46 protein-coding genes and 1 pseudogene are annotated in these 46,434 nt (G+C 74.1%); 26 read left to right on the forward strand and 21 right to left on the reverse strand.

The window, feature by feature from the left end; translation table 11 throughout:
- The 3 genes and pseudogenes from HLB09_RS18010 to HLB09_RS00235 all read left to right on the forward strand — a co-directional run.
- A pseudogene (locus tag HLB09_RS18010) lies at positions 1 to 323 on the forward strand (NADH-quinone oxidoreductase subunit L); the annotation flags it as partial.
- Between the two features lie 2 nt (positions 324 to 325).
- Entirely contained in the window at positions 326 to 1,810 is a 1,485-nt protein-coding gene (locus tag HLB09_RS00230; protein ID WP_171201439.1) for an NADH-quinone oxidoreductase subunit M, read from the forward strand.
- Positions 1,811 to 1,834: 24 nt separating this feature from the next.
- Positions 1,835 to 3,238, forward strand: a complete 1,404-nt coding sequence (locus HLB09_RS00235; protein WP_212755624.1) for an NADH-quinone oxidoreductase subunit N — start codon at positions 1,835 to 1,837, stop codon at positions 3,236 to 3,238.
- A 1,390-nt stretch (positions 3,239 to 4,628) separates the two neighbouring features.
- Here HLB09_RS00235 and HLB09_RS00240 read toward each other — a convergent pair.
- The 7 genes from HLB09_RS00240 to HLB09_RS00265 all read right to left on the reverse strand — a co-directional run bounded on the left by HLB09_RS00240 (position 4,629) and on the right by HLB09_RS00265 (position 10,263).
- Positions 4,629 to 5,495 carry a hypothetical protein gene (locus HLB09_RS00240; RefSeq protein ID WP_171201405.1) on the reverse strand — a complete coding sequence of 289 codons (867 nt, stop codon included), beginning with the start codon at positions 5,493 to 5,495 and terminating at the stop codon, positions 4,629 to 4,631.
- Positions 5,453 to 6,613: a DEAD/DEAH box helicase gene (locus HLB09_RS00245; RefSeq protein WP_171201406.1), complete on the reverse strand. Its 1,161-nt coding sequence runs from the start codon at positions 6,611 to 6,613 to the stop codon at positions 5,453 to 5,455. The genes HLB09_RS00240 and HLB09_RS00245 overlap by 43 nt, the downstream gene beginning before the upstream one ends.
- Before the next feature lie 153 nt (positions 6,614 to 6,766).
- A complete protein-coding gene (locus tag HLB09_RS00250; protein ID WP_171201407.1) occupies positions 6,767 to 7,615 on the reverse strand; it encodes a HamA C-terminal domain-containing protein in 849 nt (282 codons plus the stop codon).
- A gap of 590 nt (positions 7,616 to 8,205) precedes the next feature.
- Positions 8,206 to 9,243, reverse strand: coding sequence for a trans-sulfuration enzyme family protein (locus HLB09_RS00255; RefSeq protein WP_322789964.1), 1,038 nt, complete (start codon positions 9,241 to 9,243; stop codon positions 8,206 to 8,208).
- Positions 9,212 to 9,391, reverse strand: a complete 180-nt coding sequence (locus HLB09_RS17615; RefSeq protein WP_212755626.1) for a hypothetical protein — start codon at positions 9,389 to 9,391, stop codon at positions 9,212 to 9,214. Before HLB09_RS17615 ends, HLB09_RS00255 begins: the two co-directional genes overlap by 32 nt.
- Positions 9,392 to 9,613: 222 nt before the next feature.
- Positions 9,614 to 9,991, reverse strand: a complete 378-nt coding sequence (locus tag HLB09_RS00260; RefSeq protein WP_171201408.1) for a PIN domain-containing protein — start codon at positions 9,989 to 9,991, stop codon at positions 9,614 to 9,616.
- Complete coding sequence (locus HLB09_RS00265) at positions 9,988 to 10,263, reverse strand: type II toxin-antitoxin system Phd/YefM family antitoxin (protein WP_171201409.1); 276 nt, start codon at positions 10,261 to 10,263, stop codon at positions 9,988 to 9,990. Before HLB09_RS00265 ends, HLB09_RS00260 begins: the two co-directional genes overlap by 4 nt.
- Positions 10,264 to 10,504: 241 nt before the next feature.
- Between HLB09_RS00265 and HLB09_RS00270 the strand changes: the two genes are divergently transcribed.
- From HLB09_RS00270 to HLB09_RS00300, 7 genes are all read left to right on the forward strand, one after another.
- Complete coding sequence (locus HLB09_RS00270) at positions 10,505 to 11,539, forward strand: LacI family DNA-binding transcriptional regulator (protein WP_212755628.1); 1,035 nt, start codon at positions 10,505 to 10,507, stop codon at positions 11,537 to 11,539.
- 74 nt (positions 11,540 to 11,613) lie between these two features.
- Entirely contained in the window at positions 11,614 to 13,233 is a 1,620-nt protein-coding gene (locus HLB09_RS00275; protein WP_171201410.1) for an FAD-dependent oxidoreductase, read from the forward strand.
- A 79-nt stretch (positions 13,234 to 13,312) separates the two neighbouring features.
- On the forward strand, positions 13,313 to 15,481 hold the full coding sequence (locus HLB09_RS00280; RefSeq protein WP_212755630.1) for a hydantoinase/oxoprolinase family protein: 2,169 nt from the start codon (positions 13,313 to 13,315) through the stop codon (positions 15,479 to 15,481).
- On the forward strand, positions 15,478 to 16,146 hold the full coding sequence (locus HLB09_RS00285; RefSeq protein ID WP_212755632.1) for a hypothetical protein: 669 nt from the start codon (positions 15,478 to 15,480) through the stop codon (positions 16,144 to 16,146). Before HLB09_RS00280 ends, HLB09_RS00285 begins: the two co-directional genes overlap by 4 nt.
- 2 nt (positions 16,147 to 16,148) lie before the next feature.
- The gene (locus tag HLB09_RS00290) at positions 16,149 to 17,438 is read left to right on the forward strand and encodes a transporter (protein WP_171201411.1); all 1,290 of its coding nucleotides are present in this window, start codon (positions 16,149 to 16,151) and stop codon (positions 17,436 to 17,438) included.
- A 191-nt stretch (positions 17,439 to 17,629) separates the two neighbouring features.
- Entirely contained in the window at positions 17,630 to 18,298 is a 669-nt protein-coding gene (locus tag HLB09_RS00295) for a hypothetical protein (RefSeq protein WP_171201412.1), read from the forward strand.
- A complete protein-coding gene (locus HLB09_RS00300; RefSeq protein WP_171201413.1) occupies positions 18,295 to 18,948 on the forward strand; it encodes an RES family NAD+ phosphorylase in 654 nt (217 codons plus the stop codon). The genes HLB09_RS00295 and HLB09_RS00300 overlap by 4 nt, the downstream gene beginning before the upstream one ends.
- A gap of 27 nt (positions 18,949 to 18,975) precedes the next feature.
- Here HLB09_RS00300 and HLB09_RS00305 read toward each other — a convergent pair whose 3' ends face one another.
- The 3 genes from HLB09_RS00305 to HLB09_RS00315 all read right to left on the reverse strand — a co-directional run bounded on the left by HLB09_RS00305 (position 18,976) and on the right by HLB09_RS00315 (position 20,108).
- A complete protein-coding gene (locus HLB09_RS00305; protein WP_171201414.1) occupies positions 18,976 to 19,386 on the reverse strand; it encodes a type II toxin-antitoxin system VapC family toxin in 411 nt (136 codons plus the stop codon).
- A 19-nt stretch (positions 19,387 to 19,405) separates the two neighbouring features.
- The gene (locus tag HLB09_RS00310; RefSeq protein ID WP_171201415.1) at positions 19,406 to 19,636 is read right to left on the reverse strand and encodes a FitA-like ribbon-helix-helix domain-containing protein; all 231 of its coding nucleotides are present in this window, start codon (positions 19,634 to 19,636) and stop codon (positions 19,406 to 19,408) included.
- Positions 19,637 to 19,790: 154 nt separating this feature from the next.
- Complete coding sequence (locus HLB09_RS00315; protein ID WP_171201416.1) at positions 19,791 to 20,108, reverse strand: GIY-YIG nuclease family protein; 318 nt, start codon at positions 20,106 to 20,108, stop codon at positions 19,791 to 19,793.
- A gap of 160 nt (positions 20,109 to 20,268) precedes the next feature.
- On the opposite strand from HLB09_RS00315, the gene HLB09_RS00320 reads away from it, so the two are divergent.
- The 11 genes from HLB09_RS00320 (at position 20,269) to HLB09_RS00370 (ending at position 30,785) form a co-directional block, all read left to right on the forward strand.
- The gene (locus tag HLB09_RS00320; protein WP_171201417.1) at positions 20,269 to 20,592 is read left to right on the forward strand and encodes a helix-turn-helix domain-containing protein; all 324 of its coding nucleotides are present in this window, start codon (positions 20,269 to 20,271) and stop codon (positions 20,590 to 20,592) included.
- 51 nt (positions 20,593 to 20,643) lie between these two features.
- Positions 20,644 to 21,597, forward strand: coding sequence for a nuclease-related domain-containing protein (locus tag HLB09_RS00325; protein WP_212755634.1), 954 nt, complete (start codon positions 20,644 to 20,646; stop codon positions 21,595 to 21,597).
- 273 nt (positions 21,598 to 21,870) lie between these two features.
- The gene (locus HLB09_RS00330) at positions 21,871 to 22,827 is read left to right on the forward strand and encodes a nucleoside hydrolase (RefSeq protein WP_171201418.1); all 957 of its coding nucleotides are present in this window, start codon (positions 21,871 to 21,873) and stop codon (positions 22,825 to 22,827) included.
- Positions 22,824 to 24,149 carry an ABC transporter substrate-binding protein gene (locus HLB09_RS00335; protein ID WP_171201419.1) on the forward strand — a complete coding sequence of 442 codons (1,326 nt, stop codon included), beginning with the start codon at positions 22,824 to 22,826 and terminating at the stop codon, positions 24,147 to 24,149. The genes HLB09_RS00330 and HLB09_RS00335 overlap by 4 nt, the downstream gene beginning before the upstream one ends.
- Positions 24,150 to 24,174: 25 nt before the next feature.
- Positions 24,175 to 25,143, forward strand: a complete 969-nt coding sequence (locus tag HLB09_RS19615; protein ID WP_171201420.1) for a carbohydrate ABC transporter permease — start codon at positions 24,175 to 24,177, stop codon at positions 25,141 to 25,143.
- A 1-nt stretch (position 25,144) separates the two neighbouring features.
- Positions 25,145 to 26,038, forward strand: coding sequence for a carbohydrate ABC transporter permease (locus HLB09_RS00345; protein ID WP_212755636.1), 894 nt, complete (start codon positions 25,145 to 25,147; stop codon positions 26,036 to 26,038).
- Positions 26,035 to 26,961: a PfkB family carbohydrate kinase gene (locus HLB09_RS00350; RefSeq protein ID WP_171201421.1), complete on the forward strand. Its 927-nt coding sequence runs from the start codon at positions 26,035 to 26,037 to the stop codon at positions 26,959 to 26,961. The genes HLB09_RS00345 and HLB09_RS00350 overlap by 4 nt, the downstream gene beginning before the upstream one ends.
- The gene (locus HLB09_RS00355) at positions 26,961 to 27,977 is read left to right on the forward strand and encodes a LacI family DNA-binding transcriptional regulator (protein ID WP_171201422.1); all 1,017 of its coding nucleotides are present in this window, start codon (positions 26,961 to 26,963) and stop codon (positions 27,975 to 27,977) included. The genes HLB09_RS00350 and HLB09_RS00355 overlap by 1 nt, the downstream gene beginning before the upstream one ends.
- 187 nt (positions 27,978 to 28,164) lie before the next feature.
- Positions 28,165 to 28,971: a hypothetical protein gene (locus HLB09_RS00360; protein ID WP_171201423.1), complete on the forward strand. Its 807-nt coding sequence runs from the start codon at positions 28,165 to 28,167 to the stop codon at positions 28,969 to 28,971.
- Between the two features lie 168 nt (positions 28,972 to 29,139).
- On the forward strand, positions 29,140 to 29,898 hold the full coding sequence (locus HLB09_RS00365; RefSeq protein ID WP_171201424.1) for a hypothetical protein: 759 nt from the start codon (positions 29,140 to 29,142) through the stop codon (positions 29,896 to 29,898).
- 248 nt (positions 29,899 to 30,146) lie between these two features.
- Positions 30,147 to 30,785 (forward strand): hypothetical protein, encoded by a 639-nt coding sequence (locus HLB09_RS00370; RefSeq protein WP_171201425.1) that lies wholly within the window; start codon positions 30,147 to 30,149, stop codon positions 30,783 to 30,785.
- 62 nt (positions 30,786 to 30,847) lie between these two features.
- On the opposite strand, the gene HLB09_RS00375 is transcribed toward HLB09_RS00370, so the two are convergent.
- From HLB09_RS00375 to HLB09_RS00410, 8 genes are all read right to left on the reverse strand, one after another.
- Positions 30,848 to 32,092 (reverse strand): MFS transporter, encoded by a 1,245-nt coding sequence (locus tag HLB09_RS00375; RefSeq protein ID WP_171201426.1) that lies wholly within the window; start codon positions 32,090 to 32,092, stop codon positions 30,848 to 30,850.
- Positions 32,089 to 34,239: a solute carrier family 23 protein gene (locus HLB09_RS17620; RefSeq protein ID WP_212755638.1), complete on the reverse strand. Its 2,151-nt coding sequence runs from the start codon at positions 34,237 to 34,239 to the stop codon at positions 32,089 to 32,091. Before HLB09_RS17620 ends, HLB09_RS00375 begins: the two co-directional genes overlap by 4 nt.
- A 147-nt stretch (positions 34,240 to 34,386) precedes the next feature.
- Positions 34,387 to 34,995 carry a helix-turn-helix domain-containing protein gene (locus tag HLB09_RS00385; RefSeq protein ID WP_171201427.1) on the reverse strand — a complete coding sequence of 203 codons (609 nt, stop codon included), beginning with the start codon at positions 34,993 to 34,995 and terminating at the stop codon, positions 34,387 to 34,389.
- 49 nt (positions 34,996 to 35,044) lie between these two features.
- On the reverse strand, positions 35,045 to 35,716 hold the full coding sequence (locus HLB09_RS00390; RefSeq protein WP_171201446.1) for a response regulator: 672 nt from the start codon (positions 35,714 to 35,716) through the stop codon (positions 35,045 to 35,047).
- A gap of 32 nt (positions 35,717 to 35,748) precedes the next feature.
- The gene (locus HLB09_RS19620) at positions 35,749 to 36,999 is read right to left on the reverse strand and encodes a sensor histidine kinase (protein ID WP_171201428.1); all 1,251 of its coding nucleotides are present in this window, start codon (positions 36,997 to 36,999) and stop codon (positions 35,749 to 35,751) included.
- Between the two features lie 68 nt (positions 37,000 to 37,067).
- A complete protein-coding gene (locus tag HLB09_RS00400; RefSeq protein ID WP_171201429.1) occupies positions 37,068 to 38,288 on the reverse strand; it encodes a serine hydrolase domain-containing protein in 1,221 nt (406 codons plus the stop codon).
- 44 nt (positions 38,289 to 38,332) lie between these two features.
- Entirely contained in the window at positions 38,333 to 39,154 is an 822-nt protein-coding gene (locus HLB09_RS00405; protein WP_171201430.1) for a hypothetical protein, read from the reverse strand.
- Complete coding sequence (locus HLB09_RS00410) at positions 39,151 to 39,921, reverse strand: ATP-binding cassette domain-containing protein (RefSeq protein ID WP_171201431.1); 771 nt, start codon at positions 39,919 to 39,921, stop codon at positions 39,151 to 39,153. Before HLB09_RS00410 ends, HLB09_RS00405 begins: the two co-directional genes overlap by 4 nt.
- Before the next feature lie 435 nt (positions 39,922 to 40,356).
- On the opposite strand from HLB09_RS00410, the gene HLB09_RS00415 reads away from it, so the two are divergent.
- Complete coding sequence (locus HLB09_RS00415; RefSeq protein ID WP_409372965.1) at positions 40,357 to 41,610, forward strand: AGE family epimerase/isomerase; 1,254 nt, start codon at positions 40,357 to 40,359, stop codon at positions 41,608 to 41,610.
- Between the two features lie 99 nt (positions 41,611 to 41,709).
- On the opposite strand, the gene HLB09_RS00420 is transcribed toward HLB09_RS00415, so the two are convergent.
- On the reverse strand, positions 41,710 to 42,345 hold the full coding sequence (locus HLB09_RS00420; protein WP_171201433.1) for a hypothetical protein: 636 nt from the start codon (positions 42,343 to 42,345) through the stop codon (positions 41,710 to 41,712).
- A 49-nt stretch (positions 42,346 to 42,394) separates the two neighbouring features.
- Complete coding sequence (locus HLB09_RS00425) at positions 42,395 to 42,904, reverse strand: DUF2000 domain-containing protein (protein WP_171201434.1); 510 nt, start codon at positions 42,902 to 42,904, stop codon at positions 42,395 to 42,397.
- Positions 42,905 to 42,983: 79 nt separating this feature from the next.
- Here HLB09_RS00425 and HLB09_RS00430 point away from each other — a divergent pair, with 79 nt between their 5' ends.
- On the forward strand, positions 42,984 to 43,472 hold the full coding sequence (locus tag HLB09_RS00430) for an Lrp/AsnC ligand binding domain-containing protein (protein ID WP_171201447.1): 489 nt from the start codon (positions 42,984 to 42,986) through the stop codon (positions 43,470 to 43,472).
- 34 nt (positions 43,473 to 43,506) lie between these two features.
- On the opposite strand, the gene HLB09_RS00435 is transcribed toward HLB09_RS00430, so the two are convergent.
- Positions 43,507 to 44,367, reverse strand: coding sequence for a helix-turn-helix domain-containing protein (locus HLB09_RS00435; RefSeq protein ID WP_171201435.1), 861 nt, complete (start codon positions 44,365 to 44,367; stop codon positions 43,507 to 43,509).
- 350 nt (positions 44,368 to 44,717) lie between these two features.
- Between HLB09_RS00435 and HLB09_RS00440 the strand changes: the two genes are divergently transcribed.
- From HLB09_RS00440 to HLB09_RS00450, 3 genes are all read left to right on the forward strand, one after another.
- Entirely contained in the window at positions 44,718 to 45,662 is a 945-nt protein-coding gene (locus tag HLB09_RS00440) for an NADP-dependent oxidoreductase (RefSeq protein WP_171201436.1), read from the forward strand.
- A 78-nt stretch (positions 45,663 to 45,740) separates the two neighbouring features.
- The gene (locus HLB09_RS00445; RefSeq protein ID WP_171201437.1) at positions 45,741 to 46,055 is read left to right on the forward strand and encodes a hypothetical protein; all 315 of its coding nucleotides are present in this window, start codon (positions 45,741 to 45,743) and stop codon (positions 46,053 to 46,055) included.
- A 34-nt stretch (positions 46,056 to 46,089) separates the two neighbouring features.
- The coding region (locus tag HLB09_RS00450) for a WXG100 family type VII secretion target (protein ID WP_171201438.1) at positions 46,090 to 46,434 on the forward strand (345 nt) is incomplete at its 3' end.

The raw sequence follows: 46,434 nt of genomic DNA on the forward strand, positions 1-46,434 counted from the left end.
GCGCGGACGACGCCCTCGGCCGCGTCCCCACCGCCCTGAGCCGCGGCGTCGTCGGCACCGCCGGTGCCGCGGGCTCCGCCGACGACCGCCTCGACGCCGGCGTCCGCGCCCTCGCCCGTCGCACCGACGGGGCCGCCGGCCTCACCGCCCGTGCCGACGACGGCGTCGACCGCGCCGTCCACGGCGTCGCCGCCGGCACCAAGCGCCTCGGGGGGCTAGTGCGCAGCGCGCAGACGGGGCAGCTGCACGACTACTACGCCCAGCTCGTCGTGGTGCTCGGCGCCGCGGCGGTCGGTCTCGTCCTCTACGTCTCCCTGAGGTGAGCGTGCTCTCTCTCGTCGTCTTCCTGCCCCTCGTGGCCGCGGTGGTGCTCGCCGTGGCGCGGGGCCTGCCCGACGCCGCGGCCCGTTGGGCGTGGGTCGGTGTCGCGCTCGTCGAGGTGCTGCTCGTCGGCGCCCTGTGGGCGCGGTACGAGACCCCCGAGCCCGGCTCGCTGGCCTTCGACGAGCAGGTGCAGTGGATCCCCGGCCTCGGGGCGAGCTACCACGTGGGCCTCGACGGGCTGTCGCTGCCGCTCATGGCGCTGACGGCCGTGGTGTTCGCGGCGTGCGCCGTCTACGCGCTGCGGGAGAGCACCCGCCCGCGCACCCAGGCGGCGCTCTTCTGCTTCCTGCAGACGACATGCCTGGGCCTGTTCGCGGCGGCCGACCTCATCGTCTTCTTCCTCTTCTTCGACCTGTCGATCGTCGGCATGTACTTCGCCATCGCCGGCTGGGGGCACGGCAAGGCGCAGAAGTCCGCGCTGCACTTCTTCCTCTACACGTTCCTCGGGTCGCTGGCGCTGCTGCTGGGCTTCATCGGCCTGTACGTCGCGTCGGGCTCCTTCGACATGGTCGAGCTCGCGGCCGACCCGCCGCTCGTGGGCACCGGCGTCACCGGCGGGCTCGTGCTCGCGGCGGTGCTCGTGGGCCTGGCGGTGAAGACGCCGACCGTCCCGTTCCACACCTGGCTGCCGCCCGCGCACACCGACGCGCCCGCCGTCGGGTCGGCGGTGCTCGCCGGGGTGCTGCTGAAGATGGGCACGTACGGGTTCGTGCGGGTCGCGATGCCGATGCTCCCCGACGCGTGGCGGTCCTTCGCGTGGGTGGTGATCGCCGTCGGCGTCGTGTCGGTGGTGTGGGGCGCGCTCGTCGCGCTGGCGCAGACCGACCTCAAGCGGATGGTCGCCTACACGTCGGTGAACCACATGGGCTACGTCGTCGTGGCGGTCGGCGCCGCGGGCGTCGTCGGGGGCAGCGCCGAGGAGGCGCGGGCGCTCGCGGTGACGGGCGCCGTGACGCAGATGGTCAGCCACGGCCTCATCACCGGCGCGTTGTTCCTCCTCGCCGGGGTGCTGCAGCGCCGCGCCGGCACCTACGAGATGAGTCGCTTCGGCGGGCTCGCCGGCCGGGCGCCGCGGTACTCGGCGATGTTCGCCGTCGCGGCGTTCGCCTCGCTGGGGCTGCCGGGCTTCTCGGGGTTCGTCGCGGAGGTGCAGGTCTTCGCGGGGTCCATCGCGACGGTGCCGTGGACGGCGGTCGCGCTCGTCGGGATTCTGCTGACGGCGGCCCTCTTCCTGCGGGCGCTGCAGCGGCTGCTGACCGGCGAGCCCGGCGAGCTGACGGCGTCGGTCGGCGACGTGCGCGCGTCCGAGCTCGTCGCCGTCGCGCCGCTGCTCGTGCTCGCGACGCTGATCGGGGTGCTGCCGCGGCCGCTGCTGGAGGTCATCGAGCCGGCGGCGCAGACGGTCGTCGCGCTGGTGGGGCGCTGACCGGCCGTGGACATGAGCGGCTCGATGAGCATGGGCGCGGACGTCGTCGCCGTCCTGCCCGAGGTGCTGCTGCTCGTGGGGGCGCTGGTGGCGCTGGTCGGCGGGTCGTTCACCCCGCGCGAGCAGCAGTGGCGGGTGCGGCTGGTGGCCGTGGCGGCGCTGGTGGCCTCGGCGGTCGCGGCGGGTGTCGGCCTGGTGTCGCCGGCGGGGCCGGTGTTCTCGGGGACGTACGACGTCGACACGGCGACGGGCGTGGTGCGCCTGGTCGTGGCGGCCTCGACGCTGCTGGTGATCGGGCTGGGCGTCGAGGAGGTGGCGGGGCACCGGCAGGAGAGCGAGACGTACGCGCTGCTGCTGCTGTCGGCGACGGGCGCCGTGGTGCTCGGCGGGGCGGCGGACCTGCTGGTGCTGGTGGTGGCGTTCCTGCTGGGGAGCATCCCGCTGTACGCGCTGGTGGGGCAGGCGCGGACGGGCCCGGCCGCCGAGGGCGCGATGAAGACGTACCTGCTGGGGGCGCTGCTCGGCATCGTGCTCATGGCGGGGGTGACGGTGCTGCTCGGCGTCGGCGGGGGCGAGGCCGGGTACACGGGCCTGACCGTCGCGCTGGCAGGGGCGCCGGCCGGGGCGGTCGCGGCGGGCGCGGTGGCGGTACTGGTCGGGCTGATGTTCAAGGCCGGGGGCGTGCCCGGGCACTTCTGGGTGCCGGACGCCGCGCAGGGCGCGTCGGTGACGGCGGCGGCGCTCCTGACGACGGTGCCGAAGGTCGGCGCGCTGGTGGCGGTCTTCCGGCTGGTGGAGGCGATGCCGGCGGCAGTGGACGTGCAGCTCGTCGTGGCGGTTCTGGCGGTGGCGAGCATGACGCTGGGGAACCTGGCGGCGCTGGGGCAGACGGCGGTGCGGCGGCTGCTGGGGTGGTCGACGGTCAGCCAGGTCGGGTACTTGCTGCTGCCGGTGGCCGTGGTGGGGCGCACGGACCTGGCTGAGCCGGCGCTGTTGTTCTACCTGGCGGCGTACGCGGTGACGAACCTGACGGCGTTCGCGGTGGTGGCGGCGTTGCCGGGGCGGGAGTCGCTGGAGGACTACCGCGGGCTGGCGCGGGCGCACCCGTGGTTGGCGGGGGCCCTGCTGGTGAGTCTGCTCGGGCTGCTGGGGACGCCGCCGACGTCGGTGTTCGTGGGCAAGCTGCTCGTCGCGACCGCGGCGTGGGACGGCGGGGCCGGGTGGTTGGCGGTGGTACTAGTGGTCAACACCGTGGCGAGTCTCTTCTACTACGTCGGGTGGCTCGCGACGGTGCTGCGGGGTGGGCAGGCGGACGGCGAGTACCCCGAGCCGCGGGCCTGGGCGGCGGGAGCTGCGGTGTGGGGGGCAGTGCCGATCGTGGTGCTCGCAGCCGTCGCCGAACCAGCGGTGAGGCTCGTCGTCCGTTGAGGCCCGTGACGGCCGCACAAGCCCCAATCCTCACTGAACCCAGTGCGAGACGCTGCGCCGACTGTGACACCCACCGGACGGTGCAGGCGGAGTCTGACCGTGACGAAGCGACTCCTCCGGTCTAGACGCCGCCGACGACGCCTGCGAGCTTCTGCCTAGGGGATGACGCGCCCGGCCACGCCCCCGCGGGCAGCAAGTGCAGCGATGACGCTTACGCTCGAAGCTCAGGCGGCGACGCGAGAAACATGCTCTCCGGTGGCGTCGACCCCGGCGCCGGTGGAACGGCCGGAGACGTCTCGGGCCTGCTCTGATGCCGTGTCCGCCGCCGCAGTCGCCGACGCCATCATGCTGCCCTGCCGGAACGCCGCCTGATGCCCGTACCCAGGCGAGGCGCCCCACCTCCACGGCTTCCCACCGGGCAGGTGGGGGCCTGTCGCGGAGGGGTGCGGACCGCTTGGCGGCCACTTCGTTGGCGCATAACCGTCGCCCCGACCTCCAAGCTGCAGTCGCACCGTCACCCGCCTGTCGGTGGTCTCTGGCATGGTTCGCTCCCGAAGTGTCCGACTTTAGAGGAGACGTTGATGGACCCGCTTCTGCAGGTGAGGCACCTTATGGCAGTGGGCCTGCCACCGATGCCAGAGCCCCCGGGCATTTTGCCGAGCGGAGGAAGCCTCGTTGCTCTCTGCTTTCTGGGCATCTTTATGGTCAGCCTCGTCACTCCTTGGGTGGCCGTGATGGCGCGGCGCCTAACCCGTCAACGATTGGCGGCGCGCAGGTACGTCGACGAGCGTGAGAAGTGGGTGGGCTTGCTGCCCGTGCTCGCCCCGTGCGGAGTGTTGGCGATCGGCGTCGTCTCGATCTTGGGCTTAGGGGCGGTCATAGTGCCGCCCGAGCCGCCCTTGCTTGTCGTCGCCGCGCAGGTTGGTGTCGCCGTCGGAACGCTGCTGGGCTTGGTCCCTTCCTTGCTCTTGTACCGGTACTCGCACCGAAGGTTCTAAGGGCGCGAGTATGCCGATGGGGCGGCATAGGGCCATCAGTTCTAGCGTCCCGGCCGCCCATGTCGAGCTAAGTACCCTGGACCGGAGGCTGGCCGAGAGGGCCGCCGACGCTTCGGTTTACCTTGACCGACCCGGCACGTTCGAGGGTCGATCGAGGCCTGCAAGGGCGCCTGGAACATCTGCGCGGCGTTGTCTTGGGCGCCCGAACGTGACCTAGCGAATCGCCCGATCGTCGCTTAGGGCCGGAGGCAACTAGCCCCCGGCCACAGCGTGATTGTTCGTGAACCCCGGAGGGGGCGCCACGGCCAAAACGGTTTCTGCATGTCCATGCCGACGTGCCACCCGCCTGCGCATCCGTGAGCGATACGAGTTGCGCCGGGTCAGCTTAAGTATTAGTTCGGCCTGGACACAACACCGAGGCCTGCTAGCACATCATCGACAATCCAAAGCTCCACCTCCGACAGGGCCGAACGGGTCCGCGGCTGCTGGGCCAGTGCTATGAAACTCTCGAGCACTTGCGATATGTCCCCTTCTTCGACCATGCCTAGTTGGGAAAAGCGTAGGGCCAGGGGCAACGGCAGACCGTACTCGTCGAGTTCTAGGAGGTTTGGGGCGAGGAATAGATTCTCCACTCGCGACAAGTAGAACTCGTAGTTGCCCCGTGCTTCGCCCAGCGAGGTAGCCACCTCGTTGTAGATGCGTTGAGATGCGCGCAGCAGTGACGGAATTGTGAAACCCATCCAATTGCGCTGGAACGCAAGAACGGAAGCGACCACGTCACTGAGGTCCTCGCTCGGAAACCGATACATGTTCTGACGGGCGACCAATTCTCTGAAGTCACCTTGCGCGTCACGGACTGCACCGAGGGTGCCCAATAGACGATTGACATTCATGCCGCGGCGCTGTCGCGGGCTCATCAACTGCACGAAGGCGAACTCGAGTACCGCCCGACCCTCGTTAGCGGTGGGGTAACCAGACCAGGCGAAGTTTCTCCTCAGTGCTCGCTGTGACTTCAATTGCCGGGCAGCCTCAATTTGCAACTCTGGGTCGAATCCTCGATTCGCCCTTATGGTCTCTATGGATAAGTCAGGTTGCCCCATCACGGCTTGAAGGCGTTCCCTGGAGACACTATTGAGGTCACGCTCAGCAAGCTGGACGATTGACGAAAGGGGGGCCGCCTCCGATTGCGAGTCGATGGGTATGTCGACCTCAGTCTCTACGGCCGCGGGCGGCGCCATGTACGTGATGACGTTGCCCACAAAGTGGCTCGCCATCCGACCGGCTCGCCCCCTGACGTTACTGAAGGTGAAATAGTCGATCGGTTGACGATCAATAGCCTATCATATATGACGACATTTTTGGCTGAGGTGTTGACACCTTCGATCAACGTGGTGGTACACACCAAGTCTTGAATTTGCCCAGTTCCAAAGAGTCGAATCATGATTCGTTGCAGGCTTCGAGGCATAGGCCCGGTATGGGTGCCTACGCCTCTCTGGAGGGCCGCCACAACCCGCCAAGAGGGGTGGTAGTTGAGGGCCAACCAAGCTGCAACGTCGGTGGTGAAGGCACCCGGGGGTGGGACAGCGTCGAAGCGGGAAACATCGACAGCCACCCGCTCGGCTCGAGAAGGCGCAGAGACGAAGACCAGCGTGGAACCCGTCAGACCAGACCAGTAGTCGGCCATATCTTCGAGGCGGTCATTGTCCGACACGTATGAACGGTCTTCCACGTCCACCGCCACGGTCTGGTAGTTCGACACCATCAGACTGCCACGCAGGTCGGAATCTAAGGAGGCCGCTAGGCTGCTCACGTTCGGCCCAGTTAGATAATACTGTGCCCCGGTAGCCCGCAGGCGACTCCACGCGATGTTGAGAAGACTCATTCGTTGGTCGTTGGAGTCACGAGCGTTGAGTTTGTAGAACTCGTCAATCATGAAGAGGTCGACTTCAGGCATGGTCGGTAATTCTAGAAAGCGTTCCTGAGTGAGAACGTAGATATTCCGATCCTCCGCCGCCTGACTGGGATGCGTTATGACGTTATAGCGTTCCGAGAACCTGACAAGACGACGCCGCACCTCATCAATGAGTGCGATGGTCGGCACGATGACAACAATGTTTCGCCACTTCTCGGAAGCCACGAGGGCGTCCAAGATGACAGACTTGCCGAAGGATGTCGGCGCAGACAGGATGACGCTTCTGCCGTCCATGAGTCGATAGAAGACAGATGATTGCTCCGAGTGGAAAAGGAAATCTCTGTCCTGGAGATTGACGTCCGGGCGGTGAAACTCCACGGCCAGGGCCTCGGCCGCTGACAGCCCCGGTCGCTGCAGACTCAAATACGGATAAAGCCCGAAGTGAATGCAGAGCGAGTCGACCACTGAATCGATCGCCGACATGCCTGCGTACAAATCTAGGAAGCGGATGAGCCGCTGTCGTCCTTCCTCGTGACGACTCGGCTCTCGCGTATAACGAGCGAGCGTCCTTATCTCTCGGAGACCTGAAGCATCCACCGGCTGAGTCATGTTTCTCCGCTACAGTGTCTGGTAGGTCATCAGCGTGTTGTGGGCGAGGTCCCGCACCGCCTTCGTCTCCTTCAGCGGAAGCACAATGAAGGCGATGACCACGGGGAAGTCAGCAGGCAAGCCATCCTTGAAGATCTCCCAAGCTTCCTGCGCCTCCTGTAGCAGATCTTCGATGTAGGCGTCAGAGACCTTGTTATGTCGTGCAATTACATCAGACTGGAAGGTAAGCAGGACCGGCATAACTATTCGGTCCAGGATCACATCGAGTGACGTGTTCTCGTCCAGCAGTTCAGTCAGTGCAGCACTGTGCGGCCATCCATCGTCGAACTTATTGGAGACCGCGATGAATTCTCGGCGCAGGAACTCGTTGCTGATGTGGTCTTGGATGCTGCGCACTACCGCGTTGATCGCCGACTTCATGTCGGTATAGAGCTTCGCTTCCCCCAGCCAAACGTCGAGTTCGCCTGTGTCATCGACTACGACATGGACGGCGTCGAACCCTTTCGCTGTCTCGTTAGGGGAGTCGAGGAAGAAGATTTTGCTTACGGCAGGTTCGGCCCCGTAGAAGTCTCGAAGTATGCCGTGGAGGATAAGTTCCCCAAATTCGCCTCGTCGCTCGTACTTGTCAGTGTCATAGACCATCTTGGCCGATCGAGCGAGCGCTGCAGCGGCACTGTCGCCGTCAACCTTTTGCCACTCTGAGTAGCTTAGCGCGAAGGAGGTGAGATGGCGACGGAAGGCGTCTCTTACTAATTCTTGCGCACGCCATCGGCCTTGCTCATAGCCGACACAGAATACCTTGAGTTTCGGCTTGATCTCGTCGTCGCTCTTGCGGCACACGAGCAGCGGTTTGCTCATGAAGCCCCCCGTCATCTTGGTCGCATCACCGTCGTGGTGCGCGTGGAGTGTCGACATAGGCGTCCACGCCCCAGCGGTGAACTAGCAGTGCCCGTTGCGACTAGCGCCCAATGCTCCTTGATGGCAGACAGTAGACACACGTCGGCACTGGGTCACGACGACGCGCTGTCGTCGCAGCGGCTGACGGTCATATCGCGGCCTGCGGTCGTACTGCGTCTACTTCACGGTCAGTGCCCCATGCGACGGGTTCGCGTAGTGGTCGTCAGGCAGGCGAGCCCGCGGGCGGCCTGGGGGGCGAGCGCGGGGGTCTAGTTGCTCAGAGCCTTCGTGCGGGGCTCGCGCTCCCCCAGTTGCGGCGGTGAGTCGTCGCTTGCCGCCGCCGCCGCCGGCGGTGGCTTGCGCGCGAAGACGCCTCCGCAACGCCCGGGGGAGTGCTCTCCAGGGCCAGACGTCCCTCCAGCATGCGAGCCGCTGTAGCGGCCGGGACGAGGTGTACTTGCGCCTCCTCGGGCCGGGCGGCTCGTCGCCGCGGTCGTGGGTGGTGTCGAGGGTCATGCGCCATGAGGGCTCCTACTGAGGGGGAGTGGGGGTCAGCGGGCGAGGCAGTCGAGGGCCTGGGCGAGGTCGGCGATCTGGGCGTCGGCGCCCTCGAGCCCGACCGACAGGCGGACCATGCCGGGGGAGAAGACCTGGGCGGCCATCGCGGCCTTGCCGCCGGGCTTGCTCGGGGAGGTGACGAGGCTCTCGTAGCCGCCCCAACTGGGGCCGATGCGGAACAGGCGCAGGGCGTCGACGAACCGCGCGACGGCCTGCGGGGTGGCCTCGGCGAGGTCGAGGCCGATCAGGCCGGTGACGCCGGTGAGCTGCTCGCGGCGCAGGCGGTGGTCGGCGGGCAGGTCGGCGTGGGGGTGGTGGACGGCCGCGACCTCGGGGCAGGTCTGGAGGTACTCGACGACGCGGATCGCGTTGCGCTGGTGCTCGGCCATCCGCACCGGCAGGGTCCGCAGGCCGCGGAGGACGAGGGAGGCCTCCAGGGCCGACATCACCGAGCCCTGCAGCTGGAAGCCGGCGTAGAAGAGGTCGCGGACGAACGCCGCCGAGCCGATGACGGCGCCGCCGAGGACGTCGCTGTGGCCGCCGACGTACTTGGTGAGGGAGTGCACGACGACGTCGATGCCGTGCTCGAGCGGCTTCTGGAACAGCGGCGTCGCCCACGTGCCGTCGATGACCGTGGTGATGCCGCGGGCGCGGGCGACGTCGGCGATCGCCCGCAGGTCGAGGACCTTCATCCGATAGGTGCCCGGGCTCTCGAGGTGGATGAGCCGCGTGCTCGGGCGCAGGTGCTGCTCCCAGTCCTCGCCCGGCGAGCGGACGACGGTGTGCTCGACGCTGAGGCGCTCGAGGTGCCGGGCCAGCTGCAGCGTGGGGCCGTAGACGTCGTTGAGCAGGAGCACGTGGTCGCCGGCGCGCAGCAGCGTCGACCACACCGCGCTGATGGCGCCCATGCCGGAGCCGAAGCACTGGGCGGCCTCGCCGCGCTCGAGCTCGGCCAGGGCGCCGGCGAGGACGGCGACGGTGGGGTTGGCGCCGCGGCTGTCAACGAAGGTGCTCGTGCTCGGAGGCCTGATGCTCGGCGAAGACCGCCATCGACGGCTGCGCGAACAGGCTCGTCTGGTAGATCGGCGGGGCGACGGCGCCGTGGTGGGTGCTCGGGTCCATGCCGGCGGTCGTGCAGATCTCGGCGTCGGACCTCGTGACGGCGTCGGCGCCCGTCATGGCAGTGCTCCTCCTGGGTCGTGACCTCGTCGTCGTCCCCGGGGGAAGGGGGTGAGGGCGTCGAGTACGCGGCGGGCCTGTCAACGTTGGCAGACGGCTGGCGCGGGGGCGCGAGCGCGGACTTCGTGGGGCGACGCGCCGCCGTATGGCCCCCGAAGTCCGCCGTCATCGCCGTCGCTGCGCCGCGACTTCCGAGCGCCTCGGGCGAGCGCCGCGGACCTCTCAGGGAGTGACGACCTCGACCAGGTGCTCCAGCCCGAGGAAGTCGGCGGGGTTGCGGGTCAGCAGGCGGAGGTCGTGGGCCAGGGCGGTGGCGGCGATGAGGAGGTCCGTGCGGCGCGGCCGCGGGTCGCGGCCGACGGAGCGGACGGCCTGGTCGACCTGGAGGTACGCCAAGAGGACGGGGCGGTCGACGGGGATCGGCGCGAACATCGACTCGATCGCCGTCCAGCGCGCGCGGCGCACCCGCGTCTCGGCAGGGCTGAGGCCGGGGCGGTTGATGCCCGAGGCCAGCTCGACGAGGCTGATGACCGAGACGGCGGAAGCGTTGCGGACGGGGTCGTCGCCGATGAGGACGCTGGTGTCGAGCAGGTCCGTCACGCCGGCGTCCAGGGGTCGCAGCCCTCGTCGTCCGTCCGGGAGTCCTCGAGCCAGGCCCGCTGCTGGTCCGGCGTCAACGTCGGGACGTCGCCCATGACGGCGGCGTACTGCTCCGGGCTGACGACGCGCCGGCGCTCCGTGGGGGGTGGGTCCATGCGCAGGACGCCGATCGGCTCGCCGTTGCTCGTGACCATGAGCTCCTCGCCCGCCGCCAGGTCGCGCAGCACCTGACCGCTGGAGTTGCGCAGCTCACGCTGGCTGATGGAGCGCATGCCACGACTGTAGCGCGCGCGTGCTACGGCGGTGCTGACGTGGTCGCTGGCTCCGATGGTCCTGGGGGCCGGTGAGTCTGATGCGTATCAGCAACGCTGAGTGATGGTCCGGTTAGGAGCGCCACTGATACGCATCAGACCGTTGACCCGGCGCCATGCCGCTGGACATGGTCACCACCTCGATGCGCATCAGCCGCCCCGGCCGGTGCCGACGCCGCGGCCGACGGAGGAGGTGGTGACCGTGACGGACGTCATCCGTCGTCGTCCCCGCCAGGCCGACGTCGCGGCGCTCGCGGGCGTCTCGCAGGCCACGGTCTCGACGGCGCTCGGCACGAGCCCGGCGCGGGCCTCGCTCTCGGCCTCGACGCTCGAGCGGGTGGCGCTGGCCGCCCGGACCCTGGGCTACGTGCCCGACCCGGTGGCCCGGCGGCTCGCGGCGCAGAGCACCGACCTGCTCGGCGTCTACACGTTCACGGACGCTTTCCCCGTCGAGGTCCGTGACTCCTACTACCCCTTCCTCGTCGGCATCGAGCGGTCGGCGGCGCGGCTGGGCTACGACCTGCTCCTCTTCACCGGGACGTCGTCCTCCCGCGGCGGCGAGGCCGTGCAGAAGGTGCGGCTCGCCGACGGCTGCCTGTTCCTCGGCCGCCACGTGCCCGAGGAGCAGCTGCAGCAGCTGCTCGACGCGGGGTACCCCGTCGTCTACGTCGGCCGGCGGACCGAGCTCGGCGGGCGCCTGTCCTACGTCGGCGCCGACTACGTGGCCGGCGCCGCGCAGGTCGTCGACCACCTCGCCGGGCTGGGCCACACGGCGCTGCTCTACGTGCGCGGCACCGACGACGCCGTCGCCTCGGCGGACCGCGAGGAGGGCTTCTGGCGGGCCGTCGCCGCGGCCGGCCTCCGCGGGCAGGTGCAGCGCGCCTACGCCTCGAGCATCGACGCCCGCGCCCTGCAGTCCTGGCGCGCGTCGGGCGTCACCGCCGTGGTCACCGAGGAGAACGACGCCAACGACCTGCTGGCCGCGCTCCTCGCCGCCGCTGACGATGCCGACGTCGCCGTCCCGCAGGAGATGTCTCTCGCCGTGCTCGGCGAGTCCGGCGGCGTCGAGACGGCGCCGCGCGTGACGGGCTTCGCGCTGCCCCGGCAGCAGATGGGCGAGGACGCCGCGGCGCTCCTCGTCGACCTCGTCACCGGGCGGCGCACCGGCCCCGTCCAGGAGCTGCTCGTCCCGAGCCTGCTCGTCGGCGAGACCACCGGTCCGCCGCCCCCCGCCTGACCACCGACCCACCCGCAGCACGACCCGGCGCGGCCCCACCCGGCCCCGCCTCCCCACCCACGTCGAGGAGACCCATGCCGTCCCCGCACCAGACCCTCACCACCGACGTCGCCGTCATCGGCGGCGGCCTCGGAGGGGTGGCCGCCGCCCTGGCCGTCTGCCGCTCCGGGCGCTCCGTGGTGCTCACCGAGGAGACCGACTGGCTCGGGGGGCAGCTCACGTCCCAGGCGGTGCCCCCGGACGAGCATCCCTGGATCGAGCACTTCGGCGCGACGGCGAGCTACCGCGCGCTGCGCGAGGGCATCCGCGACCACTACCGGCGCACCTACCCGCTGCGCCCCGAGGCGGCGGCGCTCGCGGACCTCAACCCGGGCGCCGGGCGGGTCAGCAAGCTGTGCCACGAGCCGCGCGTCGCCGTCGCGGTCATCGAGGAGATGCTCGCGCCGTTCCGCAGCGCCGGGCGCCTGGTGGTGCTCACCGAGCACCGCCCCACGGCCGTGGCCGTGGACGGCGACGCGGTGCGCTCGGTCACGGTGCGCGGGCGCGAGGGCCGCGAGGTCGAGGTCACCGCTCCCTACGTGCTGGACGCGACCGAGACCGGCGAGCTCCTCGCCCTCGGCGGCGTCGAGCACGTCACCGGCGCCGAGGCGCGCTCCGAGCACGACGAGCCGCACGCCCCGGAGGAGGCGCAGCCGCGCAACCAGCAGGGCATCACCTTCTGCTTCGCCGTCTCCCACCACGAGGGCGAGGACCACACCGTCCCCCGCCCGGAGATGTACGACTTCTGGCGCTCCTACCGCCCCGACTTCTGGCCCGGTCCGCTGCTCGGCTTCTCGGCGCCCGACCCGCGCACGCTCGAGGCCCACGGCCGCACGCTGGAGCCGAACCCCGACACGGACCCCCTCGCGGTGACGGCCGACCAGAGCGCCGACGCCGGCGACAAGGAGCTGTGGGGCTTCCGCCGCATCCTCGCCCGGCGCCTCTTCGTCGACGGCGCGTTCGACTCCGACATCTGCCTCGTGAACTGGCCGCTCAACGACTACTGGCTCAAGCCCCTCGTCAGCGACGACCCGCTGGAGGCCGAGCAGGCGCTCCACGAGGCGCGGCAGCTGTCCCTGTCGCTGCTGCACTGGCTGCAGACGGAGGCGCCGCGCCCCGACGGCGGCACCGGCTTCCCGGGCCTGCGCCTGCGCGGCGACGTCACGGGCTCCGACGACGGCCTGGCCAAGGCGGCGTACGTCCGCGAGTCCCGGCGCATCCGCGCGCTCACCACGGTGACCGAGCACGACGTCTCCGCCGAGCTCGCCGGCAGCAGCCCGACCCGGCGGGAGGACTCGGTCGGCGTGGGCAGCTACCGCCTCGACCTCCACCCCTCCACCGGCGGCGACAACTACGTCGACATCCCGAGCGTCCCCTTCGAGATCCCCGTCGGGGCGCTGCTGCCGGTGCGCGTCACCAACCTGCTGCCGGCGGGCAAGACGCTCGGCACGACGCACATCAGCAACGGCTGCTTCCGGCTCCACCCCGTGGAGTGGAACGTCGGCGAGGTCGCCGGCGCGATGGCCGTGCACGCCCTCGCCACCGGGCGGGCGCCGCGCGACCTGCACGCCGACCCGGAGCACTTCGCGGACCTGGCGCGCGAGCTCGACCGCCAGGGCGTGCAGCGCCACTGGCCGGTCGTCGCCTCCTACTGACGACGCCCTCCGACGGCCGCCCGACGGCGGCCCTGCTGACGACAGTCCCGTGCACACCCAGGAGAGAGGTCACGACGACGTGGCACCACAGGAGCAGGACCACCCCGCCCGGTCACCGATCAGGGTCGGCATCGACGTCGGCGGCACCTTCACCGACGCCGTCGCCGTCGACGCCACGACCTTGCAGCTGGTCGGTGAGACGAAGACCCCGACGAGCCACGACCACCCCGACGGCGTCGCCCACGGCATCGTCACCGGGCTCCACGAGCTGCTGCGGCACACCGGTCACCGGCCCGAGGACGTCGTCTTCCTCGCCCACGGCACGACGCAGGCCACCAACGCGCTGCTCGAGGGGGACGTCGCCCCGGTCGGGCTCATCGGGATCGGCTCCGGGCCGTCGTCCTTCTTCGTCAAGCGCCTGGCGAGCCTCGCCAAGCTCGAGCTGACCGAGGGGTCGCGGCTGCCGCTGGAGTTCCGGCACCTGCGCCGCGCGGACGACACGGCCGCCGTCGACGCGGTGCTCGACGACCTCGAGAGCCGCGGCATCGCCTCGCTCGTCGTCACCGAGCCCTTCAGCGTCGACGACAGCGCGGGGGAGAGCGCCGTCGCCGGACGGGCCCGCAGCCGCGGCTTCCTCGTGACGGCGACGCACGACATCTCCTCGCTGTACGGCCTGAGCAAGCGCACCCGCACGGCCGTCCTCAACGCGGTGATCCTCCCGCGGATGTTCGCGACGGCCGAGCTCGTGCAGGCCAGCATCGACGCGGCCGGCATCACCGCCCCGCTCATGGTCATGCGCTGCGACGGCGGGGTCATGTCGCTGGACGAGATGCGCCGCCGGCCCCTGCTGACCGTCCTGTCCGGCCCGGCTGCGGGTGTCGCGGGGGCGCTCATGCAGGAGCGGCTCAGCGACGGCGTCTTCCTCGAGACCGGGGGCACGTCGACCGACGTCTCGGTGGTCCGGCGGGGCAAGGTCGCCGTCCAGTACACGCGCTTCGGCGGCTCGTCCACCTTCCTCACGGCCCTCGACGTGCGCACCGTCGGTGTCGGCGGCGGGTCGATGGTGCGGGCGCGCCTCGGGCAGGGCGGTGACGTCGTCGCCGTCGGCCCGCGCAGCGCCCACATCGCCGGCCTGCCCTACGCGTGCTTCGCGGCCCCCGAGGCCCTCGAGGGCGCCCGCGTCGCCGCGGTCGCGCCCAAGCCCGGTGACCCGGCGGACCACGTGGTGCTCGAGGCGGTCGACGGCGCGCGCTACGCCGTGACCCTCACGTGCGCGGCCAACGCGCTGGGGCTCGTCCCCGAGGACGCCTACGCCGCCTCGGACCCGCGGGCGGCGAGGCTCGCCCTCGAGCCGCTCGCCGCCGCGCTCGGCCTCCAGGTCGGGGAGGCCGCCACCCGGGTGCTCCGGGCCGCGGCCGCCCCCGTCCGCGAGGTCGTCGACGCGCTCGTGCGCGACTACGGCCTCGAGGACGAGCACGTCCGCCTGGTCGGCGGGGGCGGCGGCGCCGCCGCCGTCACGCCGTTCGTCGGCCGCGAGAGCGGTCGTGAGTGGGGCATCGCCGCGCACAGCGAGGTCATCAGCCCCATCGGGGTCGCCCTCGCGCTCATCCGCGAGCAGGTCGAGCGCGTCATCCCCGGCGCCACCGACCAGCAGGTGCTCGGCGTCCGCCACGAGGCCGAGCAGGCCGTCATCGCCCAGGGGGCCGCCCCCGAGGGCGTCGAGGTCGACGTCACCGTCGACCCGCAGTCGAGCACCGTGCGGGCCGTCGCGACGGGCGCCACGGAGCTGCGGACGCAGGACCGCTCCGCCCGCCTCGACCGCTCCGAGCTCGACGGGCTGGCGGCGCGAAGCCTCGACGTCGCGGCGGGGGAGGTCAGCGTCCTCGCGGAGACGCCGCACCACGTGGTCTACGGCGGCCCGTCCACCCGTCGCCTGCTCGGGCGGCCGCGCCGGCCGGTGCGCGTGCTCGACCGCGACGGCGTCGTCCGCCTCGCCTCGCGCGACGCCCACGTCGAGCAGTCCACCGTCGGCGCCGCCGGCGAGCTGCTGCCGCGCGTCATCAGCGCCCGGACGAGCTACGGCGACGGCGGCTCCCGGGCCCCGGCGGTGCAGCTGCTCGTCGGGGCCCGCATCTCCGACCTCTCCGGCGTCCTCGACGAGAGCTCGCTCGTCTCCCTGGCCCGCACCGAGCTCGAGGGCCGAGCGGGCGACGAGGACCTCGTCGCCGTCCTCGAGGTGCGCTCGTGAGCGCGCCGGCCGCCGTCCTCGACCGGGCCCGCCGCCCGGGTGCGGGAGCGCTCGCCCGCGCGCGAGCGCTCGGCGGGCGCAGCGACGTCGCCCTCGGCGCGGACCTCCTGCGCGGTGTCCCGACGAACGACGGCCGCAGCGAGGACCTCCTGCGGCAGGTCAGCGAGCGCGCCCAGGCCTTCGGGCGGCGGATGGCCGCCGCCCCGCAGGGCGCGGGCGCACCCGGCCGCGTCGTCGAGCGCGACGACGGCCTGGACCGTCCGGACCCGGTGGTGGCCCGCTACCTCCACCGCGAGGGCGTCGTCGAGGTCTTCACCGACGCGGTCGCCCTGTGCGAGGACCTCGTCGAGCTGCTCGGGTGGCGCGCCTGGTTCCCCACCGGGTCGGTGCGCGCGGCCGCCGTCGCGCACGAGCGGGCGCACCACCTCGTGGCCGAGCGCCACGCGGCCGAGCTGCGGGGCGCCGTCGGCGTCCCCGCGCTGCGCCTGGGCCGGTGGGTCCGCTGGGCCCACGTCGCCGGCGCCGAGGAGCTCGCCGCCCACGCCTTCGCCCAGCAGGCGCTCGGCCTCGGTCGCTCGCCGCTCCTCGTGACCGCGGCGGCCACGACCTGCCTCGAGGCGGCGCTCGCGCCGCCCTCCCGCACCGACGTCGTCAAGGAGTTCTGACCGTGGCCGTCGCCATCCTCGTCATCATGGCCCTCGGGGTCGCCCTCATCCTCAGCGGCAAGGTGCCGACCGCCTTCGCCCTCGTCCTGCTCTCCGTGGGCATCGCGCTCGTCGCCGGCGCCCCCCTCGTGGGCGAGGAGGGCAGCGTCCTGCAGACCGTCCTGCAGGACGGCTCGACCCGGCTCGCCTCCACGATGATCGCCATCCTCATCGGCTCGTGGCTCGGCTCGCTCATGCGGGACACGGCCATCGCCAGCACCCTCGTGCGCAAGACGGTGGAGTTCGCCGGTGACCGGCCGGTGGTCGTGGCCCTCGGCGTCCTCGTCGTCTCCGCGCTCGTCGGCACCGTCACCGGCTCCGCCCCCGCGGCGCTGCTGGCCGGGGTCATCGGCATCCCGGCGATGGTGGCCGTCGGTGTCCCCAAGGTCACCGCAGCCGGGACGATCCTCGTCGGCATCGGCGTGGGCGTGCCGTTCGAGCTGCCCGTCTGGCAGTTCTTCTCCTCGGCGCTGGACCTGTCGATCGCCGAGGTGCGCTCCTACATGGTCTTCCTCTTCCCCTTCGCCCTCGTGGGCGCCCTCGGCTTCGTCCTCGTCGAGGTGCGCCGGCGCGGGACCGTGCACGCCTGGTCGCTCACCTCCTCGACCGGCCGCGGTAGCGCCCCGAGCCGGCGCGAGCGGCTCGGCGACGCGCCCTGGTACTCGCTCCTGACGCCGCTCGTGCCCATCGTCCTGGCGCTGGGACTGACCGTGCCGATCATCCCGTCGCTGCTCGCGGGCGTCCTCTACGCCGCTCTGACGACGACGCGCCCCCGCGACCTCGCGACGCGGCTGCTGCGGACCCTCTACGACGGCTTCACCGTCGCCGCCCCGCCGATCACGCTCTTCGTGGCCATCGGGATGCTGCTGGCCGCGGTCAACCTCCCGGCCGCGGTTGACGCCCTCACGCCGGTGGTCGAGGCCGTCGCGCCCACGAACCCGTGGCTCTACGTGCTCGTCTTCTCGCTGCTCGTGCCGCTGTGCCTCTTCCGCGGGCCCCTCAACATCTTCGGGCTCGGCGCCGGCGTCGCCGGGGCGCTGACGGCGGTCGGCACGTTCTCCCCGCTCGCGGTGCTCGGGCTCATGGCCTCCTACAACCAGGTGCTCGGCGTCTCGGACCCGACGAGCACGCAGACCGTGTGGGCCTCGCAGTACGCGGGCACCAAGCCGCAGCAGGTCATGGTGCGCACGCTGCCGTACATGTGGGTCGTCGCCGTCGGCGGCATCGCGACGTCCGCGGTGCTCTACCTGTAGCTCTGCGCTGCTCGGACGCGGCGCCGCAGGGTTCTCGCCCTTGCGGCGCCACGCCGTCGGCCGAACGCGGCGCGTGCGAGCGCCGCGTGCACGTCCACGTCCGGTGGAGGGGGCCGCGGGCACACTGGCCTTGAGGCTGGACGATCCCTACACTGCTGGAAGGTGTAGGTCTCGTCGAGGTGGGGGTCGGCATGATGCACGTACTGCCGGACGGTGCGTCACCGCTGGAGCGCCTGGCTGCGGAGCTGGCCGGGCTGCCCGCCGACGACCTGCTCTCCGTCGTAGAGGAGGCGGTGGTGCGCCAGCAACCGGCCGGTGGTTCGGCGGCGCTCGTCACGCTCGTGCAGGCGACGCTGCGCGTCGACGCCCAGCTCGAGGGCCTCGTCGGCGGGCCGCGCGCCGTCCACGACTCCGTCCGTGACGCCTTCGCCGACCTCGCGATCCGGGCGGAGGCTCAGCGCGCGGTCCTGGACGTCGACATGCTGACGTCGAGCGCCGTGGCAGAGGCCTTAGGCATCCGCGGGCGCAACCCCCGCGAGGCGGCCAGCCGGCTCCGTCGCAGCGGGCGGCTGCTGGGTGTGCTGGACCGCTCGACCCGCTCCTACGTCTTCCCCGCCTTCCAGGTCGACCCCGTGCGGGGCCGCGTCCACCCGGTCGTCGAGGTCGTCAACCAGGCGCTCGGAGCGGCCGAGGACCCGTGGGGCGTCGCGTCGTGGTGGGTCAGCGCCCATCCGCGGCTGGGGGACCGGGCGCCGCGGGACCTCATCGATGGTGCGGACGAGGACGACCTGCTCGTGCTCGTCGGTGAGAGACCGGCGGCTGAGGCGTCCGACGCGCGCGAGGGCGCCGCGCGGCGGTGAACCTCGCGCTGCCCCCCGACCGGCAGCCCGCCGGGACGCCGGTCGTCGAGACCCTCGAGGCCGGGACGCGGCTGGTGCGCGTCCACGGCGACCACCCGGCCGACGCCTTCAACCCGACGCCGCAGCCGTCACGGCTGCGCGGCGGGCGTTTCGACAGCCTCGACGGCGACTGGGCGTCCACCTACCTCGGCGAGGACGGGCGGGCGGCGGTGGCCGAGACGCTCTGCCGCGACCTGCCCGTCGGGGGTGCGGCGCGCCTCGTCCCACGGTCACGGCTCGTCGGTCGTCGCATCAGCACGGTCGAGGTGGTGCGGGACCTGCCTGTCCTCGTGCTGCACGGCGCCGCGCTGACCCAGGTCGGCGCGCCGTTGGAGCTGACGAAGAGCAGTGCGGGGGAGTACCTGACGACCCGGGCGTGGGCGAGGGCCCTGCGCCTCTGGCTGCCCGACGTCGCTGGGTTCCGCTACCGGTGCCGGCACGACGAGGACCTGCTCGCGCACGTGCTCTTCGACGACGGCCCGGACGCCGCCACGCCTCGTGCTCGTGGCGCTCTGCAGGTGGTGCCGGAGAGCACGCTGTCGCTGGAGACGGTCGCCGGGCTCGCCCTCGTCATGGAGGTGCTGAGGGCGCACAACGCGACGCTGGCGTGAGGGGCGAGCTGGCGCGGAACGGGGTTCTCAGCGGGTCGTCGTCGTGGAGAGGGCCTGCACCGCGCACACGCCCGCGGCGGCCGCGGCGAGCCGGGCGTCCCCGGTGACGAGGCGGCAACCCAGCACCTCGGCCAGTGCGACGTAGCACCCGTCGTACGCGGTGACGTTCCGTCGCAGGGCGAGGGCCCGCCGGAGCAGGCGCAAGGTGGGGACGCGCTCCAGGTCCAGCCGCTCGAGGTGGCCGATCGCGGTCTCGATGCGGTCGTCGTCGAGGTCGCCGCGCAGCCAGCGCTTCCGGAGCACCGACGAGGTCTCCACGTCGACGAGGTCAGGCGCCGTCAGCCCGCCCGAAGATCGCAGGGCGGCCCGGGCGAGAGCGCCGTCCTCGCCGTCGTCAGCGAGGGCGTTGGCCAGGACGGACGCGTCGACGACGATCACCGCGCGGTGATCGTCGAGGTCATCGCCCGGTGCGGTCGTCATCGAGGTCGGCGACGGCGGCCGCCAGGCCGACGCGACCGCCCCGCTGCTGCTCGACCTCGTCCAGCAGCTCGGCGACGGACCGCCGCCGTACGACCTCGCGCAGCTCCTCGACGAGGAGCTGCTGCATCGATTGGTGGCGCCGCGCGGCGGTGCGCTGCAGGGCCGCGTGGACGTCGTCCGGCACGTCGCGGACGAGGATGTTCACCATGCTTGCAGTGTGCTTTCGTGAGATGGCATCCGACAAGCCTTCGACGGAGACCTTCACCGCAGCGGTGGAGGACGACTCGCGGTGTCCCTCCCAGCGGCGCGCTCGCACGGTGCGGACGCAGGTGGACGTCACGCCCGACCGGCTCGTCGTCCTCTCAGATCAGCGTGCCCGTCAGCCGGAGGACCGCGACGACGGCGTCGGCGCACTGGTCGAGGAAGGCGGGGTTGCGGGGCTGGGCGGAGGCGTTGCCGTTGGGGACGGCCTGCGCGAGGGTCACCTCCTGCGTCTCCGTGAGGACGGCGTGGACGCGCGCCTCCAGGTACTTGATGTCGTCGCTGCTGAACGGGGTCGCGCCGGATCGGACCAGCAGCGCTCGGCGCCACTCCTCCTTGGACTGCCGATGGCTGCTCATGCGGTCGAAGAACTTCTCGCTCAGGCCGACGTAGGCCCACGGGCGGACGATCGACGTCATCGTCAGGGTCCGCTCGGGCCCGGTCCGCGTCGTCGTCTGGTGCAGCTCGGTGCCGGTCAGGACGGACCTGCTGAGTCCCCGACGTCAGTCGCCGATCCCATGACTGACACAACGGTCGTCAAGGCCAATGATGACTGATCCGTCAGGCATGAGGAGCGTCATGACCGTCAAGACGACACCCGCCCGCGTCCGCCGCGCCGGCCAGGACATCGGTGCCCAGCTCGCCGCGTGGCGCAAGCTGCAGGACCTCACCGCGCAGCAGGTCGCCGAGCGCGCGGGCATCTCCCGCGACACCGTGCGACGCCTCGAGCACGGAGAGGTCGGCGTCAGCCTGGAGACCGTCCTCGGCGTCGCCCGGGCGCTCGGGGCGCTGGACCGGCTCGTCGAGGCCCTCGACCCGTGGCAGACCGACCTCGGCCGTGCCCGCGCGGGTCAGTCGCTGCCGCAACGGGTGCGGCGGGGGAGGCCGACGGCATCCGGGTGATCCACCCTCGAGGCTCACTCCGGTCGTCACGGGGTGATCGAGCCTTCGACGATGAGCGACCTCGAAGTCCAGCGCTGGCAGCGGTACGGCCACGACCGCCTGTACGTGCGGAGACCGGACGGCGAGCAGCTCGGCTACTGGGACTGCAGGACCGGAACCGCTGTCCTCGCCGACGGCGGCGACGACGCGGGGCGCGCCGCCTTCGACGCCGCGCTGGCTGCTCATCCCGACGTGGTGCGCCCGCGGGCCTCGCCCGAGCAGGCCGACGGCGCACTCGAGGAGGTGGCGCCCGTCCCGGCGCCCCGCGCGCCTGCCGCGCCGGAGGCCGCGGCTGAGCCCATGTCTGCCGCGGGCGAGACCGCTGCCGTCGAGCTGCCGTGGACCGACCTCACCTCGCGCCGGCCCGGCGCGGCTGCGCGGGCGAAGGCCGTCGAGCTGCGCCGCGCGGCGCCCGTCCGGACTCTCCTCGCCCGGCTGCTCGGCGTCCACACCGAGGAGCGGGCGTGGCGGATCGGCGCGGACGGCGAGGAGGCCGTCGCGGCTGAGCTGGCCCGCCTCGGTGGCCGGTGGCGGGTCCTGCACGCCGTGCCCGTCGGCGAGCGGGGCAGCGACATCGACCACGTCGTCGTCGGCCCGGGCGGGGTCTTCACCATCAACACCAAGCACCACCCCCGCGCCCGCGTGTGGGTCGGCGGCAGCACCGTCATGGTCGACGGCCAGCGGGTGCCGTACGTCCGCAACAGCCGGCACGAGGCGCGACGCGCGGGCCGGCTCCTGGCCGCGGCGGGCGCGGGACCCGTGGACGTGACCGGGGTCGTCGCCGTCGTCGGCGCCCGCGGCGGCCTGATCATCCGCTCGCAGCCGGGCGACGTCGTCGTCACCGGTCGGCGGCGGCTGGCCCGGTGGCTCGGCGCCCAGCCGCCGCGGCTGACCGACGACGAGGTCGCGCGCGTCCACGACGTCGCTCGCCGCTCGTCCACCTGGGTGCGTCACCGGCCGGACTGACGCCGCACTCCGCGCGCGACGCGGAGCGGGAGCCGCCGGTCGACGACGAGCTCTCGACCGTGCCACGGGGTGCCTTGCAGGGCGCCGGCCGCACCTCCGGCCCGTCGTCCACCGCCCGAGCCCGGCGCCGCAGCCCGCACGTGCGACCAGCCGGACCGTCCGTCAAGGCAACCTTGTGCCGTCACGGTCTACTCGTGTAGAACCACCGTCTACACGAGTAGACCACTCGTCGCCCTCGCTGACACCGACGTCGCACCGCTGAGGAGACCGCCCGTGGAACGCCTGATCCTGGACACCGACCTGGCCATGGGAGCGCCGGGCAGCGACATCGACGACGGCTTCGCCCTCGCGCTGTGCCTGGCCGACCCGCAGCTCGACCTCGAGCTCGTGACGACGGTCGGCGGCAACACCGACGTCGACACGGCGACGACCCTGACGCTCGAGCTGCTCGACCGGCTGGGGCGCCCGGAGGTGCCCGTGCACCGAGGGGCGCGCGACCCGCTGGTGCGCCCGCGCGCCCGCCAGGGGAGCCTCCCCGCCGGGATGGCGCCGCGGGAGCCGCGCCCCGAGCCGGCGGCGACGGCCCTCGTCGAGGCCGTCAGGGCCCACCCGGGGGAGCTCACGCTCGTCGCGATCGGACCGCTCACCAACGTGGCGCTCGCGATGCGCCTCGACCCGGGCTTCGCCGGCGGCCTCAAGCGCCTGGTGATCATGGGTGGGGTCTTCCTCCAGCACACCAACGAGGCCGGCATGCCCGGCGAGTTCAACATCTGGTGCGACCCGGAGGCCGCCCACGCGGTGCTCACCAGCGGCGTCCGCGCGGACTTCGTCGGCCTCGACGTGACGCTGCGCGTCCGCGTCGACCGGGCGCAGGCGGAGGCCATGGCGGCGAGCGACCAGCCCTTCACCGCCTTCGCCGGGCAGTACACGCAGGCGTGGATCGACCACCTCGCCGAGCGCGGCGGGGACGAGGCCGTCGACTCGTGCGCCATGCACGACCCGCTGGCCGTCGCGGCCCTCAGCCGCCCCGACCTGCTCACCTGGCGCGACGCGTACGTGGCCGTCGAGCTCGGGGACCGGCTCCGCGGCGCGATGCTCGCCGACTTCCACCCCGAGCGCGGGAAGCACGGCCAGGAGATGGACCTCGAGGTCAACGCCCGCGTCGCCGTCGACGTGGACGCCGCCGCCTTCAACGACTACTTCACGACGACGATGGGTGAGATCCGATGAGCGCGAGGACGATGCGGACGATCGGTGCGCTGGCGGCCGGTGCGCTGCTGCTGAGCGGCTGCGGCGGCGGGGACGGCGGTGACGCCGCAGGGTCCGGCGGCGACTGGACGATCCCCTCGAGCGACCCCGAGGCGTCGATCACCGTGGTCGGCCACCTCGACCCGGTGGCAGAGGACATGGACGACGTCGTGGCGGCCTTCGAGGAGGAGCACCCGAGCGTCGACGTCACCTACCAGCAGGTCCCCTTCGACGACCTCAACAGCGTGCTCGACTCGCGCATCACGTCGAAGAGCGGTGACCCGGACGTCTTCTGGGTCGACCAGCCGCGCGTGTCGGCGCTGGCCACCCGCGGCTACCTCGAGGACCTGACGGACCAGTTCGGCGACCTGACGGACGGCCTCCAGGAGGCCACCGTGGAGAACAGCTCCTACGACGGGAAGCTCTGGAGCCTGCCCATCGCCAACTCCACGCAGGTCCTCTACTACAACAAGACGCTGCTCGAGCAGGCCGGCCTGACCCCGCCGTCGACGGACCCCGACGAGCGCATCACCTGGCAGCAGCTCAAGGAGGACGCCGCGGCGGCCAAGGCGGCGGGCGCCACGTACGGGCTCCTCTTCGGCCAGCCGAACCGCTACTACCAGCTCGAGCCGCTGCCGGTCTCGGCCGGCGGGGGCATCGGTGCCGAGGGGGAGGGCAACCTCACCCCGGCCGTGGTCGACGAGGGCTGGGTCGACGCCATGACCTACTACGGCTCCCTCTACGCGGACGGCGTCTCGCCGCGCGGCATCACCGCCGAGCAGACGGACGCGACCTTCCTCGAGGGCGGTACCGCGTACATGGTCCAGGGCAACTGGCTCGTGCCCCAGCTCGCCGACTCCGACGTCGACTGGGGGGCCGCCCTCAACCCCGTGTGGGAGGGCGGCGAGCCGGTCACGCCCAACGGCTCCTGGTCGGTGGGGATGAACCCCTTCTCGCAGAACAAGGAGGCCGCCGCGATCTTCATGAAGTGGCTGGCCGTCGACGGCGAGAGCGGCTACGCCACCAACCGGTCCTTCTCCGAGCTGCCCGCCAACACGGCCGGGCTCGAGTCCTACCTCACGAGCGACGCCTTCACCGGCAGCGAGGCGGGCCAGCAGGCCGCCGAGGTCGTCGAGCTCGAGTCCACCACCACCGGCGTGGGCCGCGTCGCCACGGTGGGCTACGTGGAGTTCGAGGACATCATGGGACGGGCCTTCTCCGACATCGCCAACGGCAGCGACCCGGCCGCCGCCCTGGAGAGCGCGCAGAGCCAGCTCGAGACGGCCTGGGCGCAGTACCAGTGAGGACGGCGACGACGGGGCGGCTCCCGTGAGCGCGGAGGCCCAGGAGGGGACGCGGCGCGCCGCGGCGCAGGGACGGTCGGGCGCCAGCCCGGCCGCTGCCCCGTCGTCGCGCCCCGGCCGGCGGCCCGGACGGGGCCGGGACCTCCGCACGGCCGTCCTCTTCCTCGGCCCCGCGCTCGCGGCCATCGTGCTGCTGCGGCTCGTGCCCTTCGCCGGGGCCGCGTGGTCGACGCTCTTCGAGCGCGTCGGCGTCGGCCTGCTCGCCGAGCAGCGCTTCGCCGGGTTCGCCAACTACCAGCAGCTGCTGAGCGACCCGCTCTTCCTGGGCACCCTGTGGCGCACCATCGCCTTCAACCTCGTCATCAACCCCGTGCAGATCGCGCTGGCCATGGCGATCTCGGTGCTGCTCGTGCAGCGGCTGCCCGGGCGCGGGCTGTGGCGGGTCTTCGTCTTCGTCCCCTGCACCGTCCCGCTCGTCGGGTCGTCCGTCGCCTGGGGGGTGGCGCTGCGCCAGGACGGCCCGGTCAACGGCGTCCTCACGGCGCTCGGGCTGGCGCCGCAGCCCTTCTTCACGTCACCCCAGCAGGCCCTGGCGAGCATCGCCCTGGTCGCCTCCTGGATCGGCATCGGCTACTGGATGCTCTTCCTCATCGGCGGTCTCAACGACGTCAACCGCGAGCTCTACGAGGCCGCGAGCCTCGACGGGGCGGGTCGGTGGCGCACGTTCACGTCGGTGACCGTCCCGATGATGAAGCGGCCGCTGCTCTTCGTGCTCGTGGCGGACACGGTGGCCAACTTCGTGCTCTTCGTGCCCGTGCAGCTGCTCACCAACGGCGGGCCGGACCAGTCGACGACGATGCTCATGTTCGACGCCTACCGCCGGACCTACACCTACTCGCAGCCCAACCTCGGCGCGACGGCGATCCTCATCCTGACGCTCATCATGCTGGCGATCGTCGCCGTCCAGTTCCGCCTGCTCAAGGAGGAGGACTGACGTGGCGGTCCACCCGTCGACGCGACCCACCGCCGCACGGGGCGACCGCCGCCCCGCGCCCCGACGCTGGGTCGGCACGGCGCTGCTCACCCTGCTGGCGGCCGTCATCGGCGTCGCCTTCCTGCTGCCCGCCGTCTGGATGCTGCTCGGCTCCCTGCGCCCGGGCAGCGAGGTCATCGGCAGCGTCAGCCCGCTGGGCTGGCGGACGCTCGTCCCCGACACCTGGACGCTCGACAACTACAGCGCCCTGTTCGGCCAGCTCGGCTTCGGGCGCAGCCTGGCCAACTCGCTGCTCGTGGCCCTGGTGTCCGTCCTGCTGGGCCTGGCGCTCTCGGTGCCGGCCGCGTACGCCCTGACGGTGCTGCGCTTCCCCGGGCGCGAGGGCGTCTTCGCCCTCCTCGTCGTCGGGTTCATGGTGCCGTTCGAGGCCATCGCCATCCCCATGGCCCAGCTCTTCACGCAGTGGCACCTCGACAACACCTACGTGGGCCTCATCCTCCCGGGCATCGGCAACGGGCTGGCCATCTTCAACCTGCGGCAGTTCTTCCGCGGGGTGCCGTCGTCGCTGCGCGAGGCGGCCATCGTCGACGGCGCGGGCGAGTTCCGGATCATGACGCGGCTCTACGTGCCGCTCAGCACGACGGCGCTCATCAACTCGGCGCTGCTCATCTTCCTCGGGCAGTGGTCGGCGTACCTGTGGCCGCTCCTGCTCGTCTCCGACCAGGAGAAGCAGGTGGCCGCCATCGCCATCGCCCGGACGTTCTCGGACACCGAGTTCAACTTCGGGCAGATGTTCGGCGGAGCCCTGCTCATCTCGGTCGTGCCCGCCGTCCTCCTGCTGCTCCTGCAGCGCTACTTCGCCACCTCCATCGCCAGCAGCGGGGAGAAGGGGTGAGCGCCGGCGCCACGGGTCCGGCCGCGGTCACGGTCGCCGTCGTGGGGTCGGTGCACCAGGACCTGCACCTCCACGTGGGAGAGCTGCCCCGGCCGGGGGAGACCCTCATGGCCCGCGAGTGGGGCCGGGCCCCGGGCGGGAAGGGGGCCAACCAGGCCGTCGCCTGCGCGACGGCGGGTGCGGGCACGGCGATGGTCGGCGCCGTCGGGGACGACGCGGCCGCGGACGCGGTCGTGGCGGCGCTGCGGACGGCGGGCGTCGAGGTCGCCCTCGTGCAGCGCCTGGCGTCCCGGGCGACGAGCACCGCGGTCGTCACCGTCGCCGCGGACGGCACCAACAGCATCGTCGTCGCGGCCGACGCGAGCAGCGCCCTCGCCCCCCGGTCGGTGGAGGCCGCCCTGGCCGAGCTGCCGGCCGTGGCCGTGGTCCTCAGCCAGGCGGAGGTGCCGGAAGCGGTCGTGCGCGCCGCCGCTGCCGGCGCTGCCGCGGCGGGAGCCCGGACGGTGCACAACCTCGCGCCGTACCGCCCCGTCGGCGCGGCGCTGCTCGCCTGCTGCGACCCGCTCGTCGTCAACGAGGTCGAGGCCGCGTCCCTGGCGCACGACCTCGGGCTCGACGCGGACGCACCCGAGACGCTGGCCGGCCGGCTCGCGGACGCCTGCGCGTCGGTCGTCGTGACACTGGGAGCCCAGGGCGCGGTGTGGGCCCGGGGCGCCGAGGGCGGCCACGTGCCGTCGCCCGAGGTGCCGGTCGTGGACACGAGCGGGGCGGGTGACGCCTTCGTCGGCGCCCTGTGCGCATCCCTGGCTCGTGGTGACGCGCTGCCGGAGGCGTGCTCCGCCGGCGTCGCGGCGGGCGCCCGTGCCGTGCAGCACCGCGGCGCGCAGACGGCGGCCCCACCAGCCGGGGCGACACTGATCTGATGGCGATCACCCGGGCGGACGTGGCGCGGACGGCGGGCGTCTCGCCGGCCGTCGTCAGCTACGTGCTCAACAACGGCCCGCGGCCCGTCTCCGCGAGCGCCCGCGAGCGCGTCGAGGAGGCCGTGCAGCAGCTGGGCTACCGGCCCAACCGCCTCGCGAGGGCGCTGCGCGCCAACCGGAGCCGGTCGATCGGCATGCTCATGCCCGACCACGTCAACCCGCACTTCGCCGAGCTGGCCCAGGCCGTCGAGGACGAGGCCTTCGCCCGGGACCAGGTGCTCCTCTTCGGGACGACGAGCAACGCCGCCGAGCACGAGGGCACGCACCTGAGGGCCCTCCTCGACCACCAGGTCGACGGGCTGCTGCTCATCTCCTCCCTGCAGCACCCCGACACCTCCGGCCTCGAGGGCGCGGGCATGCCGACGGTGCTCCTGGACCGTGCACCGGCGGGCTCGCGCGACAGCACCGTGGCCATCGACAACCGCGGCGCCGCCCTCACGGCCGCACGACACCTGCTCTCGCACGGGCGTGTCCGCCCGGCGGCCGTCCTCGGGCCGCGGGGCATCAGCGCCGTCGTCGAGCGGCAGGCGGGGTGGGCCGAGGCGCTGGGGGAGGCCGGGCTCGAGGAGGTCGTGCCGCCCGAGCACGAGCCCTTCTCGCGCGAGGGCGGGCACGCGGCGGCGCAGCGGCTGCTGCAGCGGCCACCTGAGCAGCGGCCCGACGCCCTCTTCGTCGCGAGCGACGCGCAGGCCATCGGGGCCGTGCGCGCCTGCCACGACCTCGGTCTGCGGGTCCCGGAGGACGTGGCGCTCGTCAGCATCGACGGGTCCTCGGCGGGCCGCTTCATGACGCCGTCCATCACCTCCGTCGTCCAGGACGTCGCCGAGATCGCCCGCGTCGCCGTCGCCACGCTGCTCGAGCGGATCGAGCACCCCGACGCCCCCGCCGTCCACGAGGTGCTCGGGGCGGAGCTGCGCCTCGGTGAGTCCTGCGGCTGCGGGCGCGACGGCGCCTGAGCAGGCGCGCGGGGATGGTGGGCCGGCACCCGCCCGTCGACCCACGAGGTCCCGGTCGCTCGCGCCCTTCGAAGCCGAGCAGGCACCACGCGCGACGCACGGTCGACCCGCGCCCCTCCGCAGGGTCGACGGCGTTGACGGAGAGGTGCACTTTGGGTTGACGGGGTGGACGAGGACAGGGGTGCTCATGACGGACGCAGCCACGGTCCCGGACGCCCTCCCGTCCTCGACCCCGGCGCCGACCACGGGCGCCCAGCGGTCCTTCGTCGAGCAGGTGCTCCGCGAGCTCGTGCTCCGCGACCCCGACGGCGCCGCGCTCGCCCGGGTGGACGCCGCCTCGGCCGCACGGGCCGCGGTCGACCACGTGCTCGACGCGGCCGAGCGGTGGACCGACCACCTCGGGGGGTTCTACGACGTCGACGGGGTGCGGCGACTGCTGTCGCGCTCCGGTCGGCTCGTCTCCAAGCAGGCCGTGAGCAAGCGCCGGGGCCTGCTCGCGCTCACCACGGGGTCGGGGCGGGTCGTCTACCCGACCTTCCAGTTCTCCGGTGGCTCGCCGCTGCCCGGGCTGGACGCCGTGCTGCGCGAGGTCCCCGAGCCCCTGGTGTCGAGGTGGACCCAGGCGTCCTGGCTCGTGTCCCCGCAGCCGGACCTGGGCGGCACGACGCCGGTGCAGCTGCTGCGCGAGGGGGGGGGCGGACGTGGTCGTCGCCGCGGCCCGCGACTGGGCGAGGGCGCTGGCCGCCTGATGCCGGCGACCGCACCGCCGGCGTCGCTCGTGGGACTGCCTCGGCATGAGGCCCGGGCGCGCGGGCCCTCGGCGCGACCCTCGATGTCGTGGCGAGCGACGTCGTCGATGCGGGCGATCTCCTCGTCGGTCAGGCGCTGCGGCTGCGCTGCGAGCCGCTCCACCCATGCGCGGACTGGCACCTCAGTGACACGGCCGGGGTGCGACCGGGTGGACGAGCGTCACGGCCGGGTGGACTCGACGTGACCGTTCGTGGGCGACCGCGACGACCGTCTAGCGTGCCCGGCTGCACGGAGGTGCACCCGCCTCTCGTGCGCCGGGTCGGACCTCCCGCCCCGCCGGCTCCCGGAGGTGCGGTCGTGCGTGTGCTGCCTCACCTGCCCGCGGGGGAGTTCGCCGAGCTCGGACACGGCCATGTCGTCTGACGCAGGCGGCGACCACTCCGGGCGCGGGCGGGTGACCACCGCGTGGGGCAGCGTCGGGGAGAAGGCGGGCACGCACCCGCTGCCGCTCGTGCTGGCGGGAGCGGTGCTCTTCCTGGGGATGGGTGGCGCCCTCGTCTCGATCATGACCACCCACCCGCTCCCCGGCGTCATCGGGCTGGCCATGCTCGCCCTCGGCGTCGGCGTGCCGGTCACCCTGGTGCTGGAACGGCGCTGGAACCGCACGAGGCCCGGTCCCCAGCTGTCCACGGACCCGGAGACGGGAGCGCCGTCGACGCTCGTCGCCTGCGCCCCGTGGACCGGGGCTCAGCGCTGGATCGGCGCTCTGGTGCTGCTCGTCCCGCTCGGTGCCGCCGCGGTCGCCGCGCTCGCCTCGGGACGCGCCGCCACCGCCGTGGTGGTCGGTGCCCTCGCGGTCTTCGTCGCGCACCTGCTGGCGCCCTGGGTCGCGGCCGAGGGCGTGCACCTCAGCGCGAGCGGCATCACCGTCCGCCACTACGGGCGCCCCCGCCACGTCGCCTGGGACGACGTCCGGGACGTGGACATGACCATGTGGTTCGAGATCGAGCGGGTCCGAGGACGACGCGTGCGCTTCACCCCCCGGCAGCTGGCCGTCCGCTGGGTCCACCTCTGGGTCCACATCCGTCTCTGCCTCGTGGAACCCGACCGGAGGCTGCTCCTCGGGACGTCGGCCTCGCTGGACCCCGGCCTGTGGGGTGCCCGGTCCTGACCGGGCGACGTCCGTCGTCGAGCGGGGCGCGCCCGGCCGAGGAGCTCGTCGTGCCGCGAGGACGGCGTCGACCGGGACGCGGCGACGAGCTCGACGCAGACCAGCGGTCGACCGACCGCCTCGCGCCGTCCAGGGCTCTCGACCGCAGGACCGTCGGGGCGATGCGAGCGGCTGCCGCACTCCACCCGTCCGCGTGAGCGGACGTGGCGCCGGCCCTGTGCGGACGCGTGCTCGCCTACGGTCCTGACGTGCGCACACGCCACCTCGCGACCGTGGCCGCCCTCGCCCTGGTGCTGCCGGTGGTGGCCGGGTGCAGCGACGACCCGCCGGCACCTGAGCCTGTCCGCAGCGTCGACGGCACGCCCGTGGAGCTCGACGACGCGGCGCTGGCCGGGTACGCCGCGACGGAGTACGAGGACGCGTGGCTCTGCGGGACCCTGCCCCCGGAGATCGCGGACCCGGTGCTCGCCGGAGCCGGACGGGTCGAGGCGGTCGGCTTCTTCTTCGAGGGCGACTGCCGTGTGACCCGGGCCGAGGACGACGGCACGGAGGTCGAGGTGCTCGACGTCCGCACGAGCGGGTCCACCGAGCTCGTCCCCGACGCCGCCCGCGGGGTGCTCGACCAGCGCGTGAGGATCGACCTGTCGGGCGGCGTCGACGGGTGGGTGGTCGAGGTGCCCCCCTTCTTCGGCTCTGCTCGAGGCGTCGTGGCCCGCGCCGTCGGCCGCACCAGCGAGGGTGAGCCACGGGCGGTCGCCGTCCACCTCACGCCAGGCACGGACGGTCGTGACCTCGCGGCCGACGCCGAGGTGCTCCTGCGCTACTACGTGCTGCGCGGGGACGTCACGGCGCCGCTCGTCGGTCAGGCGACTCCCTCTCCACGCTGACCGACTGGGCGAGCGGCGTGCTCGTCGTCGGGCAGCACCGCAGGCCGGACCGACGGACCGGCTCAGGACGCCGGGTGGTCGCCGGGTCCGCCGCGGCCCGCCGCTCGCCGCCCACCCGCCGGGCTGCCGGCCAGGAGCAGCAGCACCGCGACGAGCAGCGTGAAGGGCACCACGGCGACGTCCAGGGGGACGACGAGGAGCAGCGCCCCGAGCCCGAGCACCGGCAGCGCGAGGCCGCAGTAGGCGGCGGTGAGCACCGCGCGGGCGCCCGTGACGCCCGCCCGTTCCGTCGCCTCGGCGAGCACTCGGGCGATCAGCACCCCGCTGCCGGCCCCGGCGACCGGCCCGGACAGCAGCAGCAGCCACGGCAGACCCGCGAGCAGCGCCGCGCCGGCGGCGGCGAGGCCGGCGAGGAGGGCCACGTGCGCGCCGGCGCCGGCACGGGTGCTCCGGGCGCCCAGGACGAGGGGAGCCGCGGCGCCCGCGAGGAAGACCGCCGCGATCCCCGCGCCCGTCACCGCCACGCCTCCCGGCGCACCGACGAGGGCGAACGTCTCGGCCGCCAGCGCCCCGAAGAAGCCCGTCACCGCGAAGGCGCAGAAGGCCCGGAGGCGAGCGGGCGCGGGCGCACCGGAGGAAGCAGTCGGGCGTCCGCGCGGGTCGGCTCCGTCGAGTACGGGCGCCGAGGTCTCCGGCGTCCGGGCCAGCGGCACGAGCAGCACGAGCACGACAGCGCCGACCACCGCGTAGGGGAGGTGCAGCGGCAGTGGGGCCAGGGCCGCCAGGACGCCGGCGAGGAGCGGGCCGAGCCCCAGGCCGGCCATGGCCATGGCGCCGGTGACGGACGCCCACCGCTGCCGCACCCGTGCGGGTGCGCCCTCGGTGAGCGAGCGGACGACGACCGGCGCCGTGGCCACCAGCGCCCCGACACCCACACCGCAGACGACCCGGCCCACGGCGAGGCCGACGACCCCGGGCGCCAGGGCCAGGACGGCAGCGGCGACCACCTCGACGGCCGCGGCTGCCAGCAGGACGCGCCGCTGGCCGAGGCGGCCGACCAGCGCGGGCGCCGCCCCGAGGCCAGCGAGCACGCCGCCGGCGAAGACGGCGAAGACGGCCGCCGTCGCGCCCGCCGCCAGGCCGTCGCGGGCGGCGTACAGCGGGAAGAGGGGTGTCGGCGCCGTCGACAGCCCCGTCGCTGCCACGACGAGGGTGACGACGACGGCGGGCCGCCCCCGGCGCGCGGGGGGCGCGTCGGGGGCGGCGTCCGCGGCGGGGCCGGTGGCGAGCGTCGGGCCGCTCGTCATCGCGCCGTGGCGACGGGGCGCCGACGGGCCGCCACCGACTCCCACGCGCCCAGCAGGTCCGACGAGCTCGTGACGAGCCCGAGATGCAACGACACCATCGCCAGCGCGGCGGCCTCGAGGCGCTCGTCCGTCCCGCGGACCAGGTCCTCGAGGACGACGACCCGGTAGCTGAGGTTGTTGGCGTCGAACGCGGTGCTGAGGATGCAGCAGTCCGCCATGATCCCGTCGAGCACCACGGTGCGGGCGCCCATCTGGCGCAGGAGGAAGTCGAGGTCGGTGGGGGAGAAGGCCGACAGGCGCTTCTTGCCCGTCACGACCTCGTCCTCGGGCTCCACCTCGGTGGTGAAGCGCGTCCACCGGCTGCCGGCCAGCGCGTGGTCGGCGACGCCGGGGATGGGGCCCACCCACTGCGGGAAGGTCGTGCGCCAGGCGCTCGGGATGCCGCGCACGTCGTCGACCCCGGAGGCGCGCACCTCCGAGCGCACGTGGACGACGGGCACCCCGGCCGCCCGAGCGGCGCGGTGGAAGGCGTCGACGGGGCCCACGACCTCGCGGCCCCGGGGGGCGGGGCACGGGCAGTCGGGGTCCTCGGACAGGTGGCCGTCGTGCATGTCGACGGACACGACGACGGTCGTGGCCGGGTCGAGCCAGTCGGCGTAGGCGCCGTCGACCGCCAGTGGCCGGGCCTCGTCGTAGACGCGGTGGTGGAGAGGGGTGGCCACGGGCCAGCCCTCCGTCGTCGCAGGTGCGGGGGAGACGCGCCCGGCACGGCGCTCGCGCGAGCGCTCGAGGCGGGGGCGCGCGAGGACGTTGAGCAGCACGTGCAGGACGAGGAGGAGGACGACCCCGACCATCATCGGGCTGCTGACGAGGCCGGAGACGGTCTCGGGGGCGGTCGCCATGACGTCGGCGGGCAGGAACTGCGCCCCGAGGGCCACGACGACGGACGGGCCGACCACCGCGAGGTTGATGTCGTCCCACTCCACGCCGGAGAGCATCTGGATCCCGCCGACGACGATGCTGCCGAAGAGGATGGTGGAGGCGGCGGCGAGCACCGGGCCCGGGAGACCGGCGACGAAGAGCCCGACGGCCGGCACGAAGGCGAGGGCGACGGCGAAGACGCCGGCCGCCATCGTCACGTAGCGGCTGCCGACACCCGTGACCCGGACGATGCCCGCGTTCTCGGGGTACGACGTCGTCCCGATGCCCCCGAAGAGGGCGCCGACCGCCGTCCCGGCGAACTCGGTGAAGAGGCCCCGGTTGACGCGCTGGCGGTCGACGCGCTGACCCGCCCACCCGCCCACGAGGGAGTACATGCCCATCGACTCGGTGCCGGCCTGGAGGAAGGCCAGCAGCATGAGGAGCACGGCCGGCCAGGCGACGCCGAAGCCGAAGGGCAGCAGCTCCGGGAGGCCCACGAGCTCGGTCGGCAGCGACGCGCTCCAGACGCCCAGGAGGCCGGCCGTCGCCGTCCCGGCCGCGATGCCCCAGACGACGGCGCCGCGCTTGGCGAGGCCCTGGCGTCCGAGCACGAGGCAGGCGACGACGACGAGCGCCGTCACGGCGGCGACGGCGAAGCTCGGCGCCCCGAAGGAGGGCGTGCCCGCGGTGCCGAACCAGCCGGGCAGGCCGATGGCCGCGAGCTGCGCGCCGATGATGACGAAGAGCGAGCCGAAGACCACGGGGTGGGAGGCCACCGCCGACACGTGCCCCATGAGCCCGAGGCGGCCCACCGGGATGCTCAGCGCCATGAAGACGAGTCCCGCGACGACCATCGAGCCGAACGCCGTCCCGAGCCCGTAGGCCGTCCCCGCGCTGACGATCGCGAGGAAGAAGGCGGCCGTCGGACCCTGGACGATCGGCAGGCGCAGCAGGCGGCTCGACTGCAGGACGGTCACCACGCCCGTGAGCAGGAAGCAGGCCTGGACGATCTGCCCGACCTGCGCCACCTCGAGCTCCAGAGCGCTGCCGATGAGCACCGGGAAGATGAAGATGCCCGTGAGGGCGAGCAGGTGCTGGGCGCCGAAAAAGGCGGTGCGGCCGAGAGGGAGGCGGTCCTCGGGCAGCACGGCGAGCACCCGCGACGGGGCGGTGGGCGCGACGGGAGGTGCGGCAGGGGCGGGGGCGGAGATCGGGGGTGCGCTCATCGGGAGGCCTGTCTCTGGGAGGGGCACGGGGCCGTCTACAACCGGAGTGGATTTTCTGCAGTCCGATTGTTGCTACGGCGTTGCGCGCTCCCAGGCCCGCGTAACGGGCGTGTGTCCCGCTCCCCCTCCCGACCCGCCGCCTCGACCTCAGAGACGTCGGACGTTCACCCAGACCGCACGGGTGACGCCGGGGGAGGCGTTGCGGAGGAGGTGCGCCTGCTTCGCCTCGTAGCTGATCGAGTCGCCCGCCTCGACGACGTGCACGGCGTCCGGCAGCTCGACCTCCAGGACGCCCTCCAGGACCACGCCGTGCTCCTGCCCGGGGTGCTGCGAGGGGCGCGTCGCGTGGCTGGTGGCCGGGGGGTACTCGTCGACGTAGACCTCGACGTCCTGCTCGGGCCGGAAGACGGCGAGGCGGCGGACGACGCCGCCCGGCGTCTGGTCGACGATCTGGTCGGCGAGGCGCACCACGGGGGAGCCCTCCTCGGCCGGTGCGGCGAGCAGCGTCGTCACGCGGACGCCCAGGCCCTCGGCCAGGCGGTGGAGGGTCGCCAGCGAGGGCGCCGTGCGGCCGCGCTCGACGGTCGAGAGCATCGAGGCGCTGAGCCCCGTGGTCTCGGCGAGCTCGGCGAGGGTGAGCCCGCGCTTGGCGCGCAGCGCGCGCACCTGCTGACCGAGGCCCGCGACGAGCGCGCCGAGCCCGTCGTGCCGGCCAGCGCCCTCGTCGGCGCTGGGCTCGGGCGCGGTACCGCTCATGGACGTCCAACCTAGGCGTCACCGGGCCGTCGTCTGAGGGCGGCGCGGGTCAACCGCCGCCGGTCACGTCGACCAGCCCGGCCCGCAGCCCCCACAGCACGACCTGCAGCCGGTCGCGCGCGTGGGTCTTCTGCATCAGCCCGGTGAGGTGGTACTTCACCGTCGTCGGCTCGACGAAGAGCCGCGCGGCGATCTCGGTGTTCGACAGGCCCTCCGCGAGCAGGCGCAGCACGTCGAGCTCGCGGGCGGTGAGGTCGACGCCCGGGGCGGCCGCCGAGGGGCGCGCCGGCGCCGCCCGTCGGTCGGTGAACTCGCGCAGGATGCGGCGGGTCAGCCGCTGGTCGAGCGTGCCCTGCCCGGCGGCGACGGAGCGGACGGCGCCGAGGAGCGTGGCCTCGTCGGCGCCCTTGAGGAGGAAGCCGGCGGCGCCCGCCTCGAGCGCGGCGAAGACGTCGTCGTCGACGTCGAAGGTCGTGAGGACCAGGACGCCGACGTCGAGGCTCGGGTCCGCGGTGATGGCGCGGGTCGCGGCGATGCCGTCGGTGCCGGGCATGCGGATGTCCATGCACACGACGTCGGGGCGCAGCTCGCGGGTGAGGCGGACGGCCTCGGCCCCGTCGGCGGCCTGGCCGACGACCTCGACGTCGTCCTCGGCGCCGAGGATGACCGCGAGGCCGGCGCGGACGACGGCCTGGTCGTCGGCGACGAGCAGCCGGATCACGCCCTGGTCCGCACCGGGGCCCTCGCCGGGGCTCATGTCGGGGTGCTCCTCTCGGTGACGGGGACGACCAGCTCGTTGCGCCAGCCGCCGTCCGGCTGCGGGCCGGTGACGAGGCGGGCGCCCACGAGCGCCGCGCGCTCGGCCATGCCCGCCAAGCCGTAGCCCTGGCCGCCCCCGTGGTCGACGGGGGCGACCGCGGCGGGCCCGTTGGTCACGGTGACGCGGACGGCGTCGGGGGCGTGCTCCACCCCCACCGCGCAGGCGGCGCCGGGCGCGTGGCGCGCGCTGTTGGCCAACGACTCCTGCACCATCCGGTAGGCGGCGGTCTCCGCGAGCGGGCTCAGCGGCCGCGCCCCGCCCGTCTCGGCGTGCTCGACCCGCTGCCCCCGCGCCCGCGCCTCCTCGACGAGCGCGGCGACCGCCGCCAGCGACGGCGTCCGCCCCGGCGCTCCGGGGCCGCCGTCCGGGCCGTCGTCGTCGCTGCGCAGCAGCCCGACCGTCCGGCGCAGGTCGGCCAGCGCGGTGCGGGCGTCGTCCTGCAGGCCGGCGAGCACCTCGCGGGCGCGCTCGGGGTCGCTGCGCATCAGCGCGGAGGCGGCCTGGGCGCTGACGACGATGCCCGACAGGTGGTGCCCGGCGATGTCGTGCAGCTCGCGGGCGAGCGCCGTCCGCCCCGCCTGCAGCTCGCGCTGGGCGCGGTCGCGGCGCTCGCGCTCCGCCGCCTCGGCGCGCTCGCGCTCCAGCTGCACCAGGCGCTCGCGGGCGCGCTGCCGCTCGGCGACGACGACGGGGAGGCCGTACTGCAGCGCCGCCCGCCCGGGCACGAGCAGCGCGACCTCGAGCAGCGGACCGCCGACGGCGAGGTAGGCGACGCCGCCGACGACCGACGTCACCACGACGGCCGCGCCGAGCACCCACCGGGCGGTGCCGACGCCTGCGCCGCGAGCCCGCCGCGCCACGACGTAGGTGGCGACGACGACGGCGAGCGACCCGAGGCCGAGCTGCCCGCCCGAGGTCCCGAGCAGCACGGCGTCCAGCACGACCACCGCCACGAGCGCCGCGACCGGGTGCGTGCGTCGGGGGAGGAGCGCCACCGCCTGCAGCGCGACGAGCACCGCGTGGCCGAGCGGCGGCAGGGGACCGGGCGGCGGCGGCTCGACGTCGAGCGCGTCCACGAGCGGGTAGGCGACCGCCGTCACCAGCACGAGCAGCGGCGGGGTCAGCCACCACAGCGTCGACGCGGCCGCCCGGCGCCGGGCGGGTGCTGCGGGCGGCGCGGTCACGGGGGCATCCGACCACGGCCGGCGCCGCCCCCGGTCGGGGACGGCGCCGGGGGCGTCCGCGCGGTGGGTCAGGCCTCGCACAGCGCGGCGTCGAGGGCGTCGATCGCCAGCCGGTAGCTGTCGAGCAGCGCCTCGTCGTCCTCCGCGTCCACCACCGCGAACGGCAGCGCCGTCACGGCGATCGTCACGGCCGTCCCGTCCGGGCCGACGGCGTTGCGGGTGTGCGTGCCGGGGATGTCGCCGCCGTGGCCCCACGCGACGCCCCCGCAGCTCAGGGGCAGCGCCTGCCACCCCAGGCCGTAGGCCGCCTCGGGGTACAGCTCGTCCGGCGCCGGGACGGTGCGCTGCATCTCGGCCGTGCTCGCCTCGGACAGCAGCGTCCCGTCGAGGACCGCCCGCATGATCGCGTTCATCTCGCTCGGGGTGGAGACGAGCGCGCCCGCCGCCCACGCCCACGACGTGTCCATCGCCGTGATGTCCTCCAGCTCGCCGGCCTCCTGGGCGTGGTACCCGAGGGGGTGCTCGCCGCGGACGTCCCGCTCGCCGGGCGCCGGCAGGTAGGTGTGCTCCAGGCCGAGCGGTGCGACGACGCGCTCGTCCACCTGCTCGTGCAGCGGGCGCTGCGTCACGCGCTCCACCAGCAGGCCGAGCGTGAGGTAGTTCGTGTTGGTGTACGCGAACGCCTCCCCGGGAGCGGCGGTCGCGGGCTCCTCGAGGGCGACGTCGAGCATGTCGCGCGGGGAGATCCAGCGGTCGCGCACGGTGAAGGGGTCGGCGGCGACGGCGGCGGTGTACTCCGGCAGGCCGCTGGTGTGCTTCAGCAGGTCCCGCACCGTGATGGCGGTCCCGTCGACGCCGTCGCCGCGCAGCAGGCCCGGAAGGTAGGTCTCGACCGGCTCGTCGAGCGCGACGAGGCCCTCCTCGACGAGCTGGAGGACGACGACGGCGACGACCGGCTTGGTGTTGCTGCCGACGCGGACCTCGCCGTCGACAGGCACGGGGGCTCCCGTCGCCAGGTCCCCGGTGCCGACGGCCGCGTCGACGCGGGTGCCGTCGGGGCTCGTCACCGAGGCCAGGGCTGCGGGGTAGCCGGCGTCGACGATCGGCTGCAGCCGCTCCTCGAGGCGCTGCTGGGCAGGGTCCTGCGGCTCGGTGACGCCGGTGGCGTCCGCGCTGGTCCCGGCGAGCTCGGGCAGGGGGTCCGTCGTGCACGCGCCGAGCCCCAGGGCGAGGGCCAGTGCGCCGCTCGCGGCGAGGGTGGTGCGGCGACGGGTCGTGGGCGTGGTCATTTCGGTGCCTCTCGGGTCGGCGTGCGGGGAGGGCGATCGACGGGTCACAGGTCGCGGCGGCGCAGCACGCCGGCCGCGGCGGCGAGGGCGAGCGCCGCGAGGGCGACGAGCGCGGCAGCCGCGGTCGTCGGGGCCCAGGCGGAGGGGCCTGCGCCCACGGCGGCGTGGGTGAGCGCGACCGGCATCACCTGCGCCCACGCCGGCGCGCTGCCGGTGAGCAGCTGCGCGGTCCCCGCGACGAGCGGCTCGCCGAGGAGGACCGCGAGCATCACGAGGACGCCGGCCAGCTGGCCGCGGACGAGCGTGCCGACCGCCAGGCCGAGCAGCAGCACGCAGCAGACGGCGAGGACGCCGCGGGTGAGCAGCGCCGCCACCTCGACCGGGGCGACGGCGAGCGGCACGTCCGCGACGGCGAGCGCGACGAGCAGGGTCCCGGCGCTGAGGGCGGCGAGGACGGCGCCGAGCGCCAGCCCGAGCACGGTGAGCGCGACGGCTTTCGCGCCGACGACGTCCCACCGGCGGGGTGCGGCGAGGACGGCGCCGACGATGCCGCCGTGGCGGTGGTCGCCGGTGCCGGCGAGGACCCCGAGCAGCGCGAGCGCGAGCACGGGCAGGCCCAGGGAGCCGCTGCCCGTCGTGGCCCCGAGGGGGTCGAGCGCCCCCCGCTGCACGAGCGCGGAGGCGAGGTCGGCCGCGGGGAGGTCGTCACCGAGGAGCTCTGGCCCGGGGCCGACGTCGCCGCGCGCCAGGGCGGGCAGGAGGAGGACGACGGCGAGCTGGGTGAGGAGCAGCCCGACGACGGAGACGGCGGCGGCGACCCTCGTCGCCGTCGTGGTGGTGAGGGCCAGGAGCTCGGCGCGGATCATCGGCGGACTCCCGTCCGGTCGGAGGAGGTGCCGGCGAGCCCGAGGTAGAAGTCCTCGAGCCGGCCGCCGGAGGCGGCGAGGGCGTCGGCCGTCGGCAGGGCGGCGGTGACGCGCCCGCGGTCGAGGACGACGACGTCGTCGGCGACGCGGGCGACGTCGGCGAGCAGGTGCGAGGACAGGAGCACCGCCCCGCCGGCGTCGGCGAAGGCCCGCAGGCGTCCGAGCAGCCAGTGGGTGCCGGCGGGGTCGAGGCCGTTGGCGGGCTCGTCGAGGACGAGGACGCGCGGCTCGGCGAGCAGCGCGGCGGCGACGGCGACGCGCTGCGCCATGCCGAGGGAGTAGGAGCCGGCGCGGCGGTCGGCGTCGGCGCTCATGCCGACCTCGGCGAGGACCTCCTCGACCCGGGCGGCGGGGACGTGGGCCCGGGCGGCGGCGATCCGCAGGTGCTGACGGCCGGTGCGCGACGGGTGCAGGCCCCCGGCGTCGAGGACGGCGCCGACGCGGCGGGCGGGGGAGGGCAGGTCGCGGTAGCGGCGGCCGAGGACGAGCGCCTCGCCGGCGTCGGGGGCGACGAGCCCGAGGAGGGCGCGCAGCGACGTCGTCTTGCCGGCGCCGTTGGGGCCGAGGAGCCCGACGACGCGTCCGGCGCCGACCGTGAAGGAGACGTCGTCGACACGGACGCGGCCGTGGGTGGTGACGCGCAGGCCGCGGGCCTCGAGGGCCGCTCCGGGTGCGGGTCGGGCGGGGGGTGGCTGGGTGATCTCCATGCCGACGAGCCTGCTCAGCGGCGGGCGCCGGCACCCCCGCCGCGAGGACGGTCCGCCCTGGTCGGAAGGACAGTCCGTCCGGGCGATCAGCGAGCAGGCCGCCAACGGAGAAGGTGTGCGGACGACGTCGCGACGCTCGTGGACGGCCGCATCGGCGCGGTGGCCGCCGCGTCCGCCGTCGTCGCAGTGCTGCTCCTCACCGCCTCCGCCGCGCTCTCGGTGCGGTGGTACGCGCGCCGCGCCCTCTGAGGGAGCGGCTCCGGCAGCGGGCAGGGGAGGTGGCAGCACGTGGACGCCGTAGAGCACGACGAGGCGCTGCCACCCGGCGACGTCACGGCGTCCCGCGACCTCCACGCTCTCCGCGCGGATCTGCCGGTGCCGTCCCACCACCGGCCTCCCGGTCGCGAGAGCGCTCGGGCCTACGTTGGACCGGTGATCTCCCCGGGCAGCGCCGACCACCTCGCCGACCAGCGAGCGGAGCTCCTGCGCTTCGCGGCGGGCTCGCGGCACGACCTCGGCTTCGGCAATCTCGACGACCTCGGGGGCGTCGACCCCGCGTCCCCGGTCGAGCTGTACGTCACCTGCCGGATGACGCACGTCTTCGCCCTCGGGGCCCTCGCCGACGAGCCCCCCGCGCCCGGCGGCCCCGGCCGCGCGGAGATGCTCGACCTCGTGGCGCACGGGGTGCGCTCGCTGCTCGGCCCGCTGCGGGACGCCGAGCACGGCGGGTGGTTCGGCGTCGTCGATCCGGACGGGCCTGTCGACGACTCCAAGCAGGCGTACGCGCACTCCTTCGTCGTGCTCGCCGCGTCCTCCGCCCTCGCGGCCGGGGTGGAGGGGGCCGAGGGCCTGCTCGCCGAGGCGCTCGAGGTGCAGGACCGCCGCTTCTGGGACGAGGCGGCCGGCCTCGTCGTCGAGCGGTGGGACCGAGCCTGGACGCGAGCCGACCCCTACCGCGGGGTCAACGCCGTGATGCACACCGTGGAGGCGTACCTGGCCGCGGCGGACGTCACCGGTGACGAGCGCTGGGCTCTCCGCGCCGGGCGGATGGCGGCGCGCGTCGTCGGGTGGGCGAGCGCCAACGGCTGGCGCATCCCCGAGCACTTCGACGCCGACTGGTCGCCCCTCCTCGAGCACAACCGCGACCGCCCGGCCGACAAGTTCCGCCCGTACGGCGCGACGGTCGGGCACGGGCTGGAGTGGGCGCGGCTGCTCGTGGCGGTGGACGCCACGCTCGGCGAGCGCGCCCCGGCCGGGCTCCTGGAGGCCGCCGTGGCGCTCCACGACCGCGCCGTCGCCGACGGCTGGGCTGTCGACGGCGCGGACGGCTTCGTCTACACGACGGACTGGTCGGGGCGGCCCGTCGTCCGCAACCGCCTGCACTGGGTGCTGGCCGAGGCCGTGGCCGCGGCGGCCGTGCTGGGGCGCGCGACCGGCGACGACCAATACGCCACCGAGGCGGCCGAGTGGTGGTCGTACGCCGACCGCTGCCTCGTGGACCACGAACGGGGCTCGTGGCACCACGAGCTGGACCCGGACAACGTGCCGACGTCGCAGACGTGGTCGGGCAAGTCCGACGCCTACCACGCCTACCAGGCGGCGCTCGTGCCCGAGGTGCCGACGACGCCGTCGTTCGCGACCGCGCTGCGGCGAGGGCTGAGGGCGGGAGATCCTCAGCGGCAGGTGTAGTCGAGAGCGGACTCCGAGGGACGGCACGCCGCTCCCGAGCCCTCGAGGTCGGCCCTCGTCGACGTCGTGCGGGGCCCTCGGGGAGCGCGGCCGGTCAGGTCAGTCGCAGGTGTCGCACTGCCCGCTGCGCGGCAGCTGCGTGAAGCAGCTGGGGCACACCGCGGGCAGCGGCTCGGGTGCCGGAGCCGGCTTGGCGGGCTTCGGCGCGGCCGCCGCGCGCCGTCGAGGCTGCGCCGACGCCCGCGCCGCGAGGAGGGGCTGCCCGCCGTCGGGCGGCAGGTCGCGGGCGAGGGCGCGGTAGCAGGCCAGGCGGGCCTCGGCGGCGTGCAGCTCGACGTCCCGCGGGCGGGTGCCGGTGCTCCGCTCCACCGCGTCGGCGTACCCGCTGAAGACGGCGCCGTCCTCGCCGCGGACGACGAGGGCCTCCAGCGGCGGGCGCTCGCCGGCGGGGTCCGCGCAGGTGTCGGCGACCCGGGCCAGGACGTCGCCGACCCAGCTGTGCATCAGCGAGCGGGTCGCGACGCCCGAGCGGGCGAAGATCGAGCGGACCAGGTCGCCGTAGGTGACGGTCGCGCCGTAGGTGCGGGCGCGGGCGGTGAGGACCGCCAGCGCGGCGCTGGTCCAGGCGTCGAGGGCGTCGCCGAAGGGGACGGCGGACCCGTCTCCGGTCCGGTACGCGCTCGGCGGGGTGGTCGCAGCGGTGGTGGGTGCGGCGGGGGCGGGGCTGTCGACCATGGTGACGACGATAGGCGCGGCGCGGGAGGGGAGTCGGGCCGGCCGCGCCTCACGGCATCAGCGGCAGCCGCCCCACGACCTTGTCGACGCGGTTGCGCGGCCCGACGACGCTGACGGCCAGGTAGTCGAGCGCCTCGCCCTCCGCGGCGCCCACCGCCGCCAGGTACTCGTCGTACACCCGCGTCGACTGCGCCGACGCGGGCATGTCGCTCACGTGGACGCCCTCGGACCGCGCCGCCCTCGCGCGCACGGCGGCGAGGTGCTCGCGAGGGGCCACGAGCACGCTGCACCCCGCCCACGGCAGGCCGGGGTGGGCCGAGCCCGACGCGTCGACGGCGTCCGGCCCCAGCAGTCCCGTGACGGCCCGGGCGGTGGCGCTCGCGACGCACACCGCCGCGTTGACGGCTCGCCCGGGCTCGAGCCCCTCCGCCACGACCACCACCCACTTCAGCCGGGCGGAGCGCGTCGGCTCCCCGGTGCGGACCTCGTCGGGCGCGAAGCCGACGGTCGGGACGACGGACGCCTCGGACGCCGCGACGGCGTCGTTCGTGCTGCTCATAGCCGAGACGCTAGGCCGGTGCAGCCGTCTCGCGCGGCCGATCCGTACGTCGTCCGCCTAACCTGCCGCCATGGTGGACATGGACGACGTCGATGCGGCGATCCTGCGGGTCCTGCAGTCGGACGCACGGCGGACGAACCGCGACGTGGCCGCGGCCGTGGGCGTCTCGCCGACGACGGCGCTCGAGCGGACCCGGTCGCTGCGCGAGCGCGGTGTCATCCGCGGCGCGAGCCTCGACGTCGACCTGGCGCGCATCGGGCGCCCGGTCCAGGCGCTCATCGCCGTCCGCGTCCGGCCGCCGTCGCGGGTGCGCATCGAGGGCTTCCGCACCTGGGTGGCCGCCCTGCCGGAGGTCGTGGCCGTCTTCGTCACCAGCGGCACCGAGGACTTCCTCGTCCACGTCGCGGTGCCCGACAACGACCACCTGTACGCCTTCGTCATCGACCGCCTGACCGAGCGGCCCGAGATCGTCGACGTGCGCACGTCCGTCGTCTACGAGCACGTCCGCGTCGCCGAGGTGGCGCCGGTGCGCGAGACCGCCGCGCCCCGGCGGCGCGCCCGGCGCTGAGCGCCGCGGGTGCGGGCGGTCGTCAGGGCCGCGCTCAGCCCGCGGGAGGGCCGTCGAGGTGCACGACCGGCGGTCCTTCCGCGGCGGCGACCACCTCGGCCAGCCGGGCCTCGTCCCGCGACCCGGGCGCGGCGGTGAGCACCAGCGCCCCGAGGTCGTCGCCCGGGATCGCGAGCAGGTCGCCGACGAGCGTCACGGGCTCGCCGTCGGAGCGCAGGAAGGTCGCGCTGCTGCCGTACGCCGTCACCGGTCGGGACTCGCGCCAGAGCCCGTCGAAGAGCGCGCTGCGGGAGCGGATGTCGTCGACGAGCGCGGCGAGCCCGGCGTCGCGCGGGTAGCGCAGCGCCGCGTCCTTGAGGCGCGCGGCGAGGATCGCCTCGTGGTCGGTCGCGTCGGCGGCCGACTGCCGGAAGGTGGCGAAGGGGCTGCAGAACTGCCGCCAGGCGATGTTCCACTCCCAGCGGTCCCCGGTGGGCTGCCAGTGCTCGAGCGCGAGGAAGGGGCTCGTGACGGCGAGGAGGTTCATCGCCGCGTCGGCCACGAACATCGGGGTGTCGGCGAAGCGCTCCAGCAGGCGGGTCGCGCCAGGACCGAGGTCGGCGGGCACCTGCCCGTCCGCGGCGGCGTACCCCGCGAGGACGCACAGGCGCTCGTAGTCCGCGCGGCCCGCCCCCAGCGCGCGCGCGAGGGCGTCGACGACGGCGGCGGAGGGGTGGCTGCGGCCCTGCTCGAGCCGGCGCACGTAGTCGGCCGACATCCCGGCGAGCTCGCCGAGCTCCTCGCGGCGCAGGCCGCGGACCCGCCGGCCGCCGAGGCCGGGAGGCACCCCTGCGGCGGACGGGTCGGCGGCCTCACGCAGCTGGCGCACCGCGGTGCCAAAGTCGCGTCCCGTCACGGCGGGAGTGTGCCCCCGCGCGCGGGCTCGGCGGGAGGGCCTCGTGCCCCCTGTCCCCGAGGTGGCGTCCCTCCCCGGCACGTCGTCGTCACATCACCGTCTCGGCCGGGCGCCCGGGAGCACGTCGTCGACGAAGTTCCCCCGGAGGAGTTGCGGGCGGCGACGTGTCGACGACGTGCGGAGCAGGCGGCTCCACGGGCGGCGATGTGTCGACGACGTGCCCGAGGAGGGGCGTCGTCAGGGTGGGCCGACCTGGCCCAGGTACGTCGTCGCGGGGGGCGCCACGGTGGGCGCACGCCGACGCGGTCGGCACCCCACCAGGACAGAACGACGAGAGAGCAGGCGACGAGATGAAGGCGATGCGCTTCCACGAGACGGGCGGCCCCGAGGTCCTGCGGGCCGAGGAGATCGAGACCCCCGAGCCCGGCCCGGGCCAGGTCCGCGTGCGGGTCGCGGCCTCGGCGTACAACGCCGCGGACGGCGGGATGCGCGGGGGCTTCCTCCCCATCCCCGTCGAGCTGCCGCACGTCCCCGGCTACGACGTCTCCGGCGCGGTCGACGCCGTCGGCCCGTCCGACGGCGGCGGCGACAGCGGCTGGCAGGTCGGCGACGCCGTCGTCGGCTTCCTGCCCATGGAGCGCGACGGCGGCGCCGCCGAGTTCGTCCTCGCCCCCGTCGACGCCCTCGTCGCGGCGCCGACGACCGTCCCGCTGGCCGACGCGGCAGCGCTGCCCTCCGTGGCGCTGACGGCGTGGCAGGCGCTCTTCGACGACGGCGAGCTCACGGCCGGGCAGCGCGTGCTCGTCAACGGCGCGGGCGGCGTCGTCGGCACCTACGCCGTGGCGCTGGCGAAGCGCGCCGGCGTGCACGTCGTCGCGACCGTCAGCCCGCGGAGCCGGGACGCCGTGCTCGCCGCCGGGGCCGACGAGGTGGTCGACCGCACGACGACCGACCTGCTCGACGCGGTGACCGAGCCCGTCGACGTCCTGCTCAACCTCGCCCCGGTCGAGCCCGAGCGCTTCGCCGCGCTCGTGGCGCTCGTCCGCGACGGCGGGAAGGTCGTCAGCACGACCGCCTTCATGGCGACCCCGTCCGACGAGGCGCGCGGCGTCACGGCCGCCACCGTGTTCGTGCTGCCCGACCGCGACCGCCTGGCCGAGCTCGTGCGCCTGGTCGACGCCGGCGAGCTGCGCGTCCAGGTCGACCGGCGCATCCCCCTCGACGAGCTGCCCGCGCTCCACGCCGAGGGCGCCGCGGGGCGGGTCGCGGGCAAGGTCGTCGTGCTGGTCGGCTGACGGCGCCACCCGGTCGGGTCGCGTCCCGGCCGAGGACCGGCGGCGGCCCCTCCCGTCACTACAGTCCCGCGCGAGGGGGTGGTGGCCGTGGGCGAGGACGTCCTGCACGCCGAGCACGACGTGCTGGCGCGCGTCGACGACCAGTTCGACGACCTGGCCGCGGCCTTCCGCGGCACGCGCACCCCGCTCCGGGGGCACGTCGAGGCGATCCGCGACGGCGCCGGGGAGCTCGCCGGCGCGCTGGACGCGGGCGCCACGGCCTTCGGGCTCTCCTGGGACGCCGTCCTCGGCGTGCTCGAGCAGACGGCGGGCCTCGTCGCCGGCAACGTCGGGCGGCTGTCGGTCGACCTCGAGGCGGTCGACGTCGACGCCAGCACGAGCATCACGCTGTGACCCTCCGAGGCGCGCCCGTGCTGCGGGGCCGGGGGTGACGCTCTTCGAGCTCGACGCCGACCCCGACGCCTTCCTCACGGCGGCCGCGGGCCTGCGCGTGCTGTCCGAGCACCTCGAGGACCAGCGCGCGCGGGTGGCGGCCGCTCCGGCCTCCTACCGGGACAGCTGGACCGGCGCGGCCGCCACGGCGGTGACCTCCGAGATCGAGGCCCTCGCCGGGCACGTCGGCGCGGCGTCACCCTGCTTCGCGGCGGCGGGCGACGCCGTGCGCGGCTTCGGCGAGGCGCTCGCGCAGGCCCAGGACGTCGGGCTGCCCGCGCTGCGCCGTCGCTGGGAGGAGGCGGACGCCGACCACGCCGCCGCCGTCGCGGCCGCGCTC

It is taken from the genome of Pseudokineococcus marinus, assembly GCF_013004605.1.
In the GTDB taxonomy this organism is placed as follows: domain Bacteria; phylum Actinomycetota; class Actinomycetes; order Actinomycetales; family Quadrisphaeraceae; genus Pseudokineococcus; species Pseudokineococcus marinus.

Bases quoted from the DNA above. Each gene is read 5' to 3' on its own strand.
- HLB09_RS00295 (WP_171201412.1), top strand. From the start codon at position 17,630: ATGATGCACGTACTGCCGGACGGTGCGTCACCGCTGGAGCGCCTGGCT.
- HLB09_RS00250 (WP_171201407.1), bottom strand. From the start codon at position 7,615: ATGAGCAAACCGCTGCTCGTGTGCCGCAAGAGCGACGACGAGATCAAG.
- HLB09_RS00365 (WP_171201424.1), top strand. From the start codon at position 29,140: ATGTCGTCTGACGCAGGCGGCGACCACTCCGGGCGCGGGCGGGTGACC.
- HLB09_RS00440 (WP_171201436.1), top strand. From the start codon at position 44,718: ATGAAGGCGATGCGCTTCCACGAGACGGGCGGCCCCGAGGTCCTGCGG.
- HLB09_RS17620 (WP_212755638.1), bottom strand. From the start codon at position 34,239: ATGAGCGCACCCCCGATCTCCGCCCCCGCCCCTGCCGCACCTCCCGTC.
- HLB09_RS00375 (WP_171201426.1), bottom strand. From the start codon at position 32,092: ATGACGAGCGGCCCGACGCTCGCCACCGGCCCCGCCGCGGACGCCGCC.
- HLB09_RS00360 (WP_171201423.1), top strand. From the start codon at position 28,165: ATGACGGACGCAGCCACGGTCCCGGACGCCCTCCCGTCCTCGACCCCG.
- HLB09_RS00420 (WP_171201433.1), bottom strand. From the start codon at position 42,345: ATGGTCGACAGCCCCGCCCCCGCCGCACCCACCACCGCTGCGACCACC.
- HLB09_RS00410 (WP_171201431.1), bottom strand. From the start codon at position 39,921: ATGGAGATCACCCAGCCACCCCCCGCCCGACCCGCACCCGGAGCGGCC.
- HLB09_RS17615 (WP_212755626.1), bottom strand. From the start codon at position 9,391: ATGACGGGCGCCGACGCCGTCACGAGGTCCGACGCCGAGATCTGCACG.
- HLB09_RS00310 (WP_171201415.1), bottom strand. From the start codon at position 19,636: ATGGTGAACATCCTCGTCCGCGACGTGCCGGACGACGTCCACGCGGCC.
- HLB09_RS00320 (WP_171201417.1), top strand. From the start codon at position 20,269: ATGACCGTCAAGACGACACCCGCCCGCGTCCGCCGCGCCGGCCAGGAC.
- HLB09_RS00275 (WP_171201410.1), top strand. From the start codon at position 11,614: ATGCCGTCCCCGCACCAGACCCTCACCACCGACGTCGCCGTCATCGGC.
- HLB09_RS00430 (WP_171201447.1), top strand. From the start codon at position 42,984: ATGGACGACGTCGATGCGGCGATCCTGCGGGTCCTGCAGTCGGACGCA.
- HLB09_RS00385 (WP_171201427.1), bottom strand. From the start codon at position 34,995: ATGAGCGGTACCGCGCCCGAGCCCAGCGCCGACGAGGGCGCTGGCCGG.
- HLB09_RS00355 (WP_171201422.1), top strand. From the start codon at position 26,961: ATGGCGATCACCCGGGCGGACGTGGCGCGGACGGCGGGCGTCTCGCCG.
- HLB09_RS00335 (WP_171201419.1), top strand. From the start codon at position 22,824: ATGAGCGCGAGGACGATGCGGACGATCGGTGCGCTGGCGGCCGGTGCG.
- HLB09_RS00400 (WP_171201429.1), bottom strand. From the start codon at position 38,288: ATGACCACGCCCACGACCCGTCGCCGCACCACCCTCGCCGCGAGCGGC.
- HLB09_RS00405 (WP_171201430.1), bottom strand. From the start codon at position 39,154: ATGATCCGCGCCGAGCTCCTGGCCCTCACCACCACGACGGCGACGAGG.
- HLB09_RS00265 (WP_171201409.1), bottom strand. From the start codon at position 10,263: ATGCGCTCCATCAGCCAGCGTGAGCTGCGCAACTCCAGCGGTCAGGTG.
- HLB09_RS00425 (WP_171201434.1), bottom strand. From the start codon at position 42,904: ATGAGCAGCACGAACGACGCCGTCGCGGCGTCCGAGGCGTCCGTCGTC.
- HLB09_RS00325 (WP_212755634.1), top strand. From the start codon at position 20,644: ATGAGCGACCTCGAAGTCCAGCGCTGGCAGCGGTACGGCCACGACCGC.
- HLB09_RS00315 (WP_171201416.1), bottom strand. From the start codon at position 20,108: ATGACGTCGATCGTCCGCCCGTGGGCCTACGTCGGCCTGAGCGAGAAG.
- HLB09_RS00235 (WP_212755624.1), top strand. From the start codon at position 1,835: ATGAGCATGGGCGCGGACGTCGTCGCCGTCCTGCCCGAGGTGCTGCTG.